The following is a 57,671-nucleotide window of genomic DNA, read 5'->3' as shown; positions in this document are numbered from 1 at the left end:
CTACGCCAGCATGGGCACCAAAGTGACGATTGTTGAATTCCTGCCCAGCGTAGTACCGGTCGAAGACGAGGATATTTCAAAAGAACTCGCCAAGCAGTACAAGAAGATGGGCATCGATATTTACACGAAGTCCGAAGTAACGAAGGTCGATACCAGCGGTAAAGGCTGTAAGATAGTTGTAAAAACGCCCGACGGCGAAAAAACTTTCGAAGCAGACGTTGTACTGTCGGCGGCTGGTGTTGTGGCCAATATCGAAAACATTGGCCTCGAAGAAGTCGGTATTACGGTTGATCGGGGCAAGATCGTAACCGACGATTATTACCGGACTAATGTTGAAGGCTACTATGCGATCGGTGACGTTACGAAAGGCCAGGCACTGGCGCACGTAGCATCCGCAGAGGGCATTATCTGTGTAGAAAAAATTGCCGGATTGCCGCACGTTGAGCCATTGAACTACAACAATATTCCTGGCTGCACGTATTGCACACCCGAAATTGCATCGGTAGGTTATACCGAAAAAGCCGCTCGTGAAGCTGGTTATGAACTGAAAGTCGGGAAGTTTCCCTTCACCGCATCGGGCAAGGCCAAAGCCGCCGGTACGCCAGAGGGCTTTGTAAAAGTAATTTTCGACGCCAAGTATGGTGAGTTTCTGGGAGCGCACTTTATCGGTAACAACGTAACTGAAATGATTGCCGAAGTAGTGGCTGCCCGCAAGCTGGAAACAACCGCCGAAGAAATTCTGAAGTCGGTTCACCCACACCCAACCATGTCGGAATCCATTAAAGATGCCACCGAAGCTGCTTACGGCGAAGCGATCCATTTGTAGCAAGGTGCAGCGAGCATAGCGTAGAGACAATACGTCGCTCTGTGCTTCCTGTGCCCGGAATTTTCCCCTGTCCCTCGTAAAAAAGCGTTGGACAGGGGCTTTTTTTAAGGTTAATTTTGTTGTATCTTGTATAGAGCGGCAAATGACCGCACCGGAGGGTCCTTATCAGTCAGTCATGTTAAATGTTATTCAGCTACTGCCCGATTCGATTGCTAACCAAATTGCGGCTGGTGAGGTCGTACAACGACCAGCGTCAGTTGTAAAAGAGTTGCTCGAAAATTCAGTAGATGCAAAGGCCAAATCCGTGCAGGTAATTATCCGTGAAGCGGGCAGGAACCTGATTCAGATCGTGGACGATGGCGTAGGCATGACCGAAACGGATGCCCGTATGAGTTTCGAACGGCACGCAACCTCTAAAATCCGCTCGTCAGATGACCTGTTTCGCATTCGTACGATGGGATTTCGGGGTGAGGCACTGGCGTCGATTGCGGCCGTAGCGCAGGTAGAAATGCGTACCCGTCGGGCAGAAGACGAACTGGGTACGCTGATTCGGATTGAAGGCTCTGATATAAAAGCACAGGAGGCTATTTCGTGCCTGCCGGGAACCAATCTGCTTATCAAGAACCTCTTCTTCAATGTTCCGGCCCGCCGTAATTTTCTGAAATCAAACTCGGTCGAGATGCGGCACATCATCGATGAGTTTCAACGGGTAGCTCTGGCTAATCCAGAAGTTGGCTTTTCATTATTTCATAACGATCAGGAGATTTATAATCTGCCTGCCGGAAAACTTAGCCGCCGGATCATCGACATGTTCGGTAAGAGTTACCGCGAGCAGTTAAATTACTGCGAAGAACAAACGCCTTATGTAACCGTTCGTGGCTACATCGGCAAACCCGAGTCGGCCAAAAAAGCACGTAACGAACAGTTTTTCTTCGTCAACAACCGTTTTATCAAACATAATTACCTGCACCATGCGGTGGTAGGTGCATATGAGGGCACCTTGCCGGAAGGTAGCCATCCATTCTACGTGTTATTTGTCGATATCGATCCATCCCATATCGACATCAATATTCACCCCACAAAAACGGAAATTAAATTCGATGATGAGCGATCGGTCTATGCCATTATGATGGCGGCTGTCCGGAAAGCTGTTGGTGTCTATAATCTGTCTCCATCGCTCGATTTCGACTCGGATGTTAATTTTCTGTCGGGTGGCCGGTCTGGCGGAAGCCGACCAGCACCTTCCGACATTAAAGCGGATATTCCCCGTCCTATTACGCCTTCCTGGTCATCGGGCGGGCAATCGGCCGACCAGAAGCCGAAACCCGAACGGGTAACGTTTCGTACGGATTCACTCGATAAAGCAGCTGGTAGTAGCTTCGATATGCCCCAAAAGCCTAGTAGCAACAACTGGCAGGCTTTGTTTAAAGGGATGAAGGAATCAGATGAATCGAAACAAACAGAACCAGTTGGCGATTGGCTGGGACCCGCAAAGCCGGTTGAGCCAGCTTCTGCCGGTGAGCCTGTCGAAAGTGAAGCTTTGACGCTGGGTAGCCGGGCCAATCAGCTTCAGGATGTATCGGCCGTTGTTGAGGACGAAAATATTGTTCAGATTCAGAACCGTTACCTTTTAGCTACGATCAAGTCTGGAGTGATGCTAATTGACCAGCGTAGAGCCTATGAGCGAGTATTGTATGATCAGTTTCATGCTGCGCTGACTAAACGAAATGGTGTATCACAGCAATTACTTTTTCCAAAAACAGTTACACTTACACCGGTAGACTTCCAACTGGCGCTAGATTTGCGTGATGATCTGATTAATCTTGGTTTTCAGTTCGACGAATTGGGGCAGAATACCTTTGTGATTCGGGGCGTGCCGACACTGACAACCGGAGAAAACGAAGAGGAACTGTTTGCGAATCTTCTGGCTCAGCTTCGTGCCGATACCGGACGGTTAAAATTAGACCGGGCGGAGTCGATGGCGAGGTCGCTGGCCCGGCGGTCGTCTCAGCGTCATATTACCCGATTGAGCCTGACCGAACGGAAGGCACTTGTCGGTCAATTGTTTGCTTCATCGAACCCTAGTTATACACCAACTGGCGAACCGGTTACGACGATATTATCGTTAGATAAAATTGCGGGACTTTTTCGATAAGAAATCAGTTAAAGAAGTAAATTGTAAAATCTGAAGCGATGTTTTCTTTTACCCCAGTTGTTCGAGTTATACTGATTCTCAACGTATTGGTTTTTTTTGTTACAAATGACAGTGTAATTGAGCAATTTGGGTTGCATTCGTTTCTGTCTGAGCAGTTTAATCCGATTCAGTTGCTTACCCACATGTTTTTACATGGTGGTTTTGGCCATTTGTTTAGTAATATGATTGGGTTAATTGTATTTGGCCCAATGCTTGAACAATTCTGGGGACCGCGTCGGTTTACGTTCTTTTACTTTTTTACGGGGCTGGGAGCCGCATTTTTGTTTTCAGGAGTAAACTATTTTGAGATGCAAAGCGTATATGAAACCGTTCAGAATTACCAGCATAGTCCTGGTTTCGACGCGTTTTCGGCGTTTGTAGATCAACATGCCAGTTCCTATTATGATCGGTTAGTGCCGTTTATTGAGAAATTCAAGAGTTATCCACACGATTCTAAAAATATTCAGGACAGCCTGGCTATTGTGAACCAGATTTTTACGAATCAGGTCAACGAGCCGATGGTAGGTGCATCGGGCGCGATTTTTGGCGTGATTATGGCATTTGGTTTATTGTTTCCGAACACTCAGTTATTTTTATTGTTTCCACCTATACCGATTAAAGCAAAGTACCTCGTTATATTTTACGGGGCCTACGAAATCTACTCCGGCGTCTATCGGGCGCAAGCTGACAACGTAGCCCATTTTGCTCATATTGGCGGCATGTTGTTTGCATTTATATTAGTGAAATACTGGAATTCACAGCGGAAAACTTTTTATTAGTGATGAGCGGGTTGTTCGATGACTTTCGGAGCGAATTCAGCAAGCCCAACAACACGTTGGTGCAATTGATACTGGTCAATACAGTCGTGTATCTGGCCGTGGTCACCTTATATGTAGCGTCGCATTTGCTGAGTGCGACAACTATTTATGGTCTTGTCATTGATAATCTGGCTATTCCGGCCTCGATCACTGGGTTCCTCCATAGGCCCTGGACGTTGATGACCCATATTTTCGCACATGAAGAGATTTTCCATATTCTTTTCAATATGCTGTTTCTATACTGGTTTGGCCGGTTAATCGACGAATATTTAGGTAGCCGTCGGTTAGTAGGGCTGTACATTATGGGGGGCATTGCTGGTGGGCTGTTTTATCTGGCTATGTATAATCTGGTGCCTTATTTTCAGAACCAACTGGCTGGATCACAAATGCTGGGTGCGTCGGCTGCGGCTTTGTCTGTAGCGGTTGGTGCCGCCACCCTGCTGCCTAACTACACATTTCACCTGCTTTTCTTCGGACCTGTCCGGATTAAATATATCGTTTTCTTCTTCGTCGTTTTATCGTTTGCGCAATCGGTAGGACCAAATGCGGGTGGTAATATTGCTCACCTGGGCGGAGCCTTAATGGGCTTTTTCTACGTGAAACTGCTTCAGAATGGTACTGATCTGGGTCGTCCTATTTACTGGTTAGTCGATGGATGGAGCAATTTGTTTAAACCAAAACCGGCCGTGAAGGTGTCCTATCGGCAGCGTAGCAGCGCCAGTGCACAGGGTAGTGTTTATGCATCGACCAGCACATCGGCAACAGCTATTTCAACACCCGACCAGGATGAAGTAGATATGATCCTGGATAAAATTTCTCGATCGGGTTATGAAAGCCTAACCCGCGAAGAGAAACAAAAGCTATTCAGAGCCAGCCAGCGGAATTAATTTCACCGGTTACTAAATTTTAGCCTGTTCCAGTAGCAAAGTAAGCCTGAATCAAAAACTGTAAATTGAGATTCAGTTTATGATTTAACGAATATAGTTTAGGTCGAAAGATAGCTATCAGCAAACCTGAATCTTTTCAAAATCTAAGCTCCCACCGTCTGCGTATATGTTCAGGCGACCGGGGGCTTAGATTATTTATAAATCTAATAAAAATAAATTACCTTCGCTCCCTGAATTACCGGGTCAACCGCCGAAGGAAACATTGCATTCTATACGTTTGTTATTGTGATACAGACGCTTTTCTGCTACCTACCATGCTGATTACCCCTGGCAGTCTTCTGGCCACCATCAATACGCCTGACGATCTTCGTAAACTCGATAAATCCCGCCTGCCCCAGCTTGCCGACGAACTCCGCCAATTTATTATCGATGATGTTTCGGTATATGGCGGCCACTTTGGCGCCAGCCTCGGTGTTGTGGAACTGACAGTAGCGTTACACTACGTCTTTAACACCCCCGACGACCAATTGGTCTGGGATGTAGGGCATCAGGCCTACGGTCATAAAATTCTTACCGGTCGGCGCGACCGTTTTCATACCAATCGATTCTATAAAGGTCTTTCAGGCTTTCCGAAGCGAAAAGAAAGCCAATATGATTCATTTGGTGTAGGTCATTCGTCTACCTCGATTTCGGCCGCTTTGGGTATGGCTGTTGCGTCGCAGCTTCAGGGAAAACCACAGCGTAACCACATTGCCGTTATCGGCGATGGCGCTATGACCGCTGGCGAAGCATTCGAAGGCATGAACCATGCCGGAGCAACAGACAGTAACCTGCTCATCGTGCTGAACGATAACTGCATGAGCATCGACCCCAACGTTGGGGCTCTGCGGGAGTACCTGACCGATATTACGACGTCGCAGACCTACAACAAGGTGAAAGACGAAGTCTGGAACCTGCTCGGTAAAATGAGCAAGTTTGGCAAGAGCGCGCAGGAAATCGTATCTAAAGTCGAGTCTGGTATTAAATCGTCGCTGCTGGATCAGAGCAATCTGTTCGAATCGCTGAACCTACGCTATTTTGGTCCAATCGACGGCCATGATATCGATCATCTGGTGAGCGTACTGGACGACCTCAAAAATATTCCTGGCCCTAAATTACTGCACGTTCTTACGGTGAAAGGTAAGGGCTACGCACCGGCTGAGAAAGACCAGACCAAATGGCACGCACCGGGCCTGTTCGATAAAGTGACTGGGGTCATTCAGAAAAAAATCTATGATACGCCCCAACCGCCAAAATATCAGGACGTTTTCGGGAATACGCTAGTTGAACTGGCCGAGCAAAACCCGCGTATTGTGGGCGTAACACCCGCCATGCCTTCTGGTTCATCGATGAACATTATGATGAAGGCCATGCCTAAGCGAGCCTTCGACGTCGGGATTGCCGAGCAGCATGCCGTTACGTTCTCGGCCGGAATGGCTACGCAGGGTGAAGTGGTGTTCTGCAACATCTACTCGACGTTCATGCAGCGGGCTTATGATCAGGTCATCCATGATGTGTGTATTCAGGAACTGCCCGTAGTTTTCTGCCTCGACCGGGCCGGTTTTGCGGGAGCCGATGGGCCAACACACCACGGAGCCTATGACCTGGCTTTTATGCGCTGCATACCTAATATGATTGTTGCGTCGCCGATGAATGAGCAGGAGCTTCGCAATATGATGTACACCGCACAGTCCGACGAAATACAGCAAGGCAAGCGGGCCTTCACAATCCGGTATCCACGGGGTGAAGGTGTTATGTCGAACTGGCGCACACCGCTTGAAAAACAAGTGGTCGGTAAAGGCAGAATGGTTTCCGATGGTGAAGATGTTGCTATTCTAACAATTGGCCACATCGGCAATTATGCCGTTGAAGCCGCCACAATGCTGGCTAAAGAAGGAATTCGGCCTGCTCATTTTGATATGCGCTACGTGAAACCGCTCGATGAAGAGCTTCTTCATCAGATTTTCGGCCGTTTCGATCGGGTACTTACCGTTGAAGATGGCTGTATTATGGGAGGGTTTGGTAGCGCTGTCCTCGAATTTATGGCTAATCATGGCTATATGGCCCGTGTTAAGCGATTAGGTATTCCTGACGCAGTAATTGAGCATGGCGAACAGAGAGAGCTTCACCATGAATGTGGGTTCGATCCACAGGGTATTGCTGATGCCGTCCGCGAATTGCTCTTCACTGGGCGTTCAGTAACGGTTTAAAACTAATTTTTTAGCAGGATTACAGAATTAACAGGATCACAAATCTTGTTGACTCTGTAATCCTGTTTTTTTATTTCAATATGAAAGTATTCAAGTTTGGTGGAGCATCGGTAAAAGACGCAGCAGGTGTGCAGAATCTGGCCGAAATCGTTCGGACACAGGGAAAAAACGCTGTAGTAGTCGTGTCGGCTATGGGAAAAACGACAAATGCACTTGAAGACCTGGTGCGTGCTTATATAAACCCCAGGCCCGGCCAAATTCAGGCTCGACTGCAAACGATTCGCTCCTACCACGAGAGCATTATACATGGGCTAACGGGTAATTTCACCAGCGTCTATCAAACCCTTGAAACCCTGGAAGCTTACCTAAAACAGCCTTTCACTGGTCTGTATGACGAAGTTTATGACCAGATTGTTTCGTTGGGTGAAATCATGTCGACCCAGATTGTGGCGGCTTATTTAGCCAATACAGGCATAGCAACCCGCTGGACGGATGCCCGCCAGCTGATTGCTACTGATGTAACATTTCGGGAGGGGCGGGTAGACTGGGAGGAAACAAATCGACGTATAAATAATACCGTAACCACAGCTGCTGTAACGGTAACACAAGGGTTCATCGGCCAGTCACCCGATGGTCGGACAACTACGCTTGGGCGTGAAGGTTCGGATTATACGGCCGCCATTTTTGCCTATTGCCTCAACGCCGAAAGCGTTACGATCTGGAAGGATGTGCCCGGCGTTCTGAATGCCGATCCTAAATGGTTTGATCAGACTGTTTTATTAGAAAAGATAACCTATCAGGATGCTATTGAACTGGCTTACTACGGTGCTACGGTTATTCACCCTAAAACCATCAAGCCTTTACAGAACAAAGGCATCCCATTATACGTACGGTCGTTCGTAAAGCCCGATGCACCCGGAACGGTTATTGGTCATTACGAGCGCCACCTGTTGATTCCATCATTTATTTTTAAGATCAATCAGGTTCTGATTTCATTACATCCCAATGATTTTTCGTTCATCGCAGAAGATAATCTGAGTCGAATTTTTGGGCGGTTTGCTCAGGCAGGCATTAAAATCAACCTTATGCAGAATACGGCAATCAGCTTTTCGGTCGTCGTTGATAATAATCAGGACCGTATTCCTGAACTGCTGGGTCAGTTAAGACAGGATTTCCGGGTCAGCTACAACGATGGTTTAGAACTGATCACCATTCGCTACTATGACCAGAGTACCATTGACCGGGTACTGGTCAACAAAAAGCTGCTGCTGGAACAAAAAAGCCGCTACACTGTGCAGCTAGTTGTGAAAGATTTGGGGTAGGTTGGTAAATGAGTAACTAAGAAATTAATAAGCAGGGACGATCAACTGATTATTCAGGAACGAATTAGCCCGTTACGCGAATTGACCTGGTAACTCAATTGCCCACCTATTAAAATTTCGGACAGGGAAGCTTTTTATCCCGTTTTCTGACACCCGACCGGCGACCTTCTGGCTTTTCGAAGATGTAGGACAGCGATAATTCGTGTGAGCCACCGCTATTGCCAAGCGTCGAAACGGTGAAATCGTAGCTATAACCAATCGAAAACTTTTCCATGCGCCAGCCAGCCAGCAGTGCCACCGCATCGTGGTTATTGATGGTTTGTTCGTATCGCTTGAACGGAATACCCCGATAATAGGCCCCTATCGTTAAAGGCGAGTAGGTTAGGTAGGCACCAATATCCAGCTGGTCGTATTTACCCTGAAATTTGTAGAGGATAACGGGCGAGAAACTGATTTCGCGATCCTGTTCATCGGCTAGCCCGGTAAAACCACCCAGAGGAATGCGTAATCCAGCCTGAAAGCTCCCTTTTATAGGCAGGCGATTCTGTCCACTGACAAAAAATCCCTGGTCAGGCCGGTTGATATGGTGAGCCGCTGCACCGACCCAGAACCAGTCTGAGTAGAATAACGCGCCGGTCGAAAAATCAAGATATTTATTTTTAGGTGATCCTGCCAGTAAAGTAGGGTCCTGCGAAACGCTACCGCTGATAAAACCCTGGTCAGTAAACTGATCGCCAGTCGTTAAGCCAAAATAGTTAACATTCCGATTAACATACGACCCCTGTAGGCCAAATCGAACAAAAGACGATTCACTGACCTGAAGCTGGTATGAGTATTGCAACCCTATTTCGGTAGATTGAATCCTACCTTGACCCTGATTATCATTCTGAATTAAAAGGCCTACACCGCTATTAAATCGGTCGAAATAATGGTCCAGACCAACCATTGTGGTCACATAGTTGGTAATGGCGGGCCATTGATTTCGGTAATTAGCCGTAATGCGTGGTGCCAAGGCTGAACCGGCAAAAGCGGGGTTCAGATAAAGAGGAGCGGCATAAAACTGGGTGAACTGCGGATCCTGCGCGAAGGCCAGTTGGCTGAAAGCCAACGCCAAAACCGCCAATACGTATTTCTTACTCATAGCTGCGATATAAGGGCAAAGACTGGGCCAACTTCGCGGTTGCAACATTCCAAATGAAAAAAGAGTATTAGAGAACATAAATAACCGATAAAATTAGCTTAGTTCCTGCCGATTTTAACGGTTATAAGACGATAAAATTTTAACGAAGCGACTTCGTTTATACTAACGTAATGCCCCCGTTGTCTGTTATGCCAGGGGATGAATTTGTGCAGGTGGGCTTATTCAGCGTTTTTTCATGGTAACTTATATTGGCCGTCTCAGTTTCATTTGGTTTGGGGCCATGCTACTCTTGCTGGCAGGGCGTACTACAGCCTGGGCGCAGACAACTACCGGTTTTAAAATCAGTGGTAAAACCTGCGTGCCTGATGTAGAATGTAAAGCCGATTCTGTCGTATTTACAGATAGTGTATTAACGGGTGTAACGACCCGCGTGTGGAATTTTGGTGATGGCGGTACAGCTACGACACAAAAAGATTCAGTTGAGCAACATGTCTATCAGACAGCGGGGAGATATACCGTTACGCTGACCCGAACAGTCAATGGTGTTACACAGACAGTATCAAAAAGTCTTCAGGTATATAACCGGCCTCAGGCTTTTCAGAACTGGCGGACTGATACAACCATCTGTAAAGGCGAAACGATTACACTTGACCCGTATGCGGGTAGTACGCAACCTAACTACAATTACCTGTGGTACCCGAAAGGAGACACAACTCAAAGTATTCAGGTTGATAGTTCAGGATGTTACTCAATAGAAGTAATTGATCCAAGAACGCAGTGTACCTATCAGGATCGTATTAATGTCGATGTCTGCGGAGAGAAAAAAGAGTCGCAGGGGGTTAAATGGTATTTTGGTGGAAATGCCGGACTTGACTTTAGCGGGGGCGGGTCTCCTAAGCCGATTACGGACGGTAAATTGAATACGATTGAAGGTTCATCGTCTATTGCCAATTCAAAAGGTATTCTGTTATTCTATACCGATGGGATAACAATCTATGACAAAGACGGCAAACCGATGAAGTCGCTCGTGCCGGGTGATACAACGGCCGTGCAGATTCCGCTGGATGGTAATAAAAACTCTACGCAATCGGCCCTGATTGTGCCTAAACCTACCTGCCGTGGGTGTGAGTACCTCTACTACGTATACACAACCTCTGAGATACGTGGGCAGAAAACACTGACCTACAGCGTTGTTGATATGCGTCAGAATGCTGGTAAAGGCGCTATTGTCGAGAAGAACATACCATTATCGAATAAAGGTACGGAACAGTCGGCATCGGTTCGGAACGATCGGGACTCTACCTACTGGGTCATTACCCGGCAATATGGCACCAATACGTTCCAGATCCGGCACCTGACAACCAGCGAAAATCCCATTGTAACAACCTATACAGGTGGGCAGGTCATAGATTCACTGGCAAATGCTGAGGGGTATATCAAGATTGGCCCGGCTGATACGACGGGTGGCAATAAGGGTGATCGTCCTATGGCGGTAGTTATTCCCGGCCCGCCGAAAAACTCGGTCGATCTATACACCTTCAACGATTCAACGGGGAAAATGACCTTTAACCGAACGCTTGATCTGGGGGCTGCCCCACCCAAAGCATACGGTGTCGAGTTTTCGCCCGATGGAAAGAGCCTATATGTAACGATGCTGGCCGATACGAACTCGGATGGGAGCCTGAAAGGGGCATCATATATTTTAAAGTATGACCTGACTCAGAAAGATTCGCTCTTAACGGGCTCCAAAACAGTGGTGGATAGCAGTACGACCCGCCAGTATGGGTCCATTCAGATTGGGCCGGATGGGCGAATATACGTGGCAATCAAGGGCAGTAGTTCGCTGGGAACGATCGAAAATCCGAATGGAGGATTACTCGATAGCCTCATATTTAATCCCGTAGGGCAAACGTTGGGCGGGCAAACGAGCCAATTAGGGTTACCGAACCTGGTCGCCAACTTCAACGATCAGTCGAGCGGACCTGGTTTCACGTATTCCGACACCTGCGCCCGGCAGCCAACAGTATTTCAGGGAAGCCCGAACTGTCCTAAGTTAAAGGAAACATACACCTGGACTTTTGGTGATGGCAGCGCTCCGGTTTCCACAACCGCACTGCAACCCCAAACGCATACCTACCAGCAACCCGGCGACTATCCGGTAAGTTTTCATATCGTCACAAGAACGAGTTCCGGTGGTATTTGTAAGGATACGATCATTTACGATACGCTCACTATTCTTGAAACACCGCCTGACATAAAATTTGGGGCCGATACGGCAATATGTAACAAAAAAGGACTGACGCTGGACCTGAAAGTACAGGCCAAGGTATATGTCTGGGTGGTGAATGGGGCTGTTGTCAGTCGACAAAAAACACTGAAGTTAGATTTGCCTGGTTTTTATCATGTAATCGGTTTAGCGGCCAACGGCGAGTGTTTCAAAAGCGATACCATTGATGTGCAGATAAGGCCAGTACCATCGCTCGATCTTGGACCCGATACATTATTCTGCTACCGAACGGCCGTCAACCTGACCGTTCCACAACAGACCTGGAAACGTTTTCAGTGGAGCAATGGTGGCGATACACGAACGATTTCAGTATCAAAGGCAGGTACATACACGGTAACAGCACAGTCGGACCCAATTGACGGAGCCGTTTGTGAGAACTCTGATACGATTCGCGTCAGTGAACTTCCGAAATTAAGAGTAGCAGCAGCACTAACAGGGCCTAGAGCCTGTACATCCGCTGACGGATCGATCATACTTACACCTAGCCCGGCCGGAGACTACCAGTATGACTGGACGAGCTCAAATGGTGCCGTTCTGGCGGGTACAACCAATCAGCAAACCGGGCTACCCGAGGGTGGTTATAAGATCAGCGTAACAGACACCCTCCATGAATGTAAGCTGGATACGGCGTTTACACTAAAATCATCGGCCAATCAGTTAGCGCTTTCGCCCGTTGTTAAAGACGCGCTGTGTAGCATACCGAATAGCGGTACAATCAGTTTGAACATATCCGGTGGTACAGGAGTGAGCTATATCTGGTTGGATCAGAACAACAATCAAGTGGCAAACACGCCCGTGTTCGATAAGGCAGGGCAGGGTTTATACAACGTGCAGGTGACGGATGCCAATGGTTGTAAAGCCATTGAAGACAGCATCAAGGTTGGTCTTGACAGCGCAGGATTTGCCCGATTAAGTCCGAACCAGTTGAAATGCGTTGGGCAAACGGTTACGCTGCAACCAGAAGATGCGCAACAGCCGGGTAATGTATACCAGTGGAGTACCGGGGCGTCGTCGCCATCGATCATCGTCAACCAGCCCGGCTCATACAGCCTGATTGTTCGCAATACGCAAACCGGCTGCGTTGGCCGTAGTAGCACCCAGGTATCCGATCGGCCGGCACCTGCTTTCTCACTGCCTAGCGAGGTTGTACTTTGTGAGGGCGATCAGGGTAAGGCACAGATTATTGCGAATGGGTCTACCGGATTACGCTATTTATGGCTAAACCGCAATGATACTACCCGAGCGATTACCGTTACCAGGGCGGGCCAGTATCAGGTAGTAGTGACTGATCCACAGGGTTGTACAGCCCTTGGTACATCGCTGGCGCTCAACAAGTGTGAGCCAAGGATGAACGTTCCGGAAGCATTCACGCCCAATAACGACGGAGTCAATGATTTGCTGCAAGTGTTCTCCTCTTACGTAACGGACTATGAACTCCGGGTGTATAACCGATGGGGCGAAGTGATCTTTGTTGCCAATAATCCTGAGCAGAAATGGGATGGAACATACAAAGGATATCTCTATCCGCCCATGTTATATCCCTACGTTATTGTCTATAAAAGTGAGTCGTTTCCGGAGCGTGGAAAACTCGTAAAACGAGGTTCCGTACTGCTGATCAGATAGTGTTTTTCCGGGCTTTTTTTCGTATATTTGAGGTAAACGACCCGCTTAAATTGGCCTGAAAAAAGCGGTTTTTTCGGCTGGGTTTGTACTAATCAAAATCATGCGAAACGACTTTCTGAAAGGAACAGGCGAGGGTATGTCAGCCACCGATAAGGAAATTGAACGGGCACTTCGGCCGCTTTCGTTCGACGACTTTACGGGGCAGGCTAAAGTGTTGGCAAACCTCGAAGTCTTTGTCCGGGCGGCAATGCAGCGGGGTGATGCACTCGACCATGTGTTGCTTCATGGACCTCCGGGTCTGGGCAAAACAACACTGTCGCACATCATTGCCAACGAACTCACTGCCAATATCAAGATGACCTCCGGGCCAGTCCTGGATAAGCCCAGCGATCTGGCAGGTTTGCTGACAAATCTGCAACCAAACGACGTATTGTTCATTGACGAGATCCACCGGCTCAATCCGATTGTAGAAGAATACCTGTACTCGGCAATGGAAGACTATAAGATCGACATCATGCTCGATTCGGGCCCAAATGCCCGAACGGTACAGATCAAACTGAATCCATTTACGCTCATTGGTGCCACAACCCGTGCCGGTATGCTGACATCACCCCTGCGGGCGCGATTTGGTATCAGCTGTCGGCTGGAGTATTACGATGCCAAACTCTTAACGAGTATCGTTCAACGTTCATCGGCCATTCTGAGTACGCCAATCGATGAGCAGGGTGCGTATGAGATTGCGCGCCGAAGCCGGGGAACACCCCGTATTGCCAATAACCTGCTGCGCCGAACCCGCGATTTTGCGCAGGTAAGGGGTAATGGTTATATCAATGTGGAGATTGCTGAAATTGCGCTGAGTGCGCTTGAGGTCGATCAGAACGGGCTGGACGATATGGACAACCGGATTTTGACGACAATCATTGAGAAATTTAAGGGCGGCCCGGTTGGTATTACAACGATTGCAACGGCCTGTGGAGAAGAAGCTGAAACGATCGAGGAAGTATATGAGCCGTTTCTGATTCAGGAAGGTTTCCTGATGCGTACATCCCGTGGGCGTGAAGCGACCGAGAAGGCCTACATACACCTGGGCATCATGCCGCATTATAAGACGGGCGAGCTGTTTGGATAGCGGCCTCGGGGCAATGAGTAATTAAGGTAATTTGTTTCTGAGCAAACAAGGCGCCTTCAATTACTCATTGCCTTTATTGTTGAATTCCTAGTTCAGAATTTTACTTCTGTAGATACATTCAATGATCTCAGCTACAGCCGTATCTACCAGAAAATAGTAAATGTTTTTACCGCTACGTCGAATATCCAGTATACCTTTATCGCGCATATTGATGAGGTGATGAGAAATAAGAGATTGTTCTGCGTTCAGATTCTTATAGATCGTTGACACATTCAACTCCTTATTTTCATTCAACATCTGAATTATTTTTATGCGTAAAGGATGAGCCACGGCCTTAAGCACATAAGCTGCTTTGTCAATTCTTTTTTCCTCGTCCATATTAGTTTCGGTAGCCATACAAGTTTATATTTATTAGGTGTGCGTTTTATGAAAGTTAGATTAATTCCTGCACTAAGAATTAGTAAGTTCCTGAAAGTGAGATAGAATTTATCTAAAGGTAAATTTCTGTATCCTATTTTACCATGAGAATATATTTATAGGTTGTATCGTGATATTTATCCGGTTATTCTATCAATTTTATGGTACTTACTTGCAGGTATTTTTTGGCTAACTGCCACTAACGGCTGTTGTCTGACGGTTACCACGCCAGCTAATCAAAAATACGCCAGTCAGCACGAGAAGGGTTCCAATGATTTGTTCCATGCTGATGGTTTCATGCAGGATCGTAGTGGCCAGGATAATTGTAAAGATTGGTCCAATACTGGCAATAATCGACGCATTTCCGGAGCCAACCCGTTTAATCCCTTCAGCAATCATAAACGTCGGAATCACCGTTACGAAAATGCCCATGCTTAGCCCCAGCGCGTAAACAGGCATTGGGTAGCCTCCCAAATGCAGCCCATTTTCAATTAGGCAGTGAATTACCGTTGGAACAGTAGCTGCTATCATTGCATAGCAGGTAAAACGCTGGGAGCCGACACGGGCTATCATCCGGTCACTTCCAACTAAATAAATGGCATAGACAACTCCGCTAAGAATAACCCAGAAAGCGCCAAGCAGCACATTTTTTTGCTGAGTAGTTTCAATATTCCCCACAAACGCAAGCAGAATACCACCGTAGGTCAGCAAGAGGGCGAATAGTTGCAATCGCGTTACCCGCCGACCAAATCCCAGGGCATTCATCAGTAAAACGAAGGTGGGATAAACGAACAGAAGAATTCGTTCCAGGCTTGCCGTGATATAAACCAGCCCCAGAAAGTTAAAAAAACTGGCAAAATAATAACCTGTAATCCCGAGCATTGCCAGGATTATCCACTGACGGATCGTTAGTTGAACTGGCGGAGATTTTTTGGCCAGATTAAGCGCAATACCCACATAGAATGGTAACGCAAAGAGCATCCGTAGTGTAAGCAGTGAAATAGAATCAATGGAATATTGGTAGGCCAGTTTAATGAGTACGCCTTTCATAGCAAAGCAAAAAGCTGCCAGAAAAACAAGAAGAGCCCCAATCCAATAGCTAGTGCGGGTCATTATAAGCCAGAGAAAGAGTAGGGAGCATGCACTGGTTAAATACTATTACCCACGCATGCTCACTACTTAGCGCTATTTTTGCCGGAAAAACAGCGTGATTGGCACACCTGTAAAGTCGAAGTGGGCCCGAATTTTATTCTCCAGAAAGCGCTGATACGATTCCTGAACATATTGAGGTAAATTACAGAAGAACACGAACGTTGGCGAAGGCGTTGGAACCTGCAGCATGTACTTGATCTTAATCATTTTACCCTTCAATGATGGGGGCGGATAGGCTTCGATCTCCGGTTGCAGCGCATCATTCAACTTTGAGGTAGCGATCTTCTTGCTCTTATTTTCGTAGACCTCCATCGCTTTTTCCATAACCTGGAAAATACGCTGTTTTTCATGGACCGACGCGAAAATGATAGGCAGATAATCGATTGGCATCATCCGCTGAATCATCTCCTTGCGCAGAACATCGGCCGTCCGGTGATCTTTCTCGACGGCATCCCATTTATTCACCATAATCACAATACCCTTTTTAGCCTTTACAGCCTGCCCTATGATGTTCAGATCCTGGGCTTCAAGGCCTCGTGTGGCGTCGAGCATAATGACACATACATCCGAATCTTCCATGGCCTTTAGCGCCCGAAGTGTCGAATAAAACTCGATGTTGTCCTGAATACGAGCTTTCCGTCGAATACCAGCCGTATCGGTCAGAATAAAATCTTTTCCGTATGCTTTATAACGAGTATTGATAGCGTCGCGGGTTGTACCGGCAATGTCGGTTACTATACTACGATCCTGACCCGTGAGAACGTTTAGAAACGATGATTTACCAACATTCGGGCGACCCAGAATGGCAATACGCGGAATGCCAGCATCCGGATCGGCCACCCCTTCTGTCGGAAAATGTTTGATTACTTCATCCAGAAGATCGCCCGTTCCGGTACCAGTCATCGATGAAATCGGATACGGTTCGCCCAGACCAAGACCATAAAATTCTGTTGCACTATGCGCCCTATCGGCCGTTTCTGCCTTGTTGGCAACGATGTAAACTGGTTTTTTAGAACGACGCAGCACATTGGCAAAATCTTCATCAAGCCCCGTAATACCGGTTTGTGTATCAACAACAAACAACAGTACGGTTGATTCCTGAATGGCTATTTCAACCTGTTCTCGGATCGATTCTTCAAATATATCTTCTGATCCAACAACATAGCCACCTGTGTCAATGACTGTAAAGTATTTATTATTCCACTCGGCCGTACCATAATGACGGTCGCGGGTAACACCACTTTGATTATCCATGATGGCCTGCCGTTGTTCCGTCAGGCGGTTAAACAGCGTGGACTTGCCCACATTTGGGCGGCCAACGATTGCAACAATATTTGCCATTTTTTTGAAGGAGTGAGGAGCGAGAAACGAGATGTTAGGCGTTGCAGACGCCACAATAATGGATGCGCCAGCAACGCCCAACTGTTCTCTTTTCGCTCCTGATAGTACTTATTCGTCGTATCCCAAGCGTTTGAGCATCCGGTCTTTTTGACGCCAGTCGGGTTCTACTTTTACGAATTGTTCCAGAAATACTTTTTTGCCGAAAAAACGCTCGAGCTCTTCGCGAGCCATAATGCCCGTTTTCTTAATCATCTTACCACCTTCGCCAAGCAGAATCGCCCGTTGCGTGGCCCGTTCAACCAGAATTTCTGCCTGAACAACAATGATATCTTCTTTCTCCTTGAAGCCAATAATCACCACCTCACTGCTGTAAGGGACTTCTTTCTTGTAATTCAGGAAAATCTTTTCGCGAATAATCTCCGATGCAAAGAACCGTTCGGGTTTATCGGTCAGCTCATCTTTAGGAAAGTAAGGCGGATGTTGTGGCAGACGGCTGATAATTCCCTCAAAGACACGATCAATATTAAAGTTATTGAGGGCCGATATAGGAATAATTTCCTGTGCTTTGAAGTGCTCCTGCCAATAGGCTATTTTCTCATCGACCTGAGCCTGAGTTGCCTGATCGATTTTATTGATCAGAAGCAAGATAGGGACTTCTGATTTCTGCAATCGTTCAATAACATCGTTTTCATCGTGTTGCTCAAAAATATCCGTTACGAACAACACCACATCGGCGTCTTCAAGTGAACCGCGCACAAAGCTCATCATGGATTCATGGAGCTTATAGAGCGGCTTAATGATGCCTGGTGTATCTGAATAAACGAGCTGGAATTCCTGACCATTGTGCGTTCCGTTCAGGATGCCCATAATGCGGTGACGAGTGGTCTGGGCTTTGGAGGTGATGATCGACAACCGCTCACCGACGAGCTGGTTCATCAGGGTAGATTTACCGACGTTGGGCTTGCCAACGATACTGACGAAGCCGGCCTTATGATCGGCCGGAAATGTTTCAATTAATTCTGTAGTCATTTGTAGGTGATCCCGCTGGCTGATTTCCAGCGGCTTTAGAAAACAACTCCCTCCCGAAAAAAAACGTTTCAGAGAAGGAATAAACTTTTTTTACAAAGGTAGTTGTTTTTTTAGAAATGAGTAGTACCTTTGCAGTCCCAACATCGCGGGATGGAGCAGTTGGTAGCTCGTTGGGCTCATAACCCAAAGGTCGCTGGTTCGAGTCCAGCTCCCGCTACTCTGAGAATAAAGCCGTTACGATTCAAAACCGTAACGGCTTTTTCGTTTGGTACAACAAATCGGTCGTCGTAAGTACGAAGAAATTTTTGCTTGGAAAATGCAAGTGAATTGTCAATCAGGTTTTTAAGTCGAGTAGGCCTCCAGTACAGGAACATTCAAAGTTCACTTCTGACTTGATTATTGCAGTTATGTACGACGTCCACCAAAAGTGGACAGATAAGGTGATTCGAGTGAAACAACCGGGTCGCCGGTACGATTATCGAATTGGCTCTTCTCTGTCCACTCCATATTTACATGTGAGGTGTACAAACGACTCACATCTTGTTTTCCGATCTTTTGTAATCCAACTTTGGACGCATGGTCAATAAGTGGATAAAAAGAGGAATCTGAGTCGAGTCGAACACTAGGACGCATCACACGCGTTAGTTGATTTGGGATTTTTTGCATAACATAACCAGTATAGCGAGGAGTACTTTTTTTCGTTAAAAAGTCTCGAGGCCAGCCATTAGGGTAAGTAAGCCGGTCGCTTCCATAATGGCTGCCAGACTACTATCCATTGGTAATGTACGGAAATTTGATATCCTCTTCTGTTTATCACAGCTACAAACAAGAATTACGGAAAATAAACCGATACAAAATCCTGTTCTCCTGGTGTTCTCTTAAGGAAATGTTTGCGAATCATTACTTGAGTGCCGGTATTGGGGTAGCCAAAAGCAGCCATATCAAAACGATTGATATATGGCCCGCCGTTTGGAGTACTGTCTGGCCATCAGCGTTAAGGGGCAGCTTCCTCTAAAGAGGAGTAAGATCAATCCTTCCCCGATGACCAGCCCAACGGCAATTCCTGTATAGACAGTTATATCATCAGCCCGCCCGCAATACAGGACATAGAAGATGATGGTAACATAGGTGATCCAGATGACGGTATGAATCAATTTTATGGACACTAAGTTAGCTCTGTCATCCATCGTACTTTTTGCCTGGCTCTTTTAGGAACCATCAGCTAAAAGGTACGCAAAGCCGACTACAATGCTAATCCAATTTATTCTCGACGATTGCTATGTCGACTTCAAGTAAAGACAATAGAATTAGAAACATACACAGATGAACAGTTTCGAAATGGACCAGTTACTAGCAGATGAAAACGGTTATCTTAAGAAATTACACAAGATTGTTAAGGAAACGATCAGGGCGGAAGAACTCATCATTCATAATCTGGTCAATCCGCCATTGGAAATCTTGACACAAGGCCAAAAGCTTTCGGATAAAGTCGCGCGATTTGGCGGGAGTTGGCAGTTCATCAGTTGGTTCGGTATCCTGCTCACGCTCTGGATTATTTTCAATGTATTGGCTATCGGGACCTACAAATTTGATCCCTATCCATTCATTTTAATGAATCTGATTCTATCCTGTATTGCCGCCTTGCAAGCTCCTATCATTATGATGAGCCAAAATAGACAGGAAGAAAAAGACCGAATGCGAAGTGAAAATGACTATCTAATCAATTTAAAAGCGGAAATGCAAATCCGAAGCCTGAATAAAAAGATAGATATATTACTGGAAGATCAAATAAAAACTCTTTTTGAGACGCAGGAAAAGCAATTTATTTTACTTCAGCAGATAAACGAAAAATTGGAAAATCATCAACTGAAAGTATAAGGGGTATGGAAACAAAAACGACGCGCAATATCCTCCTGATTCTACTGGGGTTTCTTGGCCTGGGTGCCATTGGGGGCGGTGGTGTATTACTCGTTTCTCCTTCTGGCAACCTCATTGGAATGCCTTTATCGATACTCAATAAGTCACCCTTTACTAGCTTTTTGATCCCCGGCATCCTACTTTTTGCCGTCATTGGAGTAGCTCCCTGTCTACTGGTAGTCGCTTTGTTAAAAAAACCGGAATGCCGATTTGCCAAACGACTGAATTTCTTTACTGATATGCACTGGTCGTGGACGTTCAGCATTTATGTTGCCTTTTCTTTAATCATCTGGATACAGGCAGAGATGGTCTTTCTGCAGGCCGTGCATTGGCTCCATACAGTCTATATGTTTTTGGCCATGGCGATTCTTTTTGTCGCGTTATTACCAAAAGTTAGAGACTTATACAAAATCAAGTAGCTGCCGCCAATCTCAATTCATGCCTACTCAATCGCTCTTCACATGAATTATTACGTAATGCCGGTTGTCGACGCAGCCCGTTCGCTGAAGACCTCACCCGCTGGGCTTGATCCCGCAACGGCCCGACAGCGACTGGCCGAATACGGCAAAAATCAGATTGTGGACGCCAAAAAGAAAACGGTCTGGCAGATTCTGCTGCATCAATTGACGGATGTGATGATTCTGGTGCTCATCGCGGCTGCCCTAATTTCGGGACTGGTGGGCGAATTAAAATCCACGTACGTTATTCTTACCATTATTATCCTCAACGCCATTATCGGATTTATTCAGGAGTATCGGGCTGACAAGGCCATGGATGCCCTCAAAAAAATGGCCGCCCATCAGGCACAGGTGCTACGAAATAATCGGGCCACCAAGGTGGAAACGTCCGACCTGGTGCCCGGCGATGTTACGTTGCTGGAAGCGGGGAATATTATCCCTGCTGATGTTCGGTTTATCGAAACCCACGCACTTAAAGTGGATGAATCGTCACTAACGGGGGAGTCAACCAATGTTGAGAAAACACCGGACACGCTTCCCGAGGGTGATTATCCGCTCGGAGACCGTCTGAACATGGGCTATAAAGGTACATTCGTGACCAATGGGCGAGCCTCCGCCTATGTCGTTGCTACCGGCATGAACACCGAACTGGGTCGGATTGCCACCCTGATTCAAACCGAAGAAACCATAACGCCCCTTCAGAAACGACTGGCCGTATTTGGCAAGGGCTTGTCGGTAGCGGTTTTGGTACTCTGTGGTATTTTTTTTGGTGTTGGCTGGTTGCGGGGCGAGCCAATCCTGAATTTATTGCTGGTTTCCATTTCGCTGGCCGTTGCCGCCATTCCTGAAGCACTGCCGGCAGTGGTTACCATCGCACTGGCGCTGGGCGCAAAACGGTTGGTAAAAAGCCATGCGCTGATTCGTAAACTACCAGCGGTGGAAACGCTGGGATCGGTCACTTATGTCTGCACCGACAAAACGGGCACACTGACGCTCAACAAAATGAGGGTGCAGGAAATCTACGAATCGCCGATGTTTGCCTTACCCGTTTTAGAAACGAGCAACGCACTGCTAGCTGCAATGGCCCTCAACAATGATGTCGTAACCGATAAAGATGATAACTGGCTTGGTGACTCTACGGAAGTAGCGCTAGTTCAGTATGCTGCCAGTCAGGAATACGAGCGAGTTACGCTCGAAACTCAATTTCCGCGCATCGCCGAACTTCCTTTCGACTCACAACGCAAGTGCATGACGACGTTACATCAAACGCCGAACGGTATCCTTTGTTTAACCAAAGGAGCCGTTGGGGTATTGTTTGATCAACTCGATGCCAGCCAGCAATCCAGTATTCCCGATTTACGACAGCGCGTCGACTCGATGGCTGAACAAGGCTATCGTATGTTGGGCTATGCGGGCAAATGGCTGCCCGAACTACCCCAGACGATAGCGCCCGCGACGATAGAATCAGAGTTGCTGTTTATTGGGTTTGCTGGACTTCTTGACCCGCCCCGCGACGAAGCCCGGCAAGCTGTGGCGGAATGCAAAGCTGCCGGCATTATTCCTGTGATGATCACCGGCGATCATAAACTAACGGCCAAGTCCATCGCCCAAACACTGGGTATTATCTCGTCAATTGATGATTTGGTGCTGACCGGGCCGGAACTGTCTAAGTTGGATGAGTCAGCATTCGACGCCATTGTGGAGAAGGTGCGGGTATATGCGCGGGTCGATCCTGAACAGAAGCTACGAATCATTAGCGCGTTACAAGCCCGGCATCAGTTTGTGGCCATGACCGGCGACGGCGTAAATGACGCGCCTGCCCTTAAAAACGCCGATATTGGTATCGCGATGGGCATCACGGGCACGGAAGTAGCCAAAGAAGCCGCGCACATGATTCTGTTGGACGACAACTTCGCGACCATCGTCAAGGCGGTGAAACACGGGCGACGCATCTTTGATAACATCCTGAAATTTATCAGGTATATCATGTCCGGCAATGCGGGCGAAATCTGGGCGATCTTTTTAGCGCCTTTTTTCGGTTTACCCATCCCGCTACTAGCCATTCATATTTTGTGGATCAATCTGTTAACCGACGGTCTGCCCGGTTTGGCCCTGGCCTACGAACCCTCTGAAAGGAATAGTATGAAACGACCACCCATCGATCCCAGGCAAACTATTTTTGCCGATGGACTAGCCTGGTTCATCCTCTGGGTCGGTTTACTGATTGGGGCTACTACCATCGGCATCGAAGCCTGGTCGATCCACGCGGGTATTGGGCATTGGCAAACGATGACCTTTACCGTGCTCTGTTTCAGTCAATTGGGTAACGCCCTGGCGATCCGTTCGCGTCAAGCGTCGGTTTTTAGCCTTGGGCTATTTTCTAACAAACCCATGCTTGGGGCCATTGGCGTATCGATAGTCCTTCAATTACTTATCATCTACATGCCTTTTTTCAATAACCTCTTCAGCACCCAGCCTTTATCGGCCTCTGAATTAGGAATAACACTAGCCGTTTCAAGTCTTACATTCTGGGCAGTAGAACTCAATAAACTAATTAAACGTCAGACTGCTACTTCGATAGGCGAGTTGGATGACTAAGCGAAACCCAGTGCATATCCTTTCTAATGGTCGCATTCCATCAACCACAGAATGAGTTGCGTACGCTCTGTTCATCCCCCAGCCGACTAGTTACGACATGCCCTAAGATTACTGGTTTGCATTCAGCCAGTCAGACCGGTTGCCAGATTGGGCCAATCCCCAAATGATCTCGATGAAACCAACTAGTTTCACCCTGTCGGATCAGTATTCCACTCAGTTTCCTGCAGGGCTTCATAATCCACATCAAAGTCATTCGTGTGATAGACTACCTCTTGAAGGCAATAAAATGGGGATAACTGAGCTATCCTGATGACATCTTTAAAGGTGAGTAAGTAGATAACTCCAAGTACGTCGAATCGATTGCCAATTCGGTTCACTAAGTTGGTATAGTCCTAAACTGAATCGATTCAAGTCATGCTTTTTGAACTGATTTTTAGTCTTTCGTAAAAGGTATAATCTGTTTATTTTCAATAAAATACGAACCTAATTGAGGGAAACTAGCTTACCCCTTATACAGTCGTTTCACCAGAGTCTCTTCTCCGCCCCGCTTCGTACGCTGTCGGTCTGGCTACTCGCTAATCCATCCCAATGGCTCAGCAACCCCCAAGTAATATAGAAGAGTTTACTGTTGCCTACAAAGCATTAGTGGATACCGAATGGATTGATAACCCCGCTAACCCAACCGATCATCTGAAAGGCTTTATTGGTCAGGGTGAACGGATTTGGCTACATCCTGACCATTCGGGAATAGGTCCTCTCTGGCAACAAGCCCGTTTGGTCGACAAGACCCTGCGCTACATTCATTTTCATGATTTCAAAAAGCAATAGCTAACCAGGCCAATCTGATTCGTGTTAACAGCCATTTCCAGTCCACTGCCCTACTTTAATGCGGGTGGACAAGGTGATAAACAGCAGATCCCATGAAATCTTCCAACCCCTTTGGTGCCCTAATGCACATTATTTGTGTCATTAGAACCTATTGCCGGCAAACAGCCGATTACCGAAATCCAGCCGAGAACAGCTCCATCGGCTCTTATTTGAAACAGCATTTATCGGTCCGGAATTGGCAATTTTGGCAACGATTACAACCGGCAGAACAGGCTGCCATTGTGTATAATCAGGATTCACTTCCTACTGATGGGCGATCGCTTAAGCTCTTTCGGCTTCGCTTGTCGAAGTATACTCAGGCCGGTTATGAGCAGTTCAAGTTTTGGCGTAAAGCCCAGGAGATTACTCGAACCCAATTACCGCTTCCGGAAGAAAAATCTACAGCCCACGATTCATAGTCAGCCTATTGCCGTATAACTAACCAAACCAATTCATGGAATCGATCCAGGTAACTAGTCTTGTTCAACTGAAATCAGGTGGGCCAATTATGACCGTTAAATCGTTTGGTCAAAAACTCGAATCGGGTAACCCCCTATCGGCTATGAGGAGTGACGATGAATCACAAGTAAACTGCGAATGGTTTACTGGGTCGGCGTTGACTCATGGTACATTTGCAGCAGCAAGTCTTGCTTTTGTTTCCGAACCCAATAAACCTAGTAACAAAAAAGTAATTATTGAGGCCTGGTAGGCGCAAACGTTTCTAATACTACGAAGGTCCTGAACAGCAAGTGGGGGCCAGACTAATCCAATAAAATTTCCTTTCATTACCGTTAATTTATGGGCGTATCTATTATGGCTGATCGAAAGGTGAGCTAAGCTTATAAATCAGTCAATAACTTCGTCTCATGATCTAGACTATCTGATATAAAAAGGCGTGTATGGTTATCATCATAGCCTTGAGCAGTCGAGGCTACAAAGGGGAAAATGGGACTAGCTTACCTATACATTCGTTTGACGGGGGGCCTTCTTTCGATAGCGATCAACAAGCCCTGTCTCTCTACAGAACCGAGGTTGCCGGGAAGTACCTTATTGTGTTAATTACGGAGCGCGGTCGAAAATCTGAATGGAATCTATTTCATATTCCAAACCCCTAAGATCAGAGATCTGGGAGTCAGGGCCAATCACAATGGTTGTATCGTCAACGTTTTCGTCGGTATAGACTACCACCCAGCATTGTGAGCCCGTTCTGACACTACCAATTTGGTCACCCCAATCATAATCACCACTACCGGGTAAGTTATGTATAGTAGAATACTCGGCGGGTCCACCACTACGTGTATAAGCCATTTCATTTGGACAATGTGTAGCAATTAAATAGCTTATTTTTAGTACTTTATACTTGTATGGTTACAAGTAGACTACCTTTATAGTATTCAGTCTTCACTGAGTCTCTTCCCCGCCCCCACTGTAATGTTGTCGGTTAAGTTGCTCCTTAACCATCGCTTGATGCGCCCTCCATTTCTAATTCTGCTGGTAGACGACGATGCACTGCTTGTCGATATTCTACACCGGGCTTCCCGAGAAACGTTTCCTGAAGCATCATTTATTCAAGTCTATAGCAATTCGGAAGCAATCACCTATATTAACCAGCTTGATGGCTATGGCCCCAAGCTGGTTCTTCTGGATATCGACTTAGGGTCCAGCATTAATGGATTTGACTTTTTAGCCTTTCTCCAGGCACACGCTGAAGGCCACTTTTTGCCAGTAGTCATGCTGACGGCGATCCAATTGCCGAGTAGTATCGTGGCGGCTTATTCAACGGGAGCTTCTTCATTCACGGTTAAACCCTTTAGCTTTATTGACTGGAAAACGTATTTGGGTATTCTCCGCCAATACTGGTTTCTAGCCGCGACCATTCCCCCGATCCGGTTCTATAAACGGGAACTCTAGAAATAGCCCAGAATGCGTGGCGTATGCTGGCGGAATTTAATTGGTAGCAATACGAGTATTGTTAGGTAGAACTGGGTGAGGTGAGGTCAGATTATACGTATTGTCTTCGTTGGGGCAGGTTTACCAAATCGATTAGTCGGTTGCATCTGAAGGGCTGTACTACTCTTCTCTGGCTTGACCACTTTGTGAGTTAAACGGCACAATTATCGATGTTTACACAGTGGCAAAGCAGCTCTATCTGTCTACTTTCTGCTAACGATATTGTTATAGTAAGTTAACGGCAAACAACCGTAAACAAATTGAATAACCCCCGATCACTTTACCCTGATACCCATATCTTCGCCCATACGTACACTGATTGATTGGCAAAATTGATAGCCAAAAGGGTAACTTTGGTGATCCGATTTCATTCATTTTATACATACGACTACTGTGCTGAATCTAACTAATTTACTGTTACTCATAATTCAGTGGCTTCGCCCAGCAATTCAGTAGCCTGACTGGCTTCGGCGGTTGACCACACAGATACCGTTACCCGAGTACCGCTCCTAAGGCTAGTTTTGTCGTGGTCATGAGCTGCGACGCTAGCCCCAAAAAGCGAAAACAGAAATCGGCCGGTGCGGCTTTCCTCCTCGGTGGGTGCCTCATTGGTATGGTTCGCATTGGGCTTGAGACCGGCTTGAGCCGATAAGCCAATGTTTTCGTGGGTAAAGCCATTACGCAACAGTAACTGAACCGCCTGCTGTGCTTCATCTACCTGATCAAAAAAGCCAATTACTGTCTGTGGCGGTGCCATTTGACTTTTATGATTGTGATTTATTCATGTAAGCTATCCTTCACGCAGGAGCTACTATAAAGTGACAAGCCAAAACGATTACCGGAATTGTCGCCTGGCAATTGGATATATACATAGCTTCAGCGAGGCAACAATAGCGTTTTCACGGTAAAAGTCCTGAAGTGGTCCGCCATTCTCGCTTTAAGGTGGTTTCGTAGCAATCAGGAAGCAACAGCTGGTTCATTTGCGACATTGTCTGAAAGCGAATAGCAAGCTAGGTTATTCTCAGAGGATTTGCTAACGATTGACGGGCAGCTCCCCTTTTAAGTGGTGTTGCCGTATGCACGCACGGACTAGCACTGCTTAGTGAATACCCAATTAAAGGTATGAGTGTTGGTTCGAGCCAACTATGACATTGGTCACAAGGCAGTATGATCCTTACTGGCTTTTACCACAGCATGGCCAAACCGGCGACACTCTTGATAGGGGGTGGGACTATACACATAATTTTGCTTGTAAATACCCACTAGTAGCCTCCCCTGAGCAGGCAACCAATAACGGCAGAGGCTTCTTGGTTGAAAATACTGAATCTACTATCAATAGGATGTGGTCCTTGTTCGGGCCAGACGAACGGCTTTGTGAACAGCCCAATTAATGGGCTTTATTGCGTAAACCATCATAACCAATGTTGATGCTCATCATTGGTAACCCTCTCCTTATTGTCCACCTTTGCTGTTTTCCACTGCTAACGTAACTCCTTTAAGTCATGAACCTGGCGAAAACAGTAATTTATGTCGTAGACGATGACGCAGACGATCGTTATTTTTTGCGTAAATCGTTTCAGGAGTCTGATCCGTCAGTAACCATTGTTGAAGCGGAGGATGGTGGCCATTTGCTAGCCATGCTGGATACCTGGAGCCAGGGGGTAACACCCCCACCAGTCCATCTGATTTTACTGGACATGAATATGCCTAAAGTCAATGGATTAGAAGCCCTGACAGCGATCAAAGCGAATCCTATACTTCGCCACATACCGACGGTAATGATCTCGACTTCGGCTGAACCGGCCCAGGTGGCCCAGGCCTACGAAAACGGTATTAATAGTTATATACAAAAGCCATCATCCTCGTTTAACTTAGATTTGATTGTGCAGGCGATCAAGGTGTGTTTTTTAGATGCTGCCGTAGGATAGCCAGCGTATTTCTTTCCTACTTTATCCATGAATGAGATACCCTCTGAGTTGACAGGCGATAACAATGACCCTGTTCGTTCCCTGAGCCTGCTCCAGCAGGCGTATGGCGAATTGGCCCAACAGCTAATTGACCGCACGAGAGAACTTAATCAGGCTCAAATCGCCTTAAAAGCCTGCCAACAACTAAAAGACCAGAACCAACAGAACGAGGCAGAGCGTAGCCAGCTACTGGCTCGGGAACGTGAGCTACACGAACTGAAATCGAATTTCGTGACGCTGGCCTCCCATGAGTTTCGTACCCCCATGGGCACGATTCTTTCCTCAGCTTCACTGATCGGGCGTTACAACAGCGTCGATGACGGAGAAAAGCGTGAGCGACATGTACAACGGATTAAGTCAGCGGTCCATAGTTTGACCGGCCTCCTGAATGACTTTCTGTCTTTAGGCCAGATGGAGCAGCAAACCCTGTATGGTCGCCCGCATCCATTGGATATAGTGGCCTTTTGCGAAGAAGTGATCGACGACATGCAGGTAGTCATTAAACCTGGTCAGCACGTTGTCTATCGGCATTTGTCGGGCCGGTCAGCTATTGTTATCGATGGGCAAATGGTCAAAAATATTCTGATAAATCTGCTGGTCAACGCCAGCAAGTATTCGGCAGAGGGAAAAGAAATCGAGCTCACTACAACCGTTCAGGACGACCAACTTCTGATTACAGTCAAAGATGAGGGAATCGGGATTCCGGATGCCGATAAAGATAAGCTGTTTATCAATTTCTTCCGGGCCCGTAATGTCATTCATGTGCAAGGCACGGGGTTGGGCCTTTACATTGTTAAACGGTATGTCGATTTACTGGGTGGTACCGTTACCTTTACCAGCCAACTGGATTCCGGCACAATCTTTACCGTTCAGCTACCTTTACCCCTCCCGTCTGAATGAAAACCATTCTGGTCATTGAAGATACGCCCGAAATGCGGGAAAATATTGCCGAGATTCTTGAGTTGGCTCCCTATCATGTCGTGCAGGCAACCAACGGCAAACAGGGTATTGAGCTAGCCCGGCAAATCCGCCCCGACTTGATTTTATGTGACATAATGATGCCTGAACTCGATGGTTATGGGGTACTACACATTCTTAGCAAAGACCCAACTCTACTGGCTACTCCCTTTCTTTTCCTGACGGCGAAAGCTGAAATGGCTGATTTTCGGTTTGGTATGAACTTAGGGGCCGATGACTATTTAACGAAACCTTTCGATGATCTTACCCTGCTGAATGCGGTGGAGTTACGACTCAAAAAGGGGGAACGTGGGCAAATTGAGCCCATAGCAACCTCTGCTGGGCTAGAAAAACTGACGCGGGCTCTTCTGAATGCCGAGGACGCCCGACAGTACCTAAAAGAACGTTACCAGACAACTCACTATAAAAAAAAGCACACGCTTTTTAGTGTGGGTAGTTCGCCAATAGCGTTATACTTTATTAGTCGAGGCAAGATTAAAGTTTTCAATACAGATACAGCGGGTAATGAGTTTATCACTGAGCTCCATGGGGAGGGAGATTTTGTAGGCTACCTGTCGCTGCTGGAAGACGTGGCTTACTCCGAAACGGCCGAGATCCTGGATGATGCCGAGGTGTGTACGATTCCTAAAGCGGACTTCCTGACGTTGATCTATCACCATCAGGATGTGGCTAATCGATTCATCCAGTTGCTGACGGGTGATGTGGTTGAACACCAGGAACGGCTTCTAAGTCTGGCTTATCAATCCGTGCGCAAACGGGTAGCCGAAGCGTTACTGATGTTTCAGCGTAAATTTTATCCCATGCAGTCTGCCCAGCCAACTGACAATCTTACAGCTAATATATCCCCAGCAATGGCTCTTTCGCGTGAAAATTGGTCGCATTTAGTGGGGGCCTCAACCGAAACGGTAATCCGTATTCTACGTGATTTCCGGACCGAGGGGCTGATTGGCATTAACGCCAGCCAGATTACGTTGCTTGACATCAAAAAACTTACTCAGCTTAAGCATTAATCTGCTTTGGTGCTGATTGGAATGCCATGTTATTAAGCGAGCTACCATACCGGAAAGGATTTGATATCGGGGTCGAGCACATTTTATCAACAGACAAGTGATGAGTACATCCTCTATAACGTCTACAGGTGGGGATCAACAATCCTTTCTTCCCTTTTATGATCGGTATGCCTCTAAACTATGGGGACTTATTTTAGGGGCTAATTTACCTATGGATCAGGCCGAAACTATTTTAGCCAATGCCTTATTGAGGGCCTGGCAAGCGCCTGACCCGTTAACCACCAGCGAACAACTTATTTTCGCCCGGTTAGTGCGTCTGACATTTGTTGAAGGCTTACCCGCCACTATGCTGTCAACTATACTGAACACCTAGTATCGATTTTGCCGGTATGCTCGTGCCGTTGTAAAATAATAGATTAGTTGATTAAGGCCCGGACTGTGGAATCATGACCACGTAGCCGCCAAATGGCGCATTTCTGGGGTGCTTATGGATGGGTGTCAGCACAATATCAGCCTCGATGAGCCCAAAACCGGTCAGATAGGCTTTCAGTTGCGGGAGGGTAAGAGTGCGACTGGGAATGAATAGGCCAATCTGATGCCGATGAATCAATTCATCGGCAAAGCAAAGGCAACTATGTTTGTCTTTGCTGTCAGTAACGAGCCAATCATATTGCTCTTGTGTCATAGTTGTCAAGATGGGCTTTGGCTGCGTCCTGTTTTGGCCTGAACTAGCATTAGAAGCTGGGTAATGTTCCCGTTAAGGGGTTGGGATTATCGAAGTGGGTAGTAAAGATGAGATGGATCAACACGTAGGTCATCCTGGCTCTTGCCAAACGAGTTGAGGTAGCTGAACCAGCTTTAGCCAATACTTACAGAAGGCTTCCACATCCTGTAAAGCGTCTTGCTTTAACATTAACGCATTGGCACCCGCCCGGTAATAACGGGTCACTTCCCTATCCGAAATTTCACCCGTCCAGATCACAACAGGTATATGACGCCAGGCTTCAGAGTTCATTAGCCAAAGCACTAACTCATAGCCATCCATCAGGGGCATCTGTACATCAACCAGAATCAGATTAGGCTGTAGGCCATCGATCAGCTTTTGGGTTGCCTCCAGCCCATTTTGGACATAATAAAGAGTGACATCCTGCTGACACTGCTTGATGAGGCTGGATAACATGAGAAAATCATCGTCGTCATCATCGACCACTAAAATAGTGTACTTCATGGATAGTTGAGTAGAAATCTATAAATGCATAACCTACGGTTAGAGTCAACTTTGTAAACTGAGGAGTTAGACAATGTGTTACTAACCGCTTTTGCTCCGATTAGTTTTTGTCCCTTATCCTGAAGGCAACTAGGCACTCTCCAATGAGATGGGTAGATTCTTGTTTGTTTATGGTTAAATCAATAACATTGCCCTATTCCGTAACAGACAACTTTATCCTATGCCAGCTCCTAAAACCCCAACCGTTTGGATTGTTGACGATGATGAAGACGATCAACAATTTATTGGCTCAGCCTTCCTGGACGCAGAGCCTCCAATTCGTATACTTTCGCTCTACGATGCGAGCAACTTCTAGCTATGCTGGCCGAATGCGACCGCCTTCCGCGGTTGATTCTGTTAGATATTAATATGCCTCGTAAAGATGGGTTTGAGAGCTTGCGGGAGTTGCGGAGTGATCATAGGTATAGCGAGCTATACGTGGTCTTAGCCACCAGATCGAGCGACGGTGATAATCAGGAGCGAACAAATTGCCTAGCAGCTAATGTTTTTTTGACCAAACCCCTTACTTAGGAGCAGTTGCGGCTATGGCCGATCGTATGGAAAGTACACCCTATTCGGGCAAATTCATTCCGGACTAATCGTTGCTCGCCAGTTGGTATCAGGTCAAACACGCGGATTACCCGAACAGTGGTTTTAACCGAGGCTACCTCTGCCCCAGTGATGATCGGGACAGCAGGGCCGAGGAAAACAAGACCACATTCTTATTGACCAATATTCTATCACAAGCTCCTCAGCTCAATCGGCAAAGCTGGCTACGACTGGAAGACTACTGCCGGAGCCTGGTTGCCCAGGGGAATGAGCTATACATTATAGCCGGAACACAGGGTAAAGGCGGAGAAGGCGACAACGGCCCGGCGAGTAGTCTTGCCAATGGGAAACTATGCCTTCCGGCGGCTCCCTGGAAGGTGATCGTGGTGATGTCGGTAGGATCGGATGATTTGAGTCGGATCAATGCGCAGACGCGGGTTATTGCGGTCTTTATGCCAAATGCCAATGTGGTAGGTCAGCAGTCCTGGGCGAATTACCGGGTTAACATTGGTCAGATTGAGAAGTAGACGGGGTATGATCTTTTATCTTACCTGTCAGCGAGTGTACAGCGGGAGCTTGAAGCGCAACCTGATAAAACAATACTTTAGAGTTGACACGATAGCCATTTCCAGACGCCCCAGATTATGCGATTGACCTAGCTTTCTTGATGAGCCTTACCCTAGAAGCGAATTAGTGGTAGCCGTAATGATTATGGGAACCGAATGAAGTAAGTTCTTTCTCCGAAAAGGTTAACTGAATCGTTAAACCAGCTTGACTAATAATAGATAACTGACCACCCAATTGGTCACTGAAGCCCTGGATCAAGGTCATGCCCAACGACTGACTCCGACTGGGGTCAAAGTCTGGGGGTAAGCCGACCCCATCATCCTGGATGGTGAGCTCATAACTGGTCTCGCCCATTCGCATAAACCCTAGGCTCACCCGCCCTGTGCGCCCATTCGGAAAGGCATACTTGAGGGCGTTAGTGATAGCCTCGTTGATGATCAACCCCAAAGGCACCGCCTGGATGACATCCAGCTCGATGGGCTCCACCTGGACGGCAAAGCCAATCGGTTGGGGCAGCTCATACGACTCCTGCAGGTAAGCTACCACCTCCTGAATATAATCATCCATGCGAATACGGGCGATGCCCTGGGCCTGGTAGAGCTTCTGGTGGATCAGGGCCATGGCCTGTACCCGATGCTGACTCTGCTGGATGGCCGACAGGGCCGCATTATCGGAGAGATAGCTGGCCTGGGAGTTCAACAGGCTCATCACCACCTGGAGGTTGTTTTTGACCCGGTGGTGGATCTCCTTCATCAGCCGTTCTTGTTCGTCCAGTAATCGCTGCAAGTCCTGGTTCTTGTGGTGGATCTGGTTTTGCTGCGTATGCAGCACCTGCTGGTGAGCCTGCAATTCCTGGTGTTGGGCCTGGAGTTGGTGTTGTTGAGCCTGAAGTAGTTCATGCTGGTGCTGCAACTGCTGGTTGCTGCGCTGTTTGAGTCGGTAGCGGTTGTAGGTTAGCCCCAGCAGCAACAGGAGCATAAAGGCACCCAGGCCAATCGAGTTGCGCACTAGCCGGTCTTGCTGGGATTGTTGGGTCTGGAGTTGTTGTTGTTGGGAAAGGACTTGGATGCGTTGGTTTTGCAGGTGGAGGTCTTTATCTTTTTGTTCGGTCTCGTACTGGGTTCTGAGTTCTTCGAACTGGCGGTTTTTGGTCTGGTTGAAGAGGGAGTCGTTGATAGCGGTAGCCAGCTGGAAGTGTTGGAGGGCTGAGCGGAGGTTTCCCTGGGCGGAGTCAATCTGAAAGAGGGCCCGATGAATGCTGACTGCTTCATCAGGGAATCGGCCTTGTTGACTGGCAGTCAGGGCTATTTGATAGAAGTATCGGGCCTGCTCAAAGCGTCTGGTAAGCCAGTAAAGCTCACCTACATGCTTGTTAAAATTGGTAAGCCCTGTGAAGTTATTCGATTTTTCATAGATCGGAAACAAGTGTTTATACAAGGGTTCGGCCCGCTCATACTGGCCTAAAAACACGTAGCTTTGGGCCAGGTAGCTCGTTAGGTTAATACTTTCATGATTGGGATCCTGCCGGGCCAGCTCGATAATGGTCAATGCCTGTTGGCGGGCCTGAGGGAGCTGATGGGTTATTTTGTATAAATTCAGCAGTCTTATGTGATCGCCTGCTACCTGGTTAATGGCCTTGGGACTTTCAATACCAAGCCGTTTCTTTAAAATAGTTATGGCTGCCTGGTAGTCACCTAGTGTCTCATAAATCATAGCCAAGTCGGCGTAAATGTCTTCTAGATACGATAAATTATTGCTATGTTCAGCCAGTCGTAAGCTTTGTTGATAGGCCTGCAAGGCTAGCTGGTAGTTCCCCATCGTTTGATGAAGAAACCCAATTCGCTCTAAGGTCAAGTAGATGGTTGTATCCCGGTAGGATTGCTGAATGGCTAACTCCTCCATAAATAAGGGGAGTGCCTGCTGAGCGCCAATTCGTAAGCGAACAATGTTTGCTAAACTATGCAGTACTCTGGCCGTCCTAGGCTTACTTCCTACCTGCTTAAAGGCCTTCAGTGCTTGCTGGTAGTAACTGATCGTTCGGATTGAGTCATAGCTTTCCCCGAAACTATAACACTCGGCTAACAGATAGAGGGCCTCTGCTTTCTGAGGGAGTTGATAAGTCGCTACAGGAAGGCCTACAACCTGCCTGGCATAGCCAATGGCACTGTCTAAAAGATCAGGTTGTTTACGTACATCGGAGTAACTTCTATCTTGTCGATCCACTTTATAGTGATCATAGTATAGTTGACCGATTTGCAACAATAATCGTGTTCGGTTCGTATCTGCTGGCGTAAGCATCAGCCGCCTTTTCAGGCTATCAATAATCCGATTATGGACTTGAGGCCAGGCGCTGTGGGAGTTTAAAGCAGTGGCTACCATCACGGCGATAAAAACAGCACGGTAACAGCTCATAGCAAAGCAGCAGGTTGAAGCGGTGTGTTCTGTCTAAAGTTATTAGCAAATTACTCATTTACAGCTTTGAACGCGCCTTATCATGAACTTTCATTCTGCTTACGCCGGTCCTCGGTGAAAGCTCCTTATACACGGTGCAATTGGTTCGAATGTCCTGATGCATATCAGCTCGGTACTTACCGGAAGTAGTACGTACCCAAAAGGTCTATAATCCAGCGCCAGAATTTCAAATGATGAGGTCCTCCAGCTATGAGGTTATGTTACTTAAATCTGCGCATAAAGGCGGTTTTTTCTCAGAAACGAGACCCCTATACACCCTTTTCGAATGTTATCCACAACTATTCCCACTACCCTGTGGATAAAATTCACAAAAAGGATGATTCGCTTAGCAGATACCTCCCAAACTCGGTACAAACGATCGTTGATGAGGGCTTTCTGATGGTGTCAGCTGTCAAATCCCCTATATAGACTTTGACAGTGACACCATTGATTCTAGAGCAATAAGACAAAAGAATAAAAGATGTATTAATGCCTGCATTTTCTACACTTCCTACACCCGAAATCATCTAGAATCAACCTGGTGGTCTCTGCCCAACTATGAATTAATCCCTTTTTATCGTTCCCAAGGATAATACAAGCCCGATGAGCAGGCTGCCTAAGCCCCTCTCCCAAGCCAATCTCTCCGGCTGATTTTTTAATTCAAATTCATAAACTCCCATTGAGTCAAGTTGCAACACCGCTCCAATATACTCCGCTGCATAACCAGCCGGTCTAGCTGCACTTTCGTCCAGTTTGAGGGAGTTTCCTGATTCACCCGGTCAATCTGCACCTCAAGGCGTGCAATCTCGGCTTGACATTCGTCCACAAACGCGGCCCAGTCTTTTCTTCCTTCATTGTCTGTCGACATCCTGGCTGGTTTTCGCACGTGAACGGTAAGGATAGGGAATAAATAGTTGATAATCAATAGCCGGACACCGTGGTAATCGATCTGTTTTCAGGCAGCTCAGTATGAAGCCAGGCCATTCACGGCAACTAGGAGTCCGATTAGAAAAAAATAAATATGTTTTTACGCCATCACTTTCGTCACTTTTTGTCCAGTAATTGCTTGACCAATCGTTTCAACTCATCGATCTCCGCCTGATGCTGATACTTAACAGTCTGTGGATCTTCAGCTTGCTTCTGATTGGCCTTCTCTAACTGGATACTGTAAAGTCAGCTCCTCAATCTTCTCCAGCAATTTTCATCCATTTTAGCCGCATCAATACCCTGTTCAACCACTTGAGTAGCGGACAGGTAAGTGCTGGTGGTCGTTGATATAACGCTCTAATTGCAGGAACGAGGTTAATTAGTAGGTTAGAGCAAATACATAGTCACTCCAGTCAGCCGTAATCTTGACCGTAACCTTCTCCCTTAGGCCGAATTTTGGAAGCCTTACAGGTGTGATGGAGAGCTGAGATGACAGCTCTATTCGGGACACGTCCACTGTTAACACTTGAATGCACTACGGCCTGAAAATGCCAGTCAACGTTAGGGGTAAGTTAAAATGAGTATGAATAGTTGGCAATGTGAATACCAGCTCTATGTTACGAATATATTTCGGTTGCCAGTGCCAGAAGGATTGAACTATTTTTTTGCCACACCGTGACAATAGATCAACGACAGCAGCTCCTGGAGTCAGGGCGATCAATGATGTATATCGTCAACCGAAAGTGGACAGATGTGGGCGGCCGCCGGAGCAGTGAAAAGAGAAGAGAGGCCTTTAAACACTTTGCAGACGCTGAAAAATATGACGGCACAGGCCGCCCTGCACAGCGGTGGGCCGCTTTTTCGTCATTGAGCCATTGTTCGCTTTTTCGTTTTTTGGCGTTCAGCCAAAATTTGGTCCTGACGCCCCCAGTAAACATCCGCAGGACGAACATTATCCAGCGATTCGTGATATCATTGCTCATTATACTAGGTTACCCATTCTGTTATCGCCCTGCAAGCCTTCGAGGACAATGTGAATCTTTTCTTCAGCGGTGTATTGTCGTCGAGTTTGGCCCGCGCCGGTGTCCGGCTGGATGTCTTTGATAATCGATAAGGCAGGCTTGCGTTCAGTAGAAGTTGATGAGTGCTTTGGCCGGGGCGATTTAGCTGATTTGGACATAACTAAGGTGATTTAGGTGAAACAACCGGTCGCCGGGGCGATTATTGAATTGTCTTTTTCCTTTCACCTCCTTTTGTCCACTTTCATTTGACGACGTACAATTTGTTTTAATTCGACTTAATCAGACTTAATTTTGAAGGTAGGTAAAAGAGTTTATACGATTAAATAAAGCCATTTATGTGCCTGTAGAAGCGTAGGGCTGGCTAAGGGTAATTAATCAGGTTCTAGTCCAGCTCCCGCTACTCAGAGAAAAAAGCCGATATAGCTAAATTCTGTATCGGCTTTTTCGTTTGGTATATAGTTTTTTATAAACTAGCTGGCACTAGCCCTTACTCAATAAAGCTCCGTTTGCTGGTGGCAGTTGGCGTTGGAAAATCGGCGGGGATAGGAATGTCAACTTTGCCGGTGGCCGCCCACTGAGCGCCCCGTTGCAGGCAGGTGATGAACCCAACGCATTCGACGGAATAATCTACATGGCCCAGGGGAGTGTGAAAAATTCGGCCTTTCCCGTAGTTGATGGTCATCAACATTGGTTCGTTGCGGTCGGTGCCTTTGTTCTCTTTTGACGAGAAAGCTGTTGCCAGCACGGTTATATTCTCAGCGGGTCCGCGTAGGCGGTCATACATCTCGTCTTTGGTGTGCATCCAGGTGAGTGGCATACCTTTCGTAATGGGGTGGTTGGGTTCCCGAACCGTTATCAGGAATTCGTTCTGGGCACCGTGCGATCCCGCACGCCCAGGCTGAGGGTCTCTGATTAGCTTCCCTTCGTTATCATAATACACATAAGGGCCGTCTTTTTCGGTGCGGTCGCCCCAGCCACCCAGGCCGATCATTTTGTTGTAGGCGGGCCATAGGGGAAACGAGTTATCAGCCGCATGGATGACGACCAGACCACCCCCTTTTTTAATGAAGTTTTCAAAATCGACCTGCGTTTGGTCAGACCACGGAGCGGCATTCCAACCAAAATTGCAGATGACCAGGTCGTACGTCGAGAAGTCGGGGTGGAAGCTGGAGTCCGCTCTGGCTTTGGGTAAGGCTTTAGTGGGTTGGAGACCCGGAATTTTATATTTTTCAATCAGTTCATCGCCGTTCCAGGTATAGTAAGACCGCTTTACATCGACCGAAAACTTACCCGTTTCTTCGAGGTAGCGTTTCATCATAAACGTGATTTTAGGCCATTGTTCATGGTTATTCTGTCCATCGACAATCAGCGTCCGAACGAGGTTAGGCTTTCCTTTTTTGGTAGATTGAGCCTGAACAGTATTGCCGGTAATGACTAATAATACGAGAAGGGCGTATAGGTATTTCATAAAATTTGGGTTGACGCTACTAAGTCGTGTCAGCTCTGAATAGGCAGTAGCCAATCCGTACGAAGGAGCTATAGACTTCAAAACAAGTACTGACTTTAATCTACTTTAGCCTTAGGCTATTCCTGTGCATCCCATAGTTGGACACAAAATAACTTGTACAAGCCGCAATCGACACGTTTTCTGAATGCATTTATGGGTAATAAAACCCACTCAGATAGCTAAACTATAAGACTACTGAGTTCAATGAGAACAAATATATTAAAATTACTTTTATGTACATAAAATACAAGCTGTATATATTAAACGTTCAGCTTTTTGACATTCTGAAAGCTAATAGCAATGGCTTCCAGCGGGGGTACTTTGCAAATGTCCTGTTCGACGTAATAATGTTCGATACCCGCGATCTTTCGGGCATCCAGAATCCGTTGAAAATCGATAGATCCGGTACCCACTGGAGCAAAGGAGCGCTCGGCCGTTTTTTCCATGTCTTTCAAATGGACAATGGGGAAACGGCCAGGGTTTTGTTTAAACAGGGCGACTGGATCTTGCCCGGCTTTCGTAGCCCAGTATACATCTAATTCCAGTTTTACCAGTTTAGGGTCTGTTCCTTTCAGAAGTAGTTCATAAGGAATCTGGCCTTCCAGCGGCTGAAATTCAAAATCGTGGTTGTGGTAAATAAATTGAAGCCCGGCTTTCTGGCAAACTTCTGCCGACTGATTAAATAAGTCGAACAACTTCTTATAATCATCGACGGTTTTCCGTTCATTAGGCGCTAAATAGGCACAGCCCATAAACGATTGCCCGGCTTCGGCAGCCTGGTCGACGGCTTTTTGCCAATCGGTCTTCATGCTGCTCGTCATGGCCAGCAGACTTGGCGCGCTCAGGCCCATTCCGCTCAGAAACGCCTTGAACTCTTTCGGAGTTTTACCGAAATAATTACCCGTTTCTATCTCGGTGTAGCCAATGGCGGCTACTTTTTTCAGGGTGCCCTCTACATCTTTCTCCATCTCATTCCTGACGGTGTAGAGTTGCAGCCCAATGTTTTTCAGGGGTTTGGCCGTGGCATCCAGTTTACTCAGAAGCGGCAGTGTAAGAGCAAGAGCGCTTGTTTTGAGGAACTCGCTACGGGAAATAGTCAGTGGAAAAGCCATAGAAGCAGGGTAGGATCAAGGATTAGAAAACCTGCGGACAAGAGCAGTTGTAACATACAAAAAAAATAAGACAGAAATCTACTGGTTTGGCTCAATAGATTTTTGCCTTATTTCCAGCGACGTACTGAAGCGATACGGTTCTCCCATCTTGCTGGTTTCCTGACATTGAGGCTACCACGTTACCGTCAATAACCACTGACCGATTTTAAGGGTCAAATTACCCAGCCGGGATGGGTAAATCCTATCGATACATTGGTAACGGTTCAGGACAAATCCTTTCATGAACGAAAAATTAATGATGTCAATCCTACCTTTGCATGAATTCGAAATACGCTCTTAACTACTGTATCGTTACATTCCTGCATACTTGTATTGAGTACACTCCAATTAGGCTTTCTTTCAAAATGGAAGCACACATAGAATTTGAACCTCCTGAAGAGCTACGGGATGCCATAAAGTGCTTTTGGTACGACAGTATAGACTTCGGCGCACAACAATCGAGTTTTGAGGTCGTACCTGATGGTTATGCTGAACTGATTTTTCACTTCGGAAGCGGCTGCAGCATTTCTTACAATGGAGACTTACAGCTATTGCCATCGCCGTTTATGGTGGGACTGCTCAATCGGCCTGTTCTTTTTTACTCGAAAAACCAGTTAGAAATCATTGGCATCCGATGCTTTCCCTGGACCGTGTTCGATTTGCTTGGACTGCCGTCCGGTAAAGATGGCGTACGCATAGTCGAGCATCCTGTCGCCCAGCTTCAATACACGTTGGAAGAGGATATCAATGCCGGTAGAACAGATGAAGCGATGGCTCAGCTAAAAGCGTATTTTCTGGATGCACGGTCGCGGATTTCTATTGACACTATGCTGTTCAAAGCGGGGGTTGCTATGAGGGAAGCAAACGGCACCATGCCGGTAAGCCAGGTAGCGGCAGCGGCTCATGCAACGGTTCGTACCCTTGAAAGGAACTTCAAGCAATCGTCGGGCTATACGGTTAAAGATGTGTCTGGTCTGATGCGCTTTGAGCAGGTACGAAATCAGTTATGGCTTTATCCAGATGCTAACCTTGCCGGCTTAGCTCATGAAATGGGTTATGCCGATCAATCCCACTTAAGCAGGGAATTCAAGCGTTACAGCGGCATTTCGCCAGCGGCTTTCGCCCGAAAAGCGAAGAAAGGGAAACAGGCTGTAAGCGACGATTTTGTCGCGTTTATACAAGCCTAACACAGGCGTATTTCAGAATTTTGTGTTTCAATCATTGACTATGAAAGCTACACAAAATCACTCTATCTACGATGTAATCATTTCCGGCGCAGGGCCTGTAGGTCTATTCCTCGCCTGTGAACTGGGCCTGGCCAACTGTTCAGTTCTGATACTGGAAAAGGCAGAGAACCCGCATTCGCCCTTAAAGCAAATGCCATTCGGGATACGAGGACTCTCAGCGCCCTCTATTGAAGCGCTTTACCGTCGTGGGTTGCTACAGGAACTGGAAATACATAAACGCCTTAAAAACCCCCACTTAAATGCTGTACAAGGGCCCCGTCGCCAGGCAGGGCACTTCGCCGGTATTCCATTTCATGACGGCGATATTGATACCTCACAGTGGAAGTATCGCCTGCCAGGCTCGACCGACACCAGTTTGATTTCTGAAATAGAGGAACTTGAAACGGTGCTGTCCCGACGAGCAAAATTCTTAGGTGTTGAAATCAAACGGGGGCTTGCCGTTACTGACTTTCATCAAACCGCAGACGGGGTGACTGTTCTGTCAGGCGACCAGGCTTTTAACGGTAAATGGCTCGTGGGTTGCGATGGAAGTCGTAGTGTGGTTCGCAAGGCGGGCGGTTTTGAATTCGTCGGTACGGAGCCAGAATTTACCGGCTACTCGGCTAAAGTAGACATCGCCAACCCGGAGAAGCTCAAGCCGGGCCGAAACGTGACACCAACGGGCCTGTACCTTCAATCGCAGCCAGGTTACCTGGCGATACAGGATTTTGATGGTGGGGCCTTTCATAATTCGGAACCAGTCACGCTTGAACACGTTCAGGAAGTGCTACGCCGGGTCTCGAACACCGATGTTACGATCAGCGCCTTACATGCGGTAACTACCTGGACGGACCGAGCACGGCAGGCCACAACCTACCGCAACGGACGGGTACTTTTAGCCGGCGATGCTGCCCATATTCACGCACCGTTGGGCGGACAGGGGCTTAACCTTGGACTGGGTGATGCCATGAACCTTGGCTGGAAGCTCGCAGCAAGCCTTCAGGAGAAAGCGCCAGAAGGTTTATTGGACAGTTATAGTATTGAACGACACCCGATTGGGGCACAGGTTCTGGATTGGTCTCGCGCCCAGGCGGCAATCATGAAACCCGACCCATACGCCCGCGCGCTGAATGCAATTGTCCGTGACCTTATGAATACACGCGATGGAGCCACCTATTTTGCAGGACGGGTCTGGGGTGTTAACACACACTACAATCTCGATGGCGACCACCCGCTGGTAGGCTACAGTGTTCCCAATTTTGAGTTCGAAGACGGTGCAACAATGGGCGAGTTAATGCACGATGGCCAGGGAATACTGCTTGATTTTGATCGGAATGCTTCACTTAAAACGTTGGCGAGTGAATATGAAGGCCGAATCAAATATAGTTCAGGTAGTGCAAAAGACCGATTAGCTTTAAGCGCCGTGCTGATCCGCCCTGATGGGGTTGTAGCCTGGGCTTCTGATAACGACCAACAAACCAGCGAACTCCAAAAAGCTGCTGCCCGCTGGTTTGTTGGTCGTTCAGGAAGCTGATATCCCAAACCATGCACAAGGATCTCGCTTCGCAAGTGGAGCGGACTAGCTTTGTTTGGGCTACAAGGTGAAGCGTTGAACTTGTTGATAATCTTAGGGCTTTCGCTCAGCATAGACGCGTGCCACGGTTACCACTGATGCTCAAACAAACCACGGTCCGCCGTTGCGGTGGCACGCGTCTATGCTGAGCGAAAGCCCTAAATCTTAATTACAAATTAGTAATGACTACATTCACAAAGAAATTTCGACCTGGTTCAGGAAACCCTTCGGCCAGTGCATAATTTCGATCAAACAGGTTGTTGATGCCGCCTTCCAGGCTCACATAGCGTTGCAATCGTACCGATCCTTTTACATTGGCCACCAGAAAGCTACCCGCCTGTATCCCATAACTGGTGCTATAACGGGCCGAATTATAATCAATGCTACCGATTAGAGCCGCACGGCGGAGGAATTGAGCCTGAGCATACACAAAAATTTTATGATCGGGCACATCCACAAATTTCAGGTCGGGATTGCTTAAATTCTGCCGGTGAATGTAGGAATATTGCGCACCTGCCTGAACAGCGGCACTAATTGGAACCTTCACCGACACGTCACCACCATAGAATTCGGCTTGTCCTGTATTCTGAAACTGATAGACTCCCGGTTGTACGTTGTTAACCTGCTGAATGGCGTCGGTCAGGCGACTGTAAAACAGGCTGGTCTGAAGAGCCAGGGATCGGCCAGGGCGCGCCAGGTTTATTTGATCCGAATAGGCGGCTTCCAGATGGAGCGCTGACTCCGCTTTTAAATCCGGGTTCGGAATAGCGGCTCCCATACGATAGGAATACCGATCTTTGATGGTGGCAAAGCGAGTTTTACGGGCTACCGTGAGGCTCACTTGCCGTTGGGTGGTCGGACTAAAAAATAACCCGGCCTGCGCATTGAAGGCCCTACTGTTATTGCCTGCGAAAGGCGTAATGAGTTTGGTTGTGCTTTCGTAATTTTCCGCCCGTAAACTCTTCCTGGCATTGTAGCTCAGACCCGGCACCAGCGATAACCGACTCGTGAGTCGATACACATCTTCAATACCAATCGATAAGGTCTGATCCTCAAATGTACGCACGGGTTCACCTGCATTATTTTCCCGGTGCCGGTCCTGCTTATAGTGAACCGATGCTTTTAAGGTATGACGTTCTGCTAGTTGGTTTCCGTATTCAAGTGATCCTCCTTTCGTATCATCATTGTAATAGCTATTAAAGGAAGATCCTTTTTTCTGGGTTGAATACGTATTATCATCGAAAGCACTCAGCAGGTTTTTGAAGCGATCATAAAAAAGCCGCGCTTTTAGATAACTCCTGCTCGTTAGAGCCGTGCGGGAAATAAAATACCAGCTCTGTTTATCCCAATACGGCCATTGCCAGAATCGGGCCGTCTGTCTGGGATCACTTCCTGCGTAGGGGGGCGTACCCTTAGTGCCGTGCTGATTGACATAGCTCATGGTATACTCGTCGGTAGCATTCGGGGTAAACCCTACTTTCAGGCTGTATTTTCGATCATTGCGGTAAGCATTTTCCCGATCTCCGCCATTTTCCTGAGGTTGGGGTGTGAAATCGCTGGCAAGTGGATACGTTTCCTGTTTGAGTTGCGAGGCCGAAGCCTGTACATAGAATTTACCCAACTTACTACCCAGATTAAGATTCAGTCGATGTCCCTGGCCACTGAGCAAGCCCGCCCGACCGTCGAACTCCAGCCGCTGCTGTGGCCGGCGAGATACCAGATTAATTGCCCCTCCCAGTGTGTTGGGGCCATAGGTCACAGAGGAAAAGCCCTTGGCTACATTAACTTCCGCCAGATCGAAGGTTGTAAACCGACCCAGATCTACATAGCCGTCATAGGGAACGTAGACCGGAATGCCATCAATGAATACGGGAACCTGTCGCAAATCAAACCCGCGCACATACACCATTGTTTCGTTCCGCGCCCCTACGCTGGAGAGTGTCACTCCCGGAAGCAGACTGAGTGCTCGGCCCACATCCAGTCGGTTAAAAGCTTCAATTCGCCGGCTTAAGGCTGTATTGGCTGAGTCAACACTACGCCTACCCAGTACGGTCACTTCGCCCAGGCTAAACACCCGGCCGGAGTCAGGTGTATTTGTCTGTTGAGAAAATGCTGGTTGGGAAACGATGGAGATAAAGGGAAAAAACCCGATTAACGCGGAGTAAGTAAAGTTTTTCATCCAGTCAGGATTGGTTTGCCAAAGCGTTATTTTCTTACAAATATAACGCTTTGGCTGATTGGACGATGATTGGTTAGGGGAGGAATGTCAACAGAGGCATTGATTAACTGGTGATAACTTAACTTCATCAGTCCCAATCCTTTTTAATCACTATCGTTTTGACTATTGGCTGTAATTCGTTTCTGCTTAGCAGGTTAACAGTGCCTGTAGCAGTAGGTTTATAGCCCGACAAGGAATACTATATGTATTATACTTATAAGTAGGCCAGTCAATCTATAACAGATGAATAAGCAAACATGCTGTCTATTTTGTGGTTATTTTGCATGTGATAACAGTGGACAATGCAACCTTCTGACACGCCTTTGAACGAAGAGAATGCGGCCTTGGTCGAGCGATTGACCTTTGCCTTGCAGGCTGCTGAAGTGGGCACCTGGGATTATAATCTGGAGACTGGCTATGCCGAATGGTCGCCAATCTGTAAGCAATTATTCGGATTGGCTCCCGACGCTTCTGCGTCAGCAGCCACCTTATTGGCCCAGGTGCATCCAGATGATCGGGAATGGGTTGCTTTGGCTAATAAAAAGTCGCTCAGTCCCGACGGCGATGGGCAGCATAATATTACGTTCCGAACGCTGGCCGATGGCGGGCGGCAGCGATGGGTACATGCCAAGGGAAAAACCTTTTTGAATAACGAGGGCAGGATTGTTCGTTTTTCGGGAATTGCTCAGGATGTTACGTCTAGCGTTGATGCCCGCCAGCAGCTTAAAGCTAATCAGGAACGTTTCCGTACACTAATTGAAGAAGCGCCCGTAGCTACCTGTTTGTTTGTTGGGCGTGAGTTAATCGTTGAGGTTGCCAATGACTTAATGATCAACTTCTGGGGGAAAGACCAAACCGTGATAGGCAAATCGTTGAGAGAAGCTGTACCTGAACTGGCTGGGCAGCCTTTCCTGCAAATTCTGGATGAAGTCTACACATCGGGCCAGACCTACGAGGCTCAGAACACGCCTGCGGAACTACCCGTTAATGGTATTTCGGGCATTTATTACTTTGACTTCACCTATAAACCGCTGCGTAATGAGCAGGGCGAGGTGTACGCTATTTTAGAAATGGCACTTGAAGTGACTGAGCGGGTCCTCGCTCAAAAACGAATAGAATCCCTTCAGAGGCAAGTACTTACTTCCTTTGAACAATCGCCGGTTGCCATCGCTATCATCAGTGAAAATGATTTGATGTTTCAGATGGCGAATCCTTTCTATGGGGAACTGGTTGGGCGTCGACCAGATCAAATCGTAGGAAAACCGTTACTGGTAGCGCTTCCGGAACTGGCGGGACAGGGATTCGATCAACTGCTCAAGCAGGTTATTGCAACGGAAAAACCGTATACAGCTAAAGAAGTGGCTGTTGATGTCGTGCGACATAATCAGCTCGAAACTATTTATGTTGATCTGATCTATCAGCCTCAGCGTGATATTGCCCAGGACGACCCTGACCGGGTTACGGGTATACTGGTCGTGGCTACCGATGTTACCGGACAGGTACAGGCCCGGCAAAAAGTGGAAGAAAGCGAAACCCGTTACCGGACTTTATCGGCGGAGTTAGAGCAACAGGTAAAGCAGCGCACTCGAGAACTGGCTACCAGCAACGAAGAACTGGCGAATATGAATGAAGAGCTTATGATCGCCAATGAAGAGCTGGCTGAATCGAATCGGCTCTTTACCCGCTCTAATGAGAACCTCCAGCAATTCGCCTACATTGCCTCCCATGACTTGCAGGAGCCCTTGCGTAAGGTTCAGTCCTTTGGCGACCTACTCAAAAATAACTACGGAGAACAATTGGGTGATGGTGTTGAATACCTGGAGCGGATGCAGGCGTCGGCTCATCGAATGTCTTTGTTTATTAAAGACTTATTGGCTTTCTCCCGTATCTCCACCTACCGGGACAGAACAGAATTGGTTTCGCTAACGGACATAGTCAATGTTGTCTTAACGGATTTAGAACTGATAATTGAGGAAACGAATGGGGTTGTTGAGATCGATACGCTACCAGTGGTTAAAGGTGATAAATCACAACTGGGCCAACTGTTTCAGAATCTGATTAGTAACGCACTCAAGTTTCACCGACCGGGCGTTTCTCCGCTGATTCATATAAGAAACAGACAGGTGACCGCCAGAGACTTACCGTCTTCAGTGAAGCCTACCCGTGTGGCTAATGCGTATCATTGTATCAGCGTATCCGACAATGGGATTGGCTTTGATGAGAAGTACCTTGATCGCATCTTTCAGATCTTCCAGCGATTGCACGGTAAAAGCCAGTTTTCGGGCACAGGTATTGGCCTGGCCATCTGCGAAAAGGTCGTTGCGAATCATGGTGGAGCTATCACGGCCCGTAGTCGGCCAGGGGAGGGATCTATATTTAGTGTGTATCTACCAGTATAGAATAAGCCTGTCAGCAAACCATCAACTGGATAAAAACGACCCCATTTTGCTGCTTGCCCGATTAAAATAACTCCTTTCTTTATCGCTATCAGCGTATCTTGCAAACCTTGGCCAATATCCGTTAGTAGTCTTTAAGATAAATAGATAATAGTGGTAGTAATCCCGTAAAAAGCATCAAAATGAATCAAATACGTATGAAATTATATTGGAGAGTCTTCCTGGTTTATATTGTTCTTAGTTGCTCAGCAACTGTTAGTTATGGGCAACAAAACGCTGATTTTCGTAAGATCCGCTGGGGTTTTACACCAAAGCAGGTTCGGGAAACAGAGACCGCAAAACCTTCGATTAAACGGGAAAAGATACTTTATACCCGCATACCACTGGCTGATCGGACGGTAGGGCTTGAATACGAATTCAATGGCGATTCGCTGTTATCGGCCTCCTATTACTACTACATGACGGCCTCCATTACCAAAGATGATGTTATTGCGGCATCAGTTGATTTTGAAACGTTTTTGACAGAAAAATACGGACAAGGTAAGGCATCTTTTCTGGGTGATATCAGAAACGTTATCTGGCTAACTCCACGAACGCAGATCACTCTTTCTGTCGGCAACGTCGACAAGGGATGGTCTGTAGAGATACAGTACCTATGCCGGGTTTGCATAGCCGATCCGTCAAAAGCCGGCACATCTGCTAAAGAGGAATTTAAACCCCTTAAAGACGTTAAAGATTTCTAAGCTAGTTCATTTCCCGGCTTGCCAGGTGAAAAATAGATTGGGCAGAAGTCCTCAACAGATTTAACTTTCTAATCCCTGATTTACAGGTTTATCTTTGCTACTGAATTTGCTCTTGGGAAGAGCCATTTAAACGACGGCTTCATGATCGAATCTGGAGCCGACAGCTATGAAGGAAAAATTTTTAGTTATTCTAGCAGGGTCAGTAGGCCTGTTTTTGTCGGGATGTACCAGCGAAACGACGACACCAGCTGAAAAAATTGCCTGTATTGGCACCAGCATTACCGACGGCTATGTGCTACCCATTGATAAAACGTACCCAACCCAGCTCCAGAATCTGGAAAGCTCGACGCCCAATAAGGTATTAAATTATGGAGTCGGCGGATGCGCCGTACTGAAAAAGAGCGATATCCCTTACTGGAGTGCCCAGAAATATCAATATGCCCTGAATTGGAGACCATCGATTGTCATCGTTGAATTTGGCACGAATGATTCAAAAAAGCAGAACTGGCAATATAAGAGTGAGTTTAAAAACGACTACCTAGACCTTATTAAGTCATTTCAAAAACTATCGAGCGCTCCTAAAATATACCTCTGTATACCCCCCCCTGCTTTTAGCAAAAACTTCGATGTTGATTCGGCAGTCGTAAAAAATGAGATTGTGCCGTTGATACGCACGATTGCCAAAGAAAATAATCTGGAAACAATCGATTTATATACGCTCATGCTTGGTAAAAGCTCGCTGTTCATTGACGGGATTCACCCAACTGCCGAAGGGGCAAGTCTGATTGCCAGTGAAGTTTACAAAGTGATTTCGACAAAATAAATCGCCTTCCTGAGTTATCTGTAGAACCTGCAAGCCATGATCAATTCAGTTTGTCGGAATACGCCAGCCGGTAGCTTTGCGGACTTTTACCCGTTACGGCTTTAAATCGCTGATGAAAACAGCTTGAATTATTAAAGCCGCTTTCATAGCAGATCTGCTTTACGTCTACCTGCTTATCAATGAGGAGTTTACAGGCGTGCCCTATTCTGATTTCCGTCAGAAACTGGGAGTATGTCTTACCCGCTCTTGATTTGAAATACCGGCAAAATGAGTTCGGAACAAGGCGAGCCACACCAGCAATGGCATCCAGCGAAATTTTTTCTCTGAAGTGGTTCAGCGTATACTCATAAATAGCATTGATCCGCTCGTTTTCTGAGTCAGAACGGTCGTACTGAAAGCCAAGCGAAGATAGCAACTGGACGTCTTCTGAGCGGGCAATGGCAAGCAGGCAGTTCATGAGGCCCATGATGCGGTAAGGTCCTTCCGTTTGCCGTAAACCCTCCATCAATGCCCCTACCGATTTACCTGATTCGTCCGTTAGAAGTAAGCCGCGACGTGCTTTTTCCAGAATAGTTCTAAGTGGTTTGTTTTCGGGCAGGTTCAGAAATCGATCGCCCCAGAAATCTTCGGTGAAATGGATAACCGTTGCGAAAGGGCCCTCTTCGGATTGAGTAGTAAAATAAGTATCGTCATAGCGCCAGTAATGAGGTAGATTCGCACCGACCAGCACGATGTCTCCCGGTCCAAATCGCTTGACATGATCGCCCACAAACTGAGTGCCAGCACCCCGATGGAAGTGGATTAGTTCGACTTCAGCATGGTGATGCCAGCGGTTATTAATGTTGGGAATCTTGTCCAGGCGGATGCTAAACGAGTGAGAAGGCTCGGTAGGGACTTTAAGTAAGTGCGGCTTCATCGTCAAAAATATACCTCAAGATAGCCAGTTTTTATCTACAAACGTTAATATCTCTTACTCATTGGATAATCTGCCGCTCTGACTCAATTCATAAATACTTTTCCTTTGTATTATTCAATTGGCCCGATTGGTTGCCAGTAAATTACCTAACCGTAAATCCTAACCTGTATGTCTGATCGTAAAACCCGGCTGGCTGTCATTCTGATCACCACGCTGTTTTTTCTCTGGGGGTTTGCCCTTAATCTGAATCCCATTCTGATTCCACACCTCAAAAAAGCCTGCCAGTTAAGTGATTTACAATCAGCCCTGATTGACTCCGCGTCTTACATCGCTTACTTTCTGATCGCTCTGCCTGCGGGCCTGCTCATGAAGCGTTTTGGCTATAAAGCTGGTATTACGCTGGGGCTTATTCTCTTCGCATTCGGTACGTTTCTGTTTTATCCGGCGGCTGAACTGCGCATGTTCAGTTTCTTTCTGGTAGCGCTGTTTATCATTGCCAGTGGCTTAACGCTGCTGGAAACGGCCGCCAATCCATACATTACGGTTTTGGGCGATCCGGAAACGGCAACCCAGCGGCTGAATTTTGCCCAGTCATTTAATGGTCTGGCCGCTTTTCTGGCCCCTCTCATGGGAGGAACGTTTATTTTGTCGGGGATAAACTTATCGGAGCAGCAACAACAGGCCATGTCGTCGGAGGCACTGAACGCCTATCTCGCTAAAGAAGCGGCTTCGGTCGAAGTGCCGTTTCTGGTGATTGGGATTGTGGTGTTGCTTGTTGCCATCGTGCTATGGCGAACGCCACTTCCTGATATCGCAGATGATGAAGGGCCAGCTGAACAGGTCGAGGGGTCAATTTTGGGCGAGAAAAATCTGGTACTTGGCGTTATTGCTCAATTTTTCTACGTTGGCGCTCAGGTGTGTATCAGTAGTTTTTTCATTCGTTTCTCTGATCGCGTAGCTGGCATTGACGAAAAAGATGCTGCGCTTTATCTGTCTGTTTCGCTCCTGGCTTTCATGGTGGGCCGCTTTTTCGGTACGTATCTCATGCGTTACGTATCGCCCCCACGGCTTTTGGCAATCTATGGTGTCATCAATGTCAATTTGCTGCTGGTTGCTGTTCTTACAAACGGAATGGTTCCGGTCTATGCCCTGATCGGCGTCGAGTTTTTTATGTCGATTATGTTCCCCACTATTTTCGCCCTGAGCATCCGGGGGCTAGGTGCCAAAACAAAAATTGGTTCATCGCTCGTCATTATGGCCATTGTGGGCGGAGCGGTGTTTCCTGTCATTATGGGGCGAGTTTCGGATATGACGACGATACAGACGGCTTACATCGTTCCGGCGTTGTGCTTTTTAGTCGTCGTTTATTTTGCAATCAAAAATAGTGCTGTCAGAAACGTAACACTGGCGGCTTCTCATTAACTGCTAATGCTTGACAACGTATGGATTTACAATTGCAGGACAAAGTAATTATTGTGACAGGTGGTGCTAAGGGCATTGGCGAAGGTATTGTGAACGTATTGGCCCAGGAAGGAGCGATACCTGTAGTGGTGGGCCGTAATGAAGATGATAACCAGCGGGTTGTGGCCGCGATCGAAGCCGCAGGACAGCAGGCGTTTCAGGTTGTTGCCGAACTAACGCAACCCGAAGATTCAGAAAAAGCCATTAAAGAGGTGCTGAACCGATTCGGTCGTATCGACGGATTGGTTAATAATGCAGGAGTTAATGACGGAGTCGGCCTGGAAAGCGGTGATTATGATCGGTTTATGGCATCGCTGCATAAAAATCTGGTGCATTATTACCTGATGGCCCACTATGCATTACCCGCCCTGAAAGCGAGTAAAGGTTCGATTGTTAACATCACCTCGAAGACGGCTGATACAGGACAGGGAAATACGTCAGCCTACGCGGCTTCTAATGGCGGTCGAAATGCACTCACTCGCGAATGGGCTGTGGAATTGCTAAAATACGGTATTCGGGTGAATGCCCTAGTTGTCGCTGAATGCTGGACTCCCTTATATGAGCGGTGGATTCAGACCTTGCCTAACCCAGCTGAAAAGCTGGCGTCTATTGTGGCTCATATCCCTCTGGAAAACCGGATGACAACGGCGGAAGAAATAGCCAATACGACCGCATTCCTGCTGTCGAACCGGTCGAGCCATACGACCGGGCAACTCATTTATGTTGATGGTGGCTATGTCCACCTGGATCGGGCGCTGGCCAACACCTGACCATACGGGCGAGTCTGGACTTTTGCCCAGGCTCGCCCGTATGGCACTTAAAATTGACGCAGAAAATTAATTCGTTTATGGAGTCTCTCGTATGTACTTCCCCCCGGCAATTTGCCTATCAACAAGCGACAAAGCCCGTTCTGACGCCTGGGAACGCCATTGTCAAGATCCGTCGAATCGGTATCTGTGGTACAGATCTGCATGCTTTTGAAGGAACACAGCCCTTTTTCAATTACCCCCGAATTCTGGGGCATGAATTAGCGGGTGACCTTGTCGAAGCCGACAGCGCCCCTGAGTTCGCGGCTGGCGAAGCGGTTACGTTTATTCCTTATTTCAATTGTGGGTATTGCATTGCCTGTCGGTCGGGTAAACCCAATTGTTGTGCCCGCCTTCAGGTCTCTGGCGTTCACATTGATGGGGGCATGGTCGAATACCTCTCAGTACCGGCCTATTCGCTGGTGCACGGTGGGGGACTGACTCATGACGAACTGGCTTTGGTTGAGCCGCTGGCCATTGGCGCTCATGGCGTCCGTCGGGCCGAGGTGCAGCCGGGCGAGGTGGTGCTGGTTGTTGGCGCAGGACCTATTGGCCTGGGAACGATGGAGTTTGCCCGGATTGCGGGTGCTACGGTTATTGCGCTGGACATCAACGAGTCACGATTGAGCTTTTGCCGTACCCGACTAGGGGTTGCTCATACTGTAAATGCCCAATCGCCAGACGTAGCCGGGCAGTTGGCAGACCTGACCAACGGCGACATGCCAACCGTTGTGATCGATGCAACGGGAAGTCTGCGGGCCATAAACACGGCATTTTCCTATCTGGCTCACAGCGGGCGGTATATATTAGTTGGTTTACAAAAGGGCGATGTCAGCTTTTCGCACCCCGAATTCCATAAGCGGGAAGCTACAGTGATGAGTAGCCGCAATGCCACTCGGGCCGATTTTGAGCACGTTATTTCCAATATGAAAAAAGGGCTGGTCGATCCAACAACTTATATCACGCACCGGGTCGGATTTGAGCAGGTACAAGCCGAGTTTGAACACTGGCTGAATCCGGCTAATGGAGTCATTAAAGCGATGGTGACAATGGTATAAGCGACACCCAAACGGCTTATAGGATAAATCATGGTATATAATGGCGACTATACGGCGATTGATCGTTGCGGTATCACTTATTTTTCTGACAAGCCAGTCCGGTAGCTTGTGTTACGCACAATCGCCTTTTCCAGCCAATGTACACCGGGTTGTCTTTTTGGGAAATAGCATTACGTATGCCGGAGCTTATGTCACAGACATAGATGCTTATATCAGCACGCATTACCCAAAGCAAGGCCTGGAGTTCATCAATGTTGGACTCCCCAGTGAAACCGTTTCCGGACTCTCGGAAGATGGCCATGCGGATGGGAAGTTTCCCCGCCCCGATTTGCACGAACGATTGGCACGAGTGCTGGCGTTAACAAAGCCAGATTTGGTATTCGCCTGTTATGGTATGAATGATGGAATCTATCTGCCTTTTGACCAAAGTCGGTTCCAGAAATTCAAGGAGGGGATCAATTGGCTTCATAACGAAGTAATTAAAACCGGAGCCAGAATTATTTACCTCACACCACCCATTTACGATGATCTGAAAGGAGGCCAAACCGGTTACGCTGCCGTGCTTGATCGCTACTCAGACTGGCTGATGGACCAAAAAACGGCCCAAAAATGGGATGTGATCGATATTCATTACCCCATGAAACAATTTCTGGAGGCTCATCGCAAGGTTGATTCTGCTTTTTCTATTGCTGGTTTTGCTTTAGCCGAAGATGGCGTTCATCCGGGCGAAGTCGGACATTGGATTATGGCGAAAAGCGTACTGTTGGGGCTGGGCGAAAAAGCCGTTGCCAATGCACCCGACATGAAATCGGCGATGGCTCAAATTCCAAATTCGACTCAATTACTGAAACTCATTGCGGAGCGCCAGAACGTGATGAAAGACGCCTGGCTAACGGCATCGGGCCACCAACGACCCGGCATGAAAACAGGTCTGCCACTTGCCGAAGCAAAAGCCAAAGCGGCCGAAATTGATGCTCAGATTCGGGCGCTTATGCCCTGATATGCTCCTTTCTCAATGACTAAAAAGCAGTTTGTCGAAACGGTAGCCCGAAAGGCTATCGGTATGCAGGTTGGCGGATTTCGGCCGACCGATGATCCGAAAGCATCCTGGATCGGGAAAGTCCTGTTGGCGCAAAAGGATGAAGACTGGCCTCAGGTCAATGGCAAACCAATGGTGCCGCTGTGTCAGATTAATCTGAATGAATTTCCGTTCAAACCCGACCTGTTGAGCGACCTTGCCTTGATCAGTATTTTTATTGACGCCGATGAAATACCCGGCGAAGACGATGAAAATGGCACGGGTTGGTGCCTGCGTGCGTATAAAACAATGGATGAACTGGAACTACTGCCACAGGTCAGAACAGGATCGTCAATTAAGCCAATGCAGATGATTCCCCGGATCATCGAACAGGATTTTCCGCACCGGGACGATTGCCCTGTTGATATCCCGGCTAAGTTCGACGACGACTACGAAGAGCGTTTTCTGAACGCTGAAGGCGTAAAATTTGGCGGATGGCCAACGCTCATTCAGGGCGAAGTAAGCTGGCCTGACTATGCCAGTGATCCAACATTTGCCTTTCAAATAGATAGTGTCGAAAAAGCACGCTGGCAATGGGGTGATAACGGAGTTGGTTATTTTGGTCGATCTGTTGCCGACGATGGGCAGGATAAATGGTCTTTCTCCTGGCAATGCTACTAAGCTAGTCTGTTGGTAGCCAGAAATTTATAAAAATGGCACTAACGGGTTATGACTCTATGACGCGACTTATTTACCCGAATCCTCCTGTTGCTAATTGATAGTCGGTTGCTGGCTGTGTCTATCGCACCTTTGTTTCGCTACGTCGACGAAGCTTTTCGTGCGTATACTATCATAAGCCAATGTCACTAAAAACGATTACCCTCATCAACTGGTCGTTATTGGTCATTTACGGATTGGTGCTTACCATTTCCGTACTAACTCTCAAACAATCCGGGACCGATGCGGCCGGACGAGGTTTAGCAACGGCCTACCTTTTCTTTGGATTTATTCTGCTTGGAGTGGTTTTACTGATTAATTTTCTGCCCTTCTACTTTAGCCGAATAGCTGTTCTGATTCTTCTGGTCCTGCCTGTGTTTGGTGGTGTTGGCATGTTAATCAGTCAACTGATAACCAGCCAGAAAAGCCATAAAGACGGGATGGGCCGTATCGACGGATCTTTTTATTTTCACGATACCAAACGGCAGCAGATAGCACTGGCTATTTATGAACGGGATAAAAGCAAGTTACAGGCTTTGTTGCAGCAGCCTGTGCCTAAACTCAATGAGAGCGGTGAAGACCATGTCACGCTGCTTGATTTTGCAACGATTCAGGGTGTTCTGGCTGGGAATCCAGAAGAACTATTGCCTTATTTAGAACGCCTGATGAGCAAAGGCGCCACCATTGAAACGGCCGATACGCTCCACGTACCCACGCATGCCCTGGTCATTCGCGAATGCTCAATAGGTTTTCTTGAATGGTTTCTGCAAAAAGGGGCTAACCCCGATGCAAAACATCCAAAACGAGAAAATGCGGCAATTTTATTCGCCGTTATGGATTGCCCGATCGACCGGTTGGAGAAGTTAAAAGCACTGCTGAAGCACGGCGCTGATCCGAATGTAATCTATCCGGCCAAGGCATCCAACTGGCTGGCCGGGCATTCGGCTCTACTGGCTGCTGCCCGAATGGATTTGTGGGATTCCTGTAAACTCTTGCTGGAGAATGGAGCTGATCCTGCCGTAGAAGGTCCACAACACCTTATTTTTCAGGAGTTTATTCGCCGTCGTGCAGAAATCTATGCAGCAGAAGGCTCTACACCAGATACGTTCACGACGCTGGTAAAAAGCCTGAAAAAGTAGAGGCCAGGGGCGCAATACCTTGATTCTCTTCAACAAACATAGGACTTTCGCTCAGAGCCATGCTACGGTCCGTCGTACGGTGGCACGGCTCTGAGCGAAAGTCATAAAACAGTTATCCATTTATTTTTTCAGAAACCGCCATATTCGTGTTCGGTCGCCATCGCTGAGTTGCAGGTAATAGACTCCTGCCGATAAATTGCTCAGGTTCAACGTGCCCTGAAATAGTTGATTTATTGCTTTCAGCTTAGTCGGTGATTGTCGAATTCGTCCCTGCATGTCGACCACGCTTACCTGTACATCACTGGCGTTGGGATACGCATACTGAACATCGAGGGTTTGCTCAACCGGGTTTGGGTAAGCCATAAAGGAAGAATCTGACCGGGGGGAAACACTTGTTAAAACCGGAAGGTGTACAGTACGTTCTGCGGACCAGCCTACACAGGTTTGCTGGGTAATACGCACTTTGTAAACGCCCTGTTCGCTAACCGACAGGCGATCATCATTGGCGTTGGTAAGTAGCGTGTTATCGCGGTACCATTGGTAGCGATAATCCGTTTCGGTAGGAGCGTATAAGGTTACCATAGCCCCTTTAAGTAGAATTAGGTCTGATTCGTCGGGTTTCAAGGCGATGGCATTGACAGTGCTCTGGCGTACGACTACCGTATCGGAAAGCGCTTTGCATCCCTGTTGACTGATCCAGACCTGATAGCGGCCCGGTTCAGTTATGGTCAGCGTGGCAGATTGGGCATTGGGCAGTACTGTTCCATTGCGAAGCCACTCAATCTGTGAGTCTGCTATATCCATTGCTGTAAGCTGGAGCGGTTGCCCATTTGAGCAAAGCCATTGATCAGTAGCCGGGTTGAGTATAGCTTTGGGCGACTTCATCTGAATGTTTACCGAAGGAGATGTTGCCGAACACCCATTCGCGTCGGTTACACGTAACGCGTAGGAGCCTGCCTGTGCAGCCCGATAGGTCGTACTTACCGCATTGTCGATGGCTGTATTGTTAAGCAGCCATTGATAAGTGAAACCTGACCGGGCCTCTGAACTGAGCAGTAGACTTTCACCGGTACAAAGCGTGGTATCGACCCTGGGCGAAATCGTTACAGCGAATGAGCATGGAGACCGGCGTAACCCGCTGATAATGATCGAAAACGGTTGCCCGGCATAGGTCATATCGCCTTTGTGTGAAATCGATAGTGAGTAAGCCTGCCCCGGTGAAGGGTTTGGAATATAGATCTGTTCGATATTATCACGGAAATTATCGCCGGAAGTAGCTGGACGGGATGGATTGCCGGGGTCCAGAACAAATGGTAACGTGGTCGTACGACCGTCGTTTAGTCGTACGTCAAGGTCATTGACAAGTTTAGGCGTCAGACTATTCACGGAAGCAGGTGCAAACGTAGTTGCTGCTCCCTCCGGGTCTGTCCAGCACAAGGTTACAATCAGAGGCTCATCGCCCTCAGCAACGATTCGTTGCGTAAATGTACCTCCTGATTCCAGCGTTTTCTCCAGCATATAATGCGCCTGGTCGGCATTCAGGATGACACGGGCAGCGGCTTCGGTATCGAGCAAACCCCATCCCTGACGATAATCGGGCCCGGCAGCTGGTGTGTTGCGGTTCGCTGTATGGAGAACGAGACCCCGTACGGTTGCCGATCGCATAAACTGGCCTGTACCCTGCGCTACCTGGCCATTTGATGCTCCTCCGGCCGCGCGGGCCTTCTGCTGGGCATAGAGTTCCTGTAATAAAGCCAGTGAACCAGTCACATTGGCCGACGCCATTGACGTTCCGGTGTATATTCCATAGGCTGACGGATTAGAAGACAACGTTGAGAAGACGTCTGTTCCTATTCCCAGAAGATCCGGTTTTATACGCCCGTCGTCAGTTGGGCCCCAGCCGCTGAAGGCTGTAGAACCGACCGTAATCGGTAGATTTTGGTTATTGAAGGTAACATCGGCCGCACCAACCGTCA

Annotated in this window: 51 protein-coding genes and 1 tRNA gene (2 of these 52 running past the window's edge); 34 read left to right on the top strand and 18 right to left on the bottom strand. The window is 47.5% G+C overall.

Going from position 1 to position 57,671, the window contains the following annotated elements; genetic code table 11:
- The 6 genes from lpdA to GJR95_RS28600 all read left to right on the top strand — a co-directional run.
- On the top strand, positions 1–826 hold the 3' portion of the coding sequence (gene lpdA / locus GJR95_RS28625) for a dihydrolipoyl dehydrogenase (RefSeq protein ID WP_162389117.1). It extends 575 nt beyond the left edge of the window; only the last 826 of its 1,401 coding nucleotides appear in the window; its start codon lies beyond the left edge, outside the window; it ends in the stop codon at positions 824–826.
- Positions 827–1,001: 175 nt separating this feature from the next.
- On the top strand, positions 1,002–2,981 hold the full coding sequence (gene mutL / locus GJR95_RS28620) for a DNA mismatch repair endonuclease MutL (RefSeq protein WP_162389116.1): 1,980 nt from the start codon (positions 1,002–1,004) through the stop codon (positions 2,979–2,981).
- 38 nt (positions 2,982–3,019) lie between these two features.
- Positions 3,020–3,799: a rhomboid family intramembrane serine protease gene (locus tag GJR95_RS28615; RefSeq protein WP_162389115.1), complete on the top strand. Its 780-nt coding sequence runs from the start codon at positions 3,020–3,022 to the stop codon at positions 3,797–3,799.
- A gap of 2 nt (positions 3,800–3,801) precedes the next feature.
- Positions 3,802–4,725, top strand: a complete 924-nt coding sequence (locus GJR95_RS28610; RefSeq protein ID WP_162389114.1) for a rhomboid family intramembrane serine protease — start codon at positions 3,802–3,804, stop codon at positions 4,723–4,725.
- Between the two features lie 314 nt (positions 4,726–5,039).
- Positions 5,040–6,974, top strand: a complete 1,935-nt coding sequence (dxs, locus tag GJR95_RS28605; RefSeq protein WP_162389113.1) for a 1-deoxy-D-xylulose-5-phosphate synthase — start codon at positions 5,040–5,042, stop codon at positions 6,972–6,974.
- An 80-nt stretch (positions 6,975–7,054) separates the two neighbouring features.
- The gene (locus GJR95_RS28600) at positions 7,055–8,296 is read left to right on the top strand and encodes an aspartate kinase (protein WP_162389112.1); all 1,242 of its coding nucleotides are present in this window, start codon (positions 7,055–7,057) and stop codon (positions 8,294–8,296) included.
- Positions 8,297–8,405: 109 nt separating this feature from the next.
- Here GJR95_RS28600 and GJR95_RS28595 read toward each other — a convergent pair whose 3' ends face one another.
- Positions 8,406–9,437: a PorP/SprF family type IX secretion system membrane protein gene (locus GJR95_RS28595; RefSeq protein WP_162389111.1), complete on the bottom strand. Its 1,032-nt coding sequence runs from the start codon at positions 9,435–9,437 to the stop codon at positions 8,406–8,408.
- Between the two features lie 235 nt (positions 9,438–9,672).
- On the opposite strand from GJR95_RS28595, the gene GJR95_RS28590 reads away from it, so the two are divergent.
- Positions 9,673–13,347 (top strand): PKD domain-containing protein, encoded by a 3,675-nt coding sequence (locus GJR95_RS28590; RefSeq protein ID WP_232540887.1) that lies wholly within the window; start codon positions 9,673–9,675, stop codon positions 13,345–13,347.
- Positions 13,348–13,447: 100 nt separating this feature from the next.
- Positions 13,448–14,476, top strand: coding sequence for a Holliday junction branch migration DNA helicase RuvB (ruvB, locus tag GJR95_RS28585; protein WP_162389110.1), 1,029 nt, complete (start codon positions 13,448–13,450; stop codon positions 14,474–14,476).
- 87 nt (positions 14,477–14,563) lie between these two features.
- On the opposite strand, the gene GJR95_RS28580 is transcribed toward ruvB, so the two are convergent.
- The 4 genes from GJR95_RS28580 to era form a co-directional block, all read right to left on the bottom strand.
- Positions 14,564–14,872 (bottom strand): ArsR/SmtB family transcription factor, encoded by a 309-nt coding sequence (locus GJR95_RS28580; protein ID WP_162389109.1) that lies wholly within the window; start codon positions 14,870–14,872, stop codon positions 14,564–14,566.
- Positions 14,873–15,082: 210 nt separating this feature from the next.
- On the bottom strand, positions 15,083–16,006 hold the full coding sequence (locus GJR95_RS28575; protein WP_162389108.1) for a DMT family transporter: 924 nt from the start codon (positions 16,004–16,006) through the stop codon (positions 15,083–15,085).
- A gap of 72 nt (positions 16,007–16,078) precedes the next feature.
- The gene (gene der, locus GJR95_RS28570; protein ID WP_162389107.1) at positions 16,079–17,386 is read right to left on the bottom strand and encodes a ribosome biogenesis GTPase Der; all 1,308 of its coding nucleotides are present in this window, start codon (positions 17,384–17,386) and stop codon (positions 16,079–16,081) included.
- 108 nt (positions 17,387–17,494) lie between these two features.
- Entirely contained in the window at positions 17,495–18,415 is a 921-nt protein-coding gene (gene era, locus GJR95_RS28565; RefSeq protein WP_162389106.1) for a GTPase Era, read from the bottom strand.
- 144 nt (positions 18,416–18,559) lie between these two features.
- On the opposite strand from era, the gene GJR95_RS28560 reads away from it, so the two are divergent.
- Positions 18,560–18,632: transfer RNA gene (locus GJR95_RS28560), tRNA-Met, on the top strand.
- Positions 18,633–19,356: 724 nt separating this feature from the next.
- Here the strand turns inward: GJR95_RS28560 and GJR95_RS28555 are convergent.
- Positions 19,357–19,602 carry a hypothetical protein gene (locus GJR95_RS28555; RefSeq protein ID WP_162389105.1) on the bottom strand — a complete coding sequence of 82 codons (246 nt, stop codon included), beginning with the start codon at positions 19,600–19,602 and terminating at the stop codon, positions 19,357–19,359.
- 136 nt (positions 19,603–19,738) lie between these two features.
- On the opposite strand from GJR95_RS28555, the gene GJR95_RS28550 reads away from it, so the two are divergent.
- From GJR95_RS28550 to GJR95_RS28525, 6 genes are all read left to right on the top strand, one after another.
- On the top strand, positions 19,739–20,293 hold the full coding sequence (locus GJR95_RS28550; protein WP_162389104.1) for a DUF1003 domain-containing protein: 555 nt from the start codon (positions 19,739–19,741) through the stop codon (positions 20,291–20,293).
- Positions 20,294–20,298: 5 nt separating this feature from the next.
- The gene (locus GJR95_RS28545; protein WP_162389103.1) at positions 20,299–20,751 is read left to right on the top strand and encodes a hypothetical protein; all 453 of its coding nucleotides are present in this window, start codon (positions 20,299–20,301) and stop codon (positions 20,749–20,751) included.
- A gap of 42 nt (positions 20,752–20,793) precedes the next feature.
- Entirely contained in the window at positions 20,794–23,388 is a 2,595-nt protein-coding gene (locus GJR95_RS28540; RefSeq protein WP_162389102.1) for a cation-translocating P-type ATPase, read from the top strand.
- 588 nt (positions 23,389–23,976) lie between these two features.
- Positions 23,977–24,216, top strand: a complete 240-nt coding sequence (locus GJR95_RS28535) for a hypothetical protein (RefSeq protein WP_162389101.1) — start codon at positions 23,977–23,979, stop codon at positions 24,214–24,216.
- A 92-nt stretch (positions 24,217–24,308) separates the two neighbouring features.
- Positions 24,309–24,674 (top strand): hypothetical protein, encoded by a 366-nt coding sequence (locus tag GJR95_RS28530; RefSeq protein ID WP_162389100.1) that lies wholly within the window; start codon positions 24,309–24,311, stop codon positions 24,672–24,674.
- Positions 24,675–24,709: 35 nt separating this feature from the next.
- On the top strand, positions 24,710–24,964 hold the full coding sequence (locus GJR95_RS28525; protein WP_162389099.1) for a DUF2158 domain-containing protein: 255 nt from the start codon (positions 24,710–24,712) through the stop codon (positions 24,962–24,964).
- Between the two features lie 350 nt (positions 24,965–25,314).
- On the opposite strand, the gene GJR95_RS28520 is transcribed toward GJR95_RS28525, so the two are convergent.
- Complete coding sequence (locus GJR95_RS28520) at positions 25,315–25,563, bottom strand: hypothetical protein (protein ID WP_162389098.1); 249 nt, start codon at positions 25,561–25,563, stop codon at positions 25,315–25,317.
- A 159-nt stretch (positions 25,564–25,722) separates the two neighbouring features.
- Here GJR95_RS28520 and GJR95_RS28515 point away from each other — a divergent pair, with 159 nt between their 5' ends.
- The gene (locus GJR95_RS28515) at positions 25,723–26,166 is read left to right on the top strand and encodes a response regulator (RefSeq protein ID WP_162389097.1); all 444 of its coding nucleotides are present in this window, start codon (positions 25,723–25,725) and stop codon (positions 26,164–26,166) included.
- Between the two features lie 460 nt (positions 26,167–26,626).
- On the opposite strand, the gene GJR95_RS28510 is transcribed toward GJR95_RS28515, so the two are convergent.
- On the bottom strand, positions 26,627–26,962 hold the full coding sequence (locus GJR95_RS28510) for a hypothetical protein (RefSeq protein WP_162389096.1): 336 nt from the start codon (positions 26,960–26,962) through the stop codon (positions 26,627–26,629).
- Between the two features lie 745 nt (positions 26,963–27,707).
- Here GJR95_RS28510 and GJR95_RS28505 point away from each other — a divergent pair.
- From GJR95_RS28505 to GJR95_RS28490, 4 genes are all read left to right on the top strand, one after another.
- Complete coding sequence (locus tag GJR95_RS28505) at positions 27,708–28,133, top strand: response regulator (RefSeq protein WP_162389095.1); 426 nt, start codon at positions 27,708–27,710, stop codon at positions 28,131–28,133.
- Positions 28,134–28,160: 27 nt separating this feature from the next.
- Positions 28,161–29,072, top strand: coding sequence for a sensor histidine kinase (locus tag GJR95_RS28500; RefSeq protein ID WP_162389094.1), 912 nt, complete (start codon positions 28,161–28,163; stop codon positions 29,070–29,072).
- Positions 29,069–30,160 carry a response regulator gene (locus tag GJR95_RS28495; protein ID WP_162389093.1) on the top strand — a complete coding sequence of 364 codons (1,092 nt, stop codon included), beginning with the start codon at positions 29,069–29,071 and terminating at the stop codon, positions 30,158–30,160. Before GJR95_RS28500 ends, GJR95_RS28495 begins: the two co-directional genes overlap by 4 nt.
- Before the next feature lie 100 nt (positions 30,161–30,260).
- A complete protein-coding gene (locus tag GJR95_RS28490) occupies positions 30,261–30,533 on the top strand; it encodes an RNA polymerase sigma factor (RefSeq protein ID WP_162389092.1) in 273 nt (90 codons plus the stop codon).
- 51 nt (positions 30,534–30,584) lie between these two features.
- Here GJR95_RS28490 and GJR95_RS28485 read toward each other — a convergent pair whose 3' ends face one another.
- Both GJR95_RS28485 and GJR95_RS28480 read right to left on the bottom strand, forming a co-directional pair.
- Complete coding sequence (locus GJR95_RS28485; RefSeq protein ID WP_162389091.1) at positions 30,585–30,845, bottom strand: hypothetical protein; 261 nt, start codon at positions 30,843–30,845, stop codon at positions 30,585–30,587.
- 129 nt (positions 30,846–30,974) lie between these two features.
- The gene (locus tag GJR95_RS28480; protein WP_162389090.1) at positions 30,975–31,388 is read right to left on the bottom strand and encodes a response regulator; all 414 of its coding nucleotides are present in this window, start codon (positions 31,386–31,388) and stop codon (positions 30,975–30,977) included.
- A gap of 220 nt (positions 31,389–31,608) precedes the next feature.
- Between GJR95_RS28480 and GJR95_RS42575 the strand changes: the two genes are divergently transcribed.
- The 3 genes from GJR95_RS42575 to GJR95_RS28470 all read left to right on the top strand — a co-directional run bounded on the left by GJR95_RS42575 (position 31,609) and on the right by GJR95_RS28470 (position 32,503).
- Positions 31,609–31,743 carry a hypothetical protein gene (locus GJR95_RS42575; RefSeq protein ID WP_262889730.1) on the top strand — a complete coding sequence of 45 codons (135 nt, stop codon included), beginning with the start codon at positions 31,609–31,611 and terminating at the stop codon, positions 31,741–31,743.
- A gap of 2 nt (positions 31,744–31,745) precedes the next feature.
- On the top strand, positions 31,746–31,958 hold the full coding sequence (locus GJR95_RS42300; protein WP_232540886.1) for a response regulator: 213 nt from the start codon (positions 31,746–31,748) through the stop codon (positions 31,956–31,958).
- A 71-nt stretch (positions 31,959–32,029) separates the two neighbouring features.
- Positions 32,030–32,503, top strand: coding sequence for a DNA/RNA non-specific endonuclease (locus GJR95_RS28470; protein WP_232540885.1), 474 nt, complete (start codon positions 32,030–32,032; stop codon positions 32,501–32,503).
- Positions 32,504–32,666: 163 nt separating this feature from the next.
- Here GJR95_RS28470 and GJR95_RS28465 read toward each other — a convergent pair whose 3' ends face one another.
- The 5 genes from GJR95_RS28465 to GJR95_RS28445 form a co-directional block, all read right to left on the bottom strand.
- Positions 32,667–34,955: a tetratricopeptide repeat-containing sensor histidine kinase gene (locus tag GJR95_RS28465; protein WP_162389089.1), complete on the bottom strand. Its 2,289-nt coding sequence runs from the start codon at positions 34,953–34,955 to the stop codon at positions 32,667–32,669.
- Between the two features lie 694 nt (positions 34,956–35,649).
- Positions 35,650–35,862 carry a hypothetical protein gene (locus GJR95_RS28460; RefSeq protein ID WP_162389088.1) on the bottom strand — a complete coding sequence of 71 codons (213 nt, stop codon included), beginning with the start codon at positions 35,860–35,862 and terminating at the stop codon, positions 35,650–35,652.
- Between the two features lie 1,041 nt (positions 35,863–36,903).
- On the bottom strand, positions 36,904–37,101 hold the full coding sequence (locus GJR95_RS28455) for a hypothetical protein (RefSeq protein ID WP_162389087.1): 198 nt from the start codon (positions 37,099–37,101) through the stop codon (positions 36,904–36,906).
- 329 nt (positions 37,102–37,430) lie between these two features.
- The gene (locus GJR95_RS28450) at positions 37,431–38,411 is read right to left on the bottom strand and encodes a ThuA domain-containing protein (protein ID WP_162389086.1); all 981 of its coding nucleotides are present in this window, start codon (positions 38,409–38,411) and stop codon (positions 37,431–37,433) included.
- 299 nt (positions 38,412–38,710) lie between these two features.
- On the bottom strand, positions 38,711–39,562 hold the full coding sequence (locus tag GJR95_RS28445; protein ID WP_162389085.1) for a sugar phosphate isomerase/epimerase family protein: 852 nt from the start codon (positions 39,560–39,562) through the stop codon (positions 38,711–38,713).
- A 404-nt stretch (positions 39,563–39,966) separates the two neighbouring features.
- On the opposite strand from GJR95_RS28445, the gene GJR95_RS28440 reads away from it, so the two are divergent.
- Positions 39,967–40,788 carry a helix-turn-helix domain-containing protein gene (locus tag GJR95_RS28440; protein ID WP_162389084.1) on the top strand — a complete coding sequence of 274 codons (822 nt, stop codon included), beginning with the start codon at positions 39,967–39,969 and terminating at the stop codon, positions 40,786–40,788.
- A gap of 40 nt (positions 40,789–40,828) precedes the next feature.
- Positions 40,829–42,361 carry an FAD-dependent monooxygenase gene (locus GJR95_RS28435; RefSeq protein ID WP_162389083.1) on the top strand — a complete coding sequence of 511 codons (1,533 nt, stop codon included), beginning with the start codon at positions 40,829–40,831 and terminating at the stop codon, positions 42,359–42,361.
- A 208-nt stretch (positions 42,362–42,569) separates the two neighbouring features.
- Here the strand turns inward: GJR95_RS28435 and GJR95_RS28430 are convergent, their stop codons facing one another.
- On the bottom strand, positions 42,570–44,579 hold the full coding sequence (locus GJR95_RS28430) for a TonB-dependent receptor plug domain-containing protein (protein WP_162389082.1): 2,010 nt from the start codon (positions 44,577–44,579) through the stop codon (positions 42,570–42,572).
- 341 nt (positions 44,580–44,920) lie between these two features.
- Between GJR95_RS28430 and GJR95_RS28425 the strand changes: the two genes are divergently transcribed.
- The 3 genes from GJR95_RS28425 to GJR95_RS28415 all read left to right on the top strand — a co-directional run bounded on the left by GJR95_RS28425 (position 44,921) and on the right by GJR95_RS28415 (position 48,580).
- Positions 44,921–47,017 (top strand): PAS domain-containing sensor histidine kinase, encoded by a 2,097-nt coding sequence (locus GJR95_RS28425; RefSeq protein ID WP_162389081.1) that lies wholly within the window; start codon positions 44,921–44,923, stop codon positions 47,015–47,017.
- A gap of 194 nt (positions 47,018–47,211) precedes the next feature.
- Positions 47,212–47,757, top strand: a complete 546-nt coding sequence (locus GJR95_RS28420; protein ID WP_162389080.1) for a hypothetical protein — start codon at positions 47,212–47,214, stop codon at positions 47,755–47,757.
- Positions 47,758–47,923: 166 nt separating this feature from the next.
- Positions 47,924–48,580 (top strand): GDSL-type esterase/lipase family protein, encoded by a 657-nt coding sequence (locus tag GJR95_RS28415; protein ID WP_162389079.1) that lies wholly within the window; start codon positions 47,924–47,926, stop codon positions 48,578–48,580.
- 40 nt (positions 48,581–48,620) lie between these two features.
- Here the strand turns inward: GJR95_RS28415 and GJR95_RS28410 are convergent, their stop codons facing one another.
- The gene (locus GJR95_RS28410) at positions 48,621–49,496 is read right to left on the bottom strand and encodes an AraC family transcriptional regulator (protein WP_162389078.1); all 876 of its coding nucleotides are present in this window, start codon (positions 49,494–49,496) and stop codon (positions 48,621–48,623) included.
- A 168-nt stretch (positions 49,497–49,664) separates the two neighbouring features.
- Between GJR95_RS28410 and fucP the strand changes: the two genes are divergently transcribed.
- From fucP to GJR95_RS28380, 6 genes are all read left to right on the top strand, one after another.
- Entirely contained in the window at positions 49,665–50,918 is a 1,254-nt protein-coding gene (gene fucP / locus GJR95_RS28405; RefSeq protein WP_162389077.1) for an L-fucose:H+ symporter permease, read from the top strand.
- A gap of 20 nt (positions 50,919–50,938) precedes the next feature.
- Positions 50,939–51,727, top strand: coding sequence for an L-fucose dehydrogenase (locus GJR95_RS28400; RefSeq protein ID WP_162389076.1), 789 nt, complete (start codon positions 50,939–50,941; stop codon positions 51,725–51,727).
- 77 nt (positions 51,728–51,804) lie between these two features.
- The gene (locus tag GJR95_RS28395) at positions 51,805–52,821 is read left to right on the top strand and encodes a zinc-binding alcohol dehydrogenase family protein (RefSeq protein WP_162389075.1); all 1,017 of its coding nucleotides are present in this window, start codon (positions 51,805–51,807) and stop codon (positions 52,819–52,821) included.
- Positions 52,822–52,861: 40 nt separating this feature from the next.
- The gene (locus GJR95_RS28390) at positions 52,862–53,821 is read left to right on the top strand and encodes an SGNH/GDSL hydrolase family protein (protein ID WP_162389074.1); all 960 of its coding nucleotides are present in this window, start codon (positions 52,862–52,864) and stop codon (positions 53,819–53,821) included.
- Positions 53,822–53,836: 15 nt separating this feature from the next.
- Positions 53,837–54,520: a DUF1963 domain-containing protein gene (locus GJR95_RS28385; RefSeq protein ID WP_162389073.1), complete on the top strand. Its 684-nt coding sequence runs from the start codon at positions 53,837–53,839 to the stop codon at positions 54,518–54,520.
- A 179-nt stretch (positions 54,521–54,699) separates the two neighbouring features.
- Positions 54,700–55,695 carry an ankyrin repeat domain-containing protein gene (locus tag GJR95_RS28380; RefSeq protein WP_162389072.1) on the top strand — a complete coding sequence of 332 codons (996 nt, stop codon included), beginning with the start codon at positions 54,700–54,702 and terminating at the stop codon, positions 55,693–55,695.
- Between the two features lie 120 nt (positions 55,696–55,815).
- Here GJR95_RS28380 and GJR95_RS28375 read toward each other — a convergent pair whose 3' ends face one another.
- A protein-coding gene (locus GJR95_RS28375; protein WP_232540884.1) for a S8 family peptidase crosses the window boundary here: on the bottom strand, positions 55,816–57,671 show its 3' portion. The gene runs 934 nt beyond the window's last position; only the last 1,856 of its 2,790 coding nucleotides appear in the window; its start codon lies beyond the right edge, outside the window; its stop codon occupies positions 55,816–55,818.

It is taken from the genome of Spirosoma endbachense, from assembly GCF_010233585.1.
In the GTDB taxonomy this organism is placed as follows: domain Bacteria; phylum Bacteroidota; class Bacteroidia; order Cytophagales; family Spirosomataceae; genus Spirosoma; species Spirosoma endbachense.
Note: the sequence above shows the minus strand (reverse complement) of the source record. Positions and strands in the feature narration are given on the sequence as shown.

Excerpts from the sequence above, each read along its gene's own strand:
- GJR95_RS28445 (WP_162389085.1), bottom strand. The coding sequence starts at position 39,562 with ATGGCTTTTCCACTGACTATTTCCCGTAGCGAGTTCCTCAAAACAAGC.
- GJR95_RS28555 (WP_162389105.1), bottom strand. The coding sequence starts at position 19,602 with ATGGATGACAGAGCTAACTTAGTGTCCATAAAATTGATTCATACCGTC.
- GJR95_RS28495 (WP_162389093.1), top strand. The coding sequence starts at position 29,069 with ATGAAAACCATTCTGGTCATTGAAGATACGCCCGAAATGCGGGAAAAT.
- GJR95_RS28390 (WP_162389074.1), top strand. The coding sequence starts at position 52,862 with ATGGCGACTATACGGCGATTGATCGTTGCGGTATCACTTATTTTTCTG.
- GJR95_RS28455 (WP_162389087.1), bottom strand. The coding sequence starts at position 37,101 with ATGTCCAAATCAGCTAAATCGCCCCGGCCAAAGCACTCATCAACTTCT.
- GJR95_RS28460 (WP_162389088.1), bottom strand. The coding sequence starts at position 35,862 with ATGTCGACAGACAATGAAGGAAGAAAAGACTGGGCCGCGTTTGTGGAC.
- GJR95_RS42575 (WP_262889730.1), top strand. The coding sequence starts at position 31,609 with ATGCCAGCTCCTAAAACCCCAACCGTTTGGATTGTTGACGATGATGAA.
- GJR95_RS28515 (WP_162389097.1), top strand. The coding sequence starts at position 25,723 with ATGCGCCCTCCATTTCTAATTCTGCTGGTAGACGACGATGCACTGCTT.
- GJR95_RS28615 (WP_162389115.1), top strand. The coding sequence starts at position 3,020 with ATGTTTTCTTTTACCCCAGTTGTTCGAGTTATACTGATTCTCAACGTA.
- GJR95_RS28600 (WP_162389112.1), top strand. The coding sequence starts at position 7,055 with ATGAAAGTATTCAAGTTTGGTGGAGCATCGGTAAAAGACGCAGCAGGT.
- GJR95_RS28385 (WP_162389073.1), top strand. The coding sequence starts at position 53,837 with ATGACTAAAAAGCAGTTTGTCGAAACGGTAGCCCGAAAGGCTATCGGT.
- GJR95_RS28595 (WP_162389111.1), bottom strand. The coding sequence starts at position 9,437 with ATGAGTAAGAAATACGTATTGGCGGTTTTGGCGTTGGCTTTCAGCCAA.
- GJR95_RS28420 (WP_162389080.1), top strand. The coding sequence starts at position 47,212 with ATGAAATTATATTGGAGAGTCTTCCTGGTTTATATTGTTCTTAGTTGC.
- GJR95_RS28410 (WP_162389078.1), bottom strand. The coding sequence starts at position 49,496 with ATGAAGCCGCACTTACTTAAAGTCCCTACCGAGCCTTCTCACTCGTTT.
- GJR95_RS28590 (WP_232540887.1), top strand. The coding sequence starts at position 9,673 with ATGGTAACTTATATTGGCCGTCTCAGTTTCATTTGGTTTGGGGCCATG.
- GJR95_RS28440 (WP_162389084.1), top strand. The coding sequence starts at position 39,967 with ATGGAAGCACACATAGAATTTGAACCTCCTGAAGAGCTACGGGATGCC.
- GJR95_RS28580 (WP_162389109.1), bottom strand. The coding sequence starts at position 14,872 with ATGGCTACCGAAACTAATATGGACGAGGAAAAAAGAATTGACAAAGCA.
- GJR95_RS28380 (WP_162389072.1), top strand. The coding sequence starts at position 54,700 with ATGTCACTAAAAACGATTACCCTCATCAACTGGTCGTTATTGGTCATT.
- der (WP_162389107.1), bottom strand. The coding sequence starts at position 17,386 with ATGGCAAATATTGTTGCAATCGTTGGCCGCCCAAATGTGGGCAAGTCC.
- mutL (WP_162389116.1), top strand. The coding sequence starts at position 1,002 with ATGTTAAATGTTATTCAGCTACTGCCCGATTCGATTGCTAACCAAATT.
- GJR95_RS28415 (WP_162389079.1), top strand. The coding sequence starts at position 47,924 with ATGAAGGAAAAATTTTTAGTTATTCTAGCAGGGTCAGTAGGCCTGTTT.
- GJR95_RS28485 (WP_162389091.1), bottom strand. The coding sequence starts at position 30,845 with ATGACACAAGAGCAATATGATTGGCTCGTTACTGACAGCAAAGACAAA.
- GJR95_RS28510 (WP_162389096.1), bottom strand. The coding sequence starts at position 26,962 with ATGGCACCGCCACAGACAGTAATTGGCTTTTTTGATCAGGTAGATGAA.
- GJR95_RS28550 (WP_162389104.1), top strand. The coding sequence starts at position 19,739 with ATGAACAGTTTCGAAATGGACCAGTTACTAGCAGATGAAAACGGTTAT.
- GJR95_RS28400 (WP_162389076.1), top strand. The coding sequence starts at position 50,939 with ATGGATTTACAATTGCAGGACAAAGTAATTATTGTGACAGGTGGTGCT.
- GJR95_RS42300 (WP_232540886.1), top strand. The coding sequence starts at position 31,746 with ATGCTGGCCGAATGCGACCGCCTTCCGCGGTTGATTCTGTTAGATATT.
- GJR95_RS28545 (WP_162389103.1), top strand. The coding sequence starts at position 20,299 with ATGGAAACAAAAACGACGCGCAATATCCTCCTGATTCTACTGGGGTTT.
- ruvB (WP_162389110.1), top strand. The coding sequence starts at position 13,448 with ATGCGAAACGACTTTCTGAAAGGAACAGGCGAGGGTATGTCAGCCACC.
- GJR95_RS28490 (WP_162389092.1), top strand. The coding sequence starts at position 30,261 with ATGAGTACATCCTCTATAACGTCTACAGGTGGGGATCAACAATCCTTT.
- GJR95_RS28395 (WP_162389075.1), top strand. The coding sequence starts at position 51,805 with ATGGAGTCTCTCGTATGTACTTCCCCCCGGCAATTTGCCTATCAACAA.
- dxs (WP_162389113.1), top strand. The coding sequence starts at position 5,040 with ATGCTGATTACCCCTGGCAGTCTTCTGGCCACCATCAATACGCCTGAC.
- GJR95_RS28465 (WP_162389089.1), bottom strand. The coding sequence starts at position 34,955 with ATGAGCTGTTACCGTGCTGTTTTTATCGCCGTGATGGTAGCCACTGCT.
- fucP (WP_162389077.1), top strand. The coding sequence starts at position 49,665 with ATGTCTGATCGTAAAACCCGGCTGGCTGTCATTCTGATCACCACGCTG.
- GJR95_RS28530 (WP_162389100.1), top strand. The coding sequence starts at position 24,309 with ATGAAATCTTCCAACCCCTTTGGTGCCCTAATGCACATTATTTGTGTC.
- GJR95_RS28430 (WP_162389082.1), bottom strand. The coding sequence starts at position 44,579 with ATGAAAAACTTTACTTACTCCGCGTTAATCGGGTTTTTTCCCTTTATC.
- GJR95_RS28500 (WP_162389094.1), top strand. The coding sequence starts at position 28,161 with ATGAATGAGATACCCTCTGAGTTGACAGGCGATAACAATGACCCTGTT.
- era (WP_162389106.1), bottom strand. The coding sequence starts at position 18,415 with ATGACTACAGAATTAATTGAAACATTTCCGGCCGATCATAAGGCCGGC.
- GJR95_RS28575 (WP_162389108.1), bottom strand. The coding sequence starts at position 16,006 with ATGACCCGCACTAGCTATTGGATTGGGGCTCTTCTTGTTTTTCTGGCA.
- GJR95_RS28425 (WP_162389081.1), top strand. The coding sequence starts at position 44,921 with ATGCAACCTTCTGACACGCCTTTGAACGAAGAGAATGCGGCCTTGGTC.
- GJR95_RS28610 (WP_162389114.1), top strand. The coding sequence starts at position 3,802 with ATGAGCGGGTTGTTCGATGACTTTCGGAGCGAATTCAGCAAGCCCAAC.
- GJR95_RS28505 (WP_162389095.1), top strand. The coding sequence starts at position 27,708 with ATGAACCTGGCGAAAACAGTAATTTATGTCGTAGACGATGACGCAGAC.
- GJR95_RS28520 (WP_162389098.1), bottom strand. The coding sequence starts at position 25,563 with ATGGCTTATACACGTAGTGGTGGACCCGCCGAGTATTCTACTATACAT.
- GJR95_RS28540 (WP_162389102.1), top strand. The coding sequence starts at position 20,794 with ATGAATTATTACGTAATGCCGGTTGTCGACGCAGCCCGTTCGCTGAAG.
- GJR95_RS28435 (WP_162389083.1), top strand. The coding sequence starts at position 40,829 with ATGAAAGCTACACAAAATCACTCTATCTACGATGTAATCATTTCCGGC.
- GJR95_RS28525 (WP_162389099.1), top strand. The coding sequence starts at position 24,710 with ATGGAATCGATCCAGGTAACTAGTCTTGTTCAACTGAAATCAGGTGGG.
- GJR95_RS28535 (WP_162389101.1), top strand. The coding sequence starts at position 23,977 with ATGGCTCAGCAACCCCCAAGTAATATAGAAGAGTTTACTGTTGCCTAC.
- GJR95_RS28450 (WP_162389086.1), bottom strand. The coding sequence starts at position 38,411 with ATGAAATACCTATACGCCCTTCTCGTATTATTAGTCATTACCGGCAAT.
- GJR95_RS28480 (WP_162389090.1), bottom strand. The coding sequence starts at position 31,388 with ATGAAGTACACTATTTTAGTGGTCGATGATGACGACGATGATTTTCTC.